We start from the raw sequence: 50,849 nt of genomic DNA, 5'->3' as shown, positions 1-50,849 counted from the left end.
ATCGGTGGTGGACTATCATCTCCACCATGACCTCCGCCGCCCATCGGTGGTGGACTATCATCTCCACCATGACCTCCATCACCCATCGGTGGCATACCATCACCGCCCATAGGTGGCATACCATCACCGCCCATAGGTGGTGGACCATCTTCTCCTCCATGATCCTCTCCACAATCTTCTTCATCCGGATTACAATTGCCAACAAAATTTCCTCTATCATCATATTTGGCTAAATTTGGATCTTGGTAGTCAGGAGACATCGACGGATTTCCATCTCCTGGCATCATTCCATGACCTCCATCACCCATAGGTGGCATACCATCACCGCCCATAGGTGGATAATATCCTCCATCACCCATCGGTGGCATACCATCACCGCCCATCGGTGGCATACCTTCACCCATAGGTGGCATACCTCCTTCTCCCATCATCGGTGGCATACCTCCATCACCAGGAGGTGGATAGTAACCTTTGTCCCCCTCACCTGGCATAGGTCCATGGTCTTCTCCCCCATGCCCATCGCCACTAGGGGGTGGATAATATCCTCCATCACCCATTGGTGGCATACTTCCTTCTCCCATAGGTGGCATACCTCCTTCTCCCATCGGTGGCATACCTTCACCCATAGGTGGCATACCTCCTTCTCCCATAGGTGGCATACCCTCACCAGGTGGATATGGCCCCTCACCAGGTGGATATGGCCCACCATCTTCATGTATTTCGCCCTCAGCATGCATTTCTTCTGCGTACCACATTTCTGGTGGTGGTGGAACAAACATCTCTTCATAATTCATCGATGATTTCTCATCGAACCACGAATCAAAATTCATCATGGGCCCTTGATCCCAGGGCATAGAAGTAGGTGGATAATATCCTCCATCACCCATAGGTGGCATACCCTCACCCATAGGTGGATAATATCCTCCATCACCCATAGGTGGCATACCCTCACCCATAGGTGGATAATATCCTCCATCACCCATAGGTGGCATACCCTCACCCATAGGTGGATAATATCCTCCATCACCCATAGGTGGCATACCCTCACCCATAGGTGGATAATATCCTCCATCACCCATAGGTGGCATACCCTCACCCATAGGTGGATAATATCCTCCATCACCCATAGGTGGCATACCTTCACCCATAGGTGGCATACCTCCTTCTCCCATTGGTGGCATACCTCCTTCTCCCATTGGTGGAATACCTTCACCCATAGGTGGTATCATTGGTCCTTCACCGCCCTTCCAAAATGTTTTATCGTGTATGTGGTCCTCTGCCTGATCTGCAAAATCAAATGCTGCATCATAATCTCCAGATTCAAATGCTTGCATTGCCTGGGTCAAATATTGATTCGCTTCTACGGTCGCATCCCAGTTCCCTTGACCATCTGATTCAAATGCTTCCATCATTTCTTCGTGCGCATCTTTCATTTCTTGCATTGCTTCTTCCATCTCTTCTTGTTTGATGCCTAGTTCGTGTTTTAGATGATCTTCTATTGCATCTCCATCCTTTCCGGTCTGTTCTTCGAATACAACTTTAGTCTCTTCCACTTCCGATTCCATTTCCTCTTCGGCACGTTCCACTCTCTCTTCTAACTTCTTAACCGTCTCTGCAACCTTTATTTGATCTTCTTCAGACACTTCTCCCGCCTGTACTAGTTCTACAATTATCTCTTCTCGTAGTTCCTCTTCGAAAGCTTCAACCTTTTTTGCGTGCTTCTTAATTTTTCGCTCCAATTTTAGTTGAGTCTCAAGTTTTTCTTGAGCATTTTCTCCTGTATCTAAATTCTCTATTTTAGTTTCAACCCTATTCAAAACCGCACCATGTCGATTTTCTGCTACCGCCATCGCATCGAAATTCCCCTCTTTTGCCATGGCCCTAGCTTCTGCTACCTTCTCCTCTGCAAATTCCAACTCCAAGTCAATCTTAGCTTCTGGATCTAGTGTTATTGCCAATTGCACCGATTCTCCAATCCCATCTATGAAATAAAATGGACTGTCTGGGGTAAGCCCTGGATTTCCTAAACTAGCCTCTCCTACTTGGGCGGCCGCAGATCCTGAAAACGCCATTGATATGACCATCAAAATCGCCCAAATTTTCATTCTGTCTGACATATGTCAAAACCATATTATTCTATCTATTTAGTCTTTTTGCCAATATTCATCCCAAAGAGCTATGCAGTGCGGCATTTTTCACAATACTAAGAAATGAACTCCAATGAAGATCAAAATAACTCCGAAAATATTCCCACTTCTCTCGGATTTTTATCCCCTTCAGATCGGGAATATCTCCTGTTTGGTGAGGGGGATCTAGATGCTGCAGAGTTACAAAAAAGAAAAAATTCCATTCGGGATAATACTATTGGGGGGTTGATAGACTTCACCTATCTAGTCAATTTAGATCTTGATACTAGAACTGAAATTTTCAAAAATTTAGTACCTATCCTTGACCAAGAAACCTTTCCCAATTTCGATGATCATTCCGAGCGCATTCTGATCTCTCCCTCAATCTACCTAGGAGTTTCACATTGCATCGATTTCCTGTACACCTCTTTAGGATTTTCACGCTTTAAGAAATTACTTCAAATTAGTCTCTTCCAGGCACTATTCTGGGAGTGCAGAAAACATTTCGAACGAATCCATCCTGTGAGACCTGAAGATATTCATTTTAACATAGATATCGACACAAGCGAGTCTTCTTATCTCCACGACCTATTTCGATAAAGTATTCGCATTTTGGAAATTCTTTGGATCTTTCAAAATGGACTCAGCGGGATTTGAACCCGCGGCCTCACGCATGCCATGCGCGCATTCTTCCACTGAACTATGAGCCCCTCCGCGAACATGCTATTTCATTATTGCAGTTAAACCCTTCGAACTATTGGCTCATGACGATTAATAGTAACTCTTTTATCTATTTGCCCTCTCCATCCCTCGTAAGGGACAGCGCAACCGCTCATCCGACAAGCCGCACACTTGTGTTGCTAGGGAAGGTGGTAGTGCTGGCAATATGCCCACTATATATCAGCTGACGTGTTGTTCCACACATACTAACCATCATGGCACGAATGCACACTCGTAGGCGCGGAAAATCCGGCTCTACCCGGCCAGTACACACCACGCTCCCCAAATGGAGTAACGTCAAACCAAAAGAAATTGAAAAAGAGATAGTCAAACTCTTTAAAGATGGCTACGCCCCTAGCGAAATTGGACTTAAGTTAAGAGATGAGGGCATCTCCGGAGTCCCTGTACCTAGTGTTAAATTGGCCACTGGGAAGAAAATAACAAAAATTCTATCTGATAATCAAGAGTCTCCTTCTCTTCCTGAAGATCTCACAAATCTTATGCAAAAATCAATCCGGCTCCACGAACATATCTCGGAAAATCCTAAAGATAATCAAAATAAGCGATCTCTTCATAACACCGAAGCAAAAATAAGACGACTAGTCAATTATTACCGTGGAAACAAACTGGACGAAGATTTCACCTATAATCAAGAAAACGCGAGGAAATTATTAGATTAAATGTTATTATTTGAAACTCTTCACACGCTACTGGAGGCATTATGGTAAAAGCTACTTTTTGCATTTTTTCCAAACAACCTGGTCTGGTAGCACAGTCCATAGCCCCTGATAATACCTCTTCCATAGAAACAAAAATTTCAGAAAATTCAATCATCGCCACCGTCCAACGAGATTCACTTGGCAGTCTTAGATCTACAATAGATGATTTACTCGTTAATCTCCAAGTTGCAGTAAATACAATAGAACAAACCCAAAATTATCTCCAATCACACCCAACACAAGATAAAATACAATAGAAACTTATGAGCAAAAGATCCGTATCCAAAAAAAGACAGCATAAACAGTGGTACAATATACTTGCACCAGAACAATTTGATAGAGTCAAGCTGGGAACTACTCCTGCAGACAACCCTGAAAAACTAATTGGCAGGACTATCGAAACTACTTTGGGAGCCATCTCTGGAAACCCCAATCAAAACCACATAAAACTTAAATTCAAAGTCGTTGAAGCCAGCGCAGATTCTGCTCACACAGAATTAATCAAACATGAGATCTCATCCGATTACTTACGTAGCCTCATCCGCCGAGGAGCTTCTAAAATAGATCTCATTATGACTGTATTGACCTCTGACTCTTACCAAGTCCGCATACATCCTCTTGCATTTACCAACAAAGGAGTAGACCATAGTCAAGAAAAAGCAGTCAGAAAACAAATGCAGTCGATATTAATTTCGAAATCTTCTAGTCAGACTTATCCCGAATTTATGGAAGCGATTTCCGAAGGAAAACTATCTTTAGATCTCTATAACGAAACAAAACATATCTACCCCCTTCGTCGTGTTGAAATACAAAAAGCAACCTTGGAAAATCACCCCTCAGCGTAGTCCCAGTCTCAATCTCTAACTTCTATTATCCCAACCATTCCTCCTATCTCATGAGGAACGCAAAAATAGTGATACGTCCCAGCAACTGAAAAGGTGTACTCAAATGTTTCTCCAGTTCCCAATGCCCCTCCCAATCTTTTAACCCAAGCATCTCTAGCTTCTTTTTCGGTTTCAAACCCTCCTGATGCAAAATAATCCGCATCCTCTGGAATTCTATCCTGATAAGCAGTTACTGTATGTAATCTAGAATTAGTATTAACAAATCTGAGGGTCTCCCCCACTTTTGTTTCTACCCGATATGGTAAGAACCCACTCGCACTCATTCTTATATCTGGAATTACTTCTGGGACTGGATCAATACACCCCTGAAAAGCAATTCCTCCCAGCCCTACTACCAGCCCCTTTCCAAATTCTCTTCTGTACACTCTTAAACTTATGAGCACAGTGAAATAACATTTTTTCTTTAGTTCAAAGATAAATCGTAAGATGTATGCCCGCAGTAAATTAATTTCTGTGTTATGCGGCCTAGGTTTTTAGGATATGACCGAGACGGAAAAAAGAAGTTTGGCCTCGCAGATATAATCTCTCTTTTTAATGCCATAATTGGTCTTGCTGCTGTTTCTTTCGCCCTTGTAGATCCAATTCTATCTTGTAGATTGATCCTCTTATCTGCCCTTGGAGACGGCGTTGATGGTATAGTTGCTAGAAAATTCGGAGGATCTACCATTGGACCTCATATTGACTCAATCTCTGATATAGTTTCCTTCGGTGTCGCCCCTTCTTTAGTAATTTATAATATTGTTACTCAAAATAACCCCATCTCATTTTCCAACATTTTCTTATTATCCTATGACTACCTTTTAATCCTTTTTTGCATCTTAGCATTTTTCAGCATGTCGGCAGTCAGGCTTTCTCTCTATATGGCATATGATATAGAACATAATCACACAGTAGGGGCCCAAACCCCCGTGGCGGCTATCATAGTTTCTTCAGTAGTTCTCATACAAACTTTCAGCATCACTACTATTCTATTATTGACACTCATCTTAGCATACCTCATGGTAATCCCGATCAGATATCCCGATTTACTTTTCCGCGATGCTCTGTTACTGAGCATAATCCAATTACTCACTATTGCATTCCCCGATGCAATTGGGCATGCATTTCCGTATGCCCTTTTAATCCTTTCTCTTGCGTATCTCTTCTTGTCCCCTTCCTATTATTGGAATAATTTTTCAGAAAGAATATAGAAACCCTCTTACGCGATTCGTCCCCATTTCTATCACATGAGTAAAGAAGACTCTTCGGCAGAAACAAAAGCATCTGACGGCGAAACTTCCAAACTTTCCACTAGGGAGTTACTTCAATCAAAAGGATTTTACGACGTCCTTGAAGGGCGGCCCAAAGATTTCCCCCCTGAACTTTCTGCACTCAAAGAACACGAAAAACGCGGCAACGTTGATATGGTTTTACTAGCCCTCGAAAACTTAGGAATGGAGTATATGAAACAATATTGTTTCAGCGCTCTCAAACGTATGGGTGATGTGTCTGCGATAGACCCCATGATCGATCGCGCCTCCAGACGTGATAAATCTGCAATAGAAGTTTTAGGAAAGATCGGTTCTGAAAAAGCTGTGGATTCCATCGTATCTTATGTCGACAACGATTCTGATCCACAATTACAGCTTGTGACCCTACGTGCTCTTGGAGAAATCGGATCTCCCCTTGCAACACAACACATTGCAAATAAATTAATTTCTGAAAATGAACAAATTCGAAGTAGTGCCGCCCGATCACTTGGCATGATCGGCGACACACGTGCCATAGGTCCATTATCATCGGTAGTTTCAAACGATCCTTCTAGTTTCGCCCGCTATAGTGCTATATGGGCCCTCGTGCAAATACGCACCAACCGAGCACTTGAAGCTGCAAAGTCTTACTCCAACGACTCAGACTACTTGGTACAATCTGAAGCCATAAAAGCATCCGAACTCCTCGGTTCTTTATCCTGATTTATATTAGCATCGCAATAAATTCCAAAGAAAATGCTATTGCGATCATTAACGCCCCAACCCTTCCAGCCAATGTATATTGTTGAACTTCAGTTGGTTTGATTTCAACATCATACCGATTCAATTTTGGTTTGTATCTCACATAATTTGGCACTTGGAATAACTCTATAAAAATTAAAAGACCACCAAAAGCTCCTACTATGTATCCTATCATTGCAATCACAACGTCATACTCTACCATTGTTCTATTCTATATTTCCCATCGATAAAAAACCCACTATTATATCTCATTTTCACTTGATTTTTATCGGAGTTTCTGCCATTTTCCTTTCCAATACTTCTCTTACTAATATATCTTCTCCAGGTATGAATTTTACCGATCCAACCACCAAGTGACCCCCTCCACTCACTCCCGCCTCTGGAATCTCTTCTTTAATTTCTTCTACCATTTGGGGTATGTCTAGATCTACACCATCGCTTCGTAATATCGCAAAATCTGGCCCATACCCAATAGTGATCATAGGAGTCCCATTTTTTTCAACGAAATAATCATGAATCGAACTTGTCGTTTTCCCCGGAGCCGGATATGTATGTCTATATGCACCCCTTTCAATTTCTATTCTATTAAATTGAATTCCAGTTTCTAATTGCTCAGAGTGAGTGTGTCTAAGCGAAGTTTCCACTTGCCGTTTCATATTCCTCTTCGCCAACTTGGATAGCAATTCTGTCACTTTTTTAAATCGATTTTCTTTTCCAACTCCTAGTATGTCTTCAATTAGTCCCTCCCCATTGTTACGCTTTAAGACATACGTTGCATAATCTAGAGCTTCACATATTCTGTACAAATCGGTCTCTTCAAATCCTAATTCTTGAGCCAATAAATAATAATCCGTCATGGCATTTGCAGACGACCTATCTGCCATCCCTGAAATAGCAGGAAAATGGCCGAATTTAACCATGGTATCAGGGTCAATCATTCTAGCAATCTCTGCACAAATCATCCCTGTTGTTATGCGATAATCCTCACCAACTAGATATGGGTTAACATGTTCTACTAGATATGGATCAACTTCATCTTCATTTGGATAATGGTGATCTACAACTAAGATGGGAATGTCGTAACTATTGAGGTAGTCATATGCCGGAGTATCTTCTTCTGTACTACCATTGTCAATTAATAATAATAATGGCAACATTTGCCCGTGCCGATCCCGAGAAGACAAGGCAGAATTCAAATCGTGAACTGCATCTTCCATATCATAATATGGTGCCCTACTCGACAATCGTTTGATTAAATTATGCTGAGACTTTTCATCACCATATACCTTTGTCACGAGACTTTTCAAAGATTTTTCAATGGGAAAACCGGCACAAATACCATCCACATCCGCATGATGTCGAATTATTATCGGGCGCCCTGAAAAAACTGCTCGGATAAGTATCTCTGCACTTGATTCTATATCCTTTCTCAGTTTTAACAGAGCAGGCCAATTTACTAAAAATTTCAATTCATTCAAATTTATCTTCTTAGCAATATTCTCTTCATACCTTTCTGTAATCCTTCCTAGCACTTCCGTCCCCACCTTTTCTATATGGTCAATTTCTAATTGCTTTCCATATTTCCCATCTCTCATTGTTCCTATTATCTGAATCCCATTTCCTACGTTCACGTCATTTGAAGATTTTTCATTTAATTGACTCAATTCCACACACCGAATAACTCCAGTCCCATCTGTAATATTATATGTAATTGGGCCCATAGTCTGTTTCACCTGGGAAACAAACCCTCTAATCCGGACAGTTTTCCCAATGTGTCTTTCTAGTTGATCTATGTTTATCTCTCCACCCTCTCCAAGAATTTGAGTTCTATATTCATTCAGTTTGCCCGGCGAAAAACTCAAATCTCCATTTTCTTTAATCTCGCTTAGTTGAACAACCAATTCTTCACCCTCTCTATACTCTCTATCAAAAATAGATTCATGAACTAATCCTGAAGTGCGCTTCGATAAGCGAACAAACATTCCATACTTAACCAAACGATCAACTCTAGCATGGTAATATTTCCCGACTTCTAGTTCCTCAAAATCACTATTTTGCCTAAGTTTATAAACAACTTCTGAACTATCTCCTTTCTCCATATTGGCCATTATGCCCACTTTGCCACCATCCCTCATAATTGTTGGTTTCTATACTTGCAGACTATTGCTTCTTTCATTTCACATTATTGTGCACTTCAAATCAACTCATTAGCACAAAGTCTTTCAATCGCCTCTTCAATGTTTTCCATCGAATTGGCATAGGAAATTCGTGCATATCCTGGGGCTCCAAATGCTTCTCCTGGAACCATCGCAACGTGGGCTTCTTCAATCGATTTTTCGCACCATTTTACTCCATTTCCACCAACTGGAATCATGACATAAAAAGCCCCATCTGGGCTTAAAATATCCATCCCACTATTTGACAAAAGTCGCAAAATAAAATCTCGTCTCTGCCTGAAAGAACTCACCATTTCTCTCACTGAATCTTCTGTATTTTCTAGGGCTTCTACGCCTGCATGCTGAACCATATTTGTCGCACATGTGACTGTGTGTGAATGAATTTTTGCAGCTTGTTTTATGAGACTTTGAGGTGCGCCCATATACCCCAAACGCCACCCTGTCATAGCATATGCCTTAGAAAAACCATTCACCGTCACCGTCCGGTCTCCCATACCTTCTATCGATCCTATGCTTGTATACTCCGGAGCATATGTGATTTCTTTGTAAATCTCATCTGAAATGACCATCACATCATTGTCTACCGCAAGATCTCTCACCCCTTCAAGCGCCTTTTGAGAGTACACAGCCCCTGTCGGATTCGACGGTGAGTTTATAACTATCAGTTTTGTCCTCGAAGAAATTGTTTCTTTTAGTTTACTCATTGCAGGAGCCAATTGAAATCCATAAGGCTCTAAATCAACCCTAGTTATCTCTCCTCCAGCCATCGAAATGATCGGCTCGTATGATACCCACGCAGGTGTGAGTACTATTGCTTCATCCCCTTCTTGTATAATCGTCATTATAGCTTCGAATAATGCCTGTTTCGCCCCAGGAGTGACAATTATTTCTTCCGATCCATACTCCAGCCCACACTTACTACTAAAATACTTAGAAATTGAATCTCTTAATTCCAAAATACCTTTTGAAGAAGTGTACCCATGATCTCCCGAATCCAGTGATCTTTTTGCCACTTTGACTATATTTTCTGGTGTTTTAAAATCTGGTTCTCCCACACTTAGATCAATTATGTCTATTCCTTTTTGTTTAAGCATCGACGCTTTATTCCCAACTGCAACAGTCGCGCTGGGCTGTATTTGTTCAACTCTCTGAGCAAATTTCATGATATTCTTTCAACCATTTTTATCGCACTCTCCATGGCAAAACCCCCATTTTCAATTCTATCTACGGCTTGTTTTGGATCCATTCCCGGTCCAGTTATCCCTAGTGCCACGGGTTTATCTCTGTTTAAACTAATTTTTATCAACCCTTGGGCCGCCGCATGGGCAATTACATGTTCGTGATCCGTTTCTCCTGATATTATTGCCCCAATGACCACTACTGCGTCAACATCATCTCTTCGTGCCAATCTGTCAGCGGCAATCGGGGCGTCATATACCCCCGGGACGTAAATGGTGTCTATCACTGTCGCCCCCCGATCTTTTGCAATTTGTTTTGCAGCATCCTCCATACGTTCTGTAATCGGTCTATTAAACTCTGCTACTACCATTCCTATTACTACCATAATTTGTCCAATGCTTGATTGGCTAATAGCTCTGACGATAGATGGAAAGGTTGTAGTTTGTAGACCTACTTTACCCACCAATGAAATCCCAATTTAGTACTTTTCTGTCTAAAACAGACCACACTCTACTTGCTATAATTTGCATCTCATTTGTGTCTCTTTTATTCCGAATAATAAACCTTGGATCTAGAGTTGCCCATTGGGATGAAGGAAGAGTGGGTTATGATATCCTTCGCTACGTAGACACTGGGATATGGCAATATAGGCCAATTGTTCACGGTCCATTTTTGCCTCAGATAAATCATTATATTTTTGAGTTTGCTGGTGCAAATGACTTTACTGCTCGTATCTCTGTGGCAATCATAGGGAGTTTATTACCACTTGCAGTTTGGCTATACCGCGACCACCTAAATAACCGTGAACTAATAGCGTTATCTCTTTTCCTAGCTTTGGATCCTCTACTTCTTTACTACTCCCGATTCATGAGAAATGATGTAATTGTAGCGGCGTTTGTTTTCATTTTCGTGGGCTACTGTCTGCGGTTCCTTTCTACCCATAAACCCCAGTACCTCTATTATGCAAGTGCATTTCTAGCTCTCGCATTCACAGCCAAAGAAAATGCCCTTGTGTATGTCGCAATATTATTCGCCTGTACATTCTTACTCTTCGATCACAAACTATTCTTACTTCGTGACAAAAAACCAGGCTGGACTGTTATTATAACTGAGACCCTTTCTCGCCTATCTGCGTCAATTTGGCATTGGAGGCGGCATCTATTGCTGGTCACTATAGAATTCATTTTCATTCTATTCTTATTTTATTCTCCCCGCACGGGATCGCTTGGAGGTATTGGTATCGATCATATTTTCTCACATCCTTTAATTTTACCAAGTGTCCTTTCTGCAGCAATTATAGATTCCGCCTCAAAACTAGTTGCAGAGTGGATTCTTGGACCTTCCACAGACCATGCATATCTGCCTTTTTTGAAACATTATCTCCTCTCCCTTTTGAATGCATCAGGCGCTTTGGTTCTATTATCCTTCATCGGATTCTTTTCTGATCGTTATGGAGGCAAGCATCCCCGAAACATAGTTGCATTAGGATTCTATTGGGGGATATTTAGTCTATTCATCTACCCACTTTCCATAGACATCAGCTCATCTTGGGCAGTCGTCCATACGGTTGTGCCACTTGCCATCCCCGCAGCGGTTGGGGCTGCAATAATTTATGATTGGGCCTCTGAATCTTTAACTTCAAACGATAAAATAGGGGCAAGCCTAGCTATAATTTTACTACTCTTAATATCTCTTGGAACAATTGGAATTTCTATCTCAACGAGTCACGTCAACTCGTACGATGAATCCAACTTCATTGTCCAATATGCGCAACCAGATGCTAATATGCACGCAACTCTCCAATCTATCCAAGTGGCTTCAGTCAGCCATTCTAAATTAGATGTACTCTTTTATGGTGATTACTTTTTAGTTGAAAACGAAGAAGATGCTTACATTCTCCCGCTTCGAGATGGAGAATGGTATAATCGACTTCCTATCCCCTGGTATCTCGAGTCATATGGATCAACCGTAGATAGTACTGCAGACATATTGTCTTTCGAAACAATTCTTGAAGATCAAACCCCCCCCGTCATCATAGCACGCTCAAACGAAATAGATGAGATACAACCCTTCTTGTCAGAATACCATCAAATTGAACATGAAATTCGCCAGTTCAACGTTGACATAATTTTCTTCATTCACGAAGATTATTTTATAGCTAAAAACTAACACCTTTTTTCAAGCTATAGGCATCTCAATTCACAATTCAACAAATTAACACTTATACGGACTCAAATCCACATAAACATCAAGTAACCTACTCATGAATCCTTGGTTTGCTATTGGTATGCTGGCATTTGTGGCATTGATCATTCCGCTTGGGATGATCCTCATCTCTTCTCTCCTTCGTCCAACCGTCCCCGTCGCTGGAAAAAGAACAGCGTATGAGTCCGGTGAAATTCCCACTAGTTCTACCCAATTTAGATTTGACATTCAGTACTATATGGTCGCTCTATTGTTTGTAGTGTTTGACATAGAAACTATCTTCATTTTCCCCTGGGCACTCATATACCGAGACGTAGCAGCATACGACTTGTTCTGGGCTCTTGTACCTATGTTGATTTTCATAGCAGTCCTTTTCGTAGGACTCATTTGGGCATGGAGTACCGGAGCAATCCAATGGATCGTTTCTGAAGCTATCTCTGAAACTGAGGTGCCACCATGACAGTAGACCCACGTCTTAATTCACGGTTGCGAGAAGCATTCGGATCTTCCCCTTTCATCCTGACAAAATTCGATTCATTTATGGATTGGGTGCGTGGATCTTCACTTTTCCTTCTTCAATTTGGAATAGCATGCTGCAGTATTGAAATGATGCACACTTTCGCAGTGAAACACGATCTGGACCGTTTCGGTGCAGGTGTCCCTAGAGCCTCACCCAGACAAGCAGATTTAATGATTGTCCCCGGAACAATCGTTTCTAAATTCGCACCTAGAATGAGGCGCGTTTATGATCAGATGCCCGAACCAAAATTTGTAGTTGGTATGGGCTCTTGCACAATTTCAGGAGGCCCTTTCCATAAAGGATACAACGTGGTAAAAGGCGTTGAAGAAATTTTACCCGTTGACATCCATGTTCCTGGATGCCCTCCCCGACCAGAAGCATTAGTCTATGGAATAGTAAAGCTACAAGAACGTATTATCAGCGGACAACGTTCTCCTGTGACCGTCGACCCTTATGAACTCGAAAAATTTGGCGATCTTGATACCCACGAACTTATAGAACAACTCGCGGATCAAATCTCTGAAAACGATCTAGTCATGCGCTATAATTGGAGCGATTCCCCATGAGCTCTGCAACTACTCCTATTAAAAATGTGATTGGAGTATCTAAAAATGGTACTTTAGATTATACCAAATTGGAAAAAATGCTCGGCGATCTCGTCCTACAAAAAGAAGATCACGTCAACGCCCCTGCATTTGTAATTCGACCAGATGCGGTTGAAGAAACATTGACTTTACTTAGGGAAGAAGCCGGATTTGATCATCTCTCATGCGTCACCGCACAAGAATACGAGGACCGTTTTGAATCTATATACCATCTCAGAAAATATGACGCTCCTCAACACGAGTTAGGTATTGTCGTTCCATCCCCCAAAAATAATCCCTGGAACCAATCTGCGTCTTCTGTTTTTCGAACCGCAGATTGGCATGAAAGAGAAGCATATGATCTAGTTGGAATTAATTATGTGGGGCATCCAGATCTCCGGCGTATTCTTCTACCCGACACTTGGCAAGGGCATCCACTCAGTTTAGACTATGATCAAAATAAACCTCAAATCATAACATTACAAGAGCACGAAAATCCCCTCCAACATACTCTGGACGACAACACTATGTTCATCAACATAGGTCCTCATCATCCTGCAACTCACGGTGTATTGCATCTAAAAACAGTGCTTGACGGAGAACATGTTGTAGCAGTCGACCCAGATATCGGCTATCTCCATCGCTGCGAAGAACAGATGGCCCAAGGATTGAATTATCGCTACCAGATAATGCCATATCCCGACCGCTGGGACTACGCATCTGCAGGATTGCTCAATGAATGGGCATATGCTCGAGCAGCGGAGGATCTGGTTAATATAGAGGTCCCTGAATATGCCGAAATTCTCCGAACCATGGGTGCCGAGCTTTGCCGTATATGTGCACACTTCTTAGCAGTCGGAACATTTGCATTAGATATTTACGGCGATTTCACTGCCATCTTTATGTACGCTATGCGAGATCGAGAAATCGTTCAATCAATACTAGAAGACTTGACAGGTCAACGAATGATGTTTAATTATTTCCGTCTTGGTGGTGTTGTATGGGATTTACCAGAACCCCGAAATGAATTCTTATCTAAAATTCAAACTTTCCTGGACGCAGTCCCTGCAGGAATCCAAGAATATTCTGATTTAATGACCTCTAATGAAATTTTCCAATTAAGATGCGTCGATATTGGAATTTTGTCTCCCGACGTAGCTCGGCAGTATGGTGTAACTGGACCTGTAGCCCGAGGCTCCGGAATTGACTATGATCTCCGTAGGGATGATCCCTATGGATATTATCCAAATCTCGACTGGGATGTTGTAACCAAAGATGGTTGCGACATCTATTCTAGATTTTTGGTCAGGCTAGGCGAGGTTGAACAATCTGCAAAAATTATCCAACAGTGCGTATCTTTGCTAGAATCTTGGCCAGAAGACGACAGGATAATTCAATCAAATGTCCCTCGTACAATCAAACCACCTGCAGACGCAGAAATCTACAGGGCAGTTGAAGCTGCAAAAGGAGAACTTGGAATCTACATACGTTCCGATGGGACCCAACAACCAGCCCGATTTAAGATTCGCAGTCCTTGTTTTAGCAATCTTTCCACACTATCTGAAATGGCCGAAGGTGGATTAGTACCCGATCTAATTGCAGCTCTAGGCAGTCTGGATATAGTTCTTGGGGAGGTCGATCGGTGATCAACTTTATCCTTAGTACCCAGACACCTCTCGTAGACGCAATATACCATCTCTTAGGATTTGATGGATTTATTGGAACTATTATCTCTGCATTCATTGCAGCATTTTTAATTGGAAATATAATGTTAATTTCTGCAGGAATTGCTGGCCCCTGGGCAAAAAGAAAAATCACCGCTGTTTTCACAGACCGAATAGCAGTCAATCGACTTGGGCCCCTTGGCCTGCTAATTATTGTAGCCGACGCTATCCGTTTACTAGCAAAAGAACTCATAGTCCCCGAAGGTGTGGATCGCCCGTCTTGGGACATTGCACCTCTGATTCTTCCTTTTTCCGCACTATTGGGATTTGCAGTTATTCCCATGGGGGGTCCTCTTCAATTAGCGGATCCCGAAACCGGTTTAGTTTTTGTTTTCGCTGTGGCCTCTATAGCATCCGTCGGGGTTGTGATAGGAGGGTATTCTTCCAACAATAAATTTTCTATGCTGGGTGGACTCCGAGCAGTGGCAATGAATATAGCCTATGAAATCCCCCTCATAGTAACTGCAGCTTCTGTTGTTTTATTCGCTGGATCTTTACGCCTAAGTGAAATTGTATCGGCACAAGCGGACCCTCTAATAATAATTGCCGGGGTCGCTATTCCCTCTTGGTTTGCTTTTGTAAATCCATTCGCTTTTATTTTATTTTTAGTTGCAAACTTAGCTGAAATAGGCAGAAACCCTTTTGATATACCTGAAGCACCCACTGAACTTGTTGCAGGATATGTAACTGAATATTCTTCAGTATACTTTGTTTTGTTTTTCCTTGGGGAATTTTTACATGTTTTCCTAGGCGGTGCTATCATCGCAACCCTCTTTTTAGGTGGCCCCGCAGCACCCATTTCTTCCCTATCTTTTATACCTGGGTTTATCTGGTTTTTATTAAAAATTTGGAGTGTGTTTCTATTCACTCAATGGATGCGGGCCGCCATCCCTCGTGTTCGAATTGATCAGATGATTGAAATTGGATGGAAAGGTTTGTTGGCGTTGTCATTCATTAACTTAATTTTCACCGCAGTATTGGTAGGTGTTATAGCATGATCGGAATTCTTCAATCTATGGCAACAACAATGAAACATGCTCTAGATGGTCAGACATTTACAATCGAATACCCCGAGTCAGTTCCCCATGTCTCTCCCCGGTTCCGAGGAGTTCATAAATTTAGCCAAGAACGTTGTATTTGGTGTCGCCAATGCGAGATAGTTTGTCCCAACGATACTATTGAAATCAAATTAGATGACAAACGTCAAGGAGAAGAATATAATCTCCACATAGGCCAGTGCATTTATTGCAGATTATGCGAGGAAGTCTGCCCTGTAGATGCCATTGTATTGACCCAACAATTTGAGTTCACAGGAGATACTAAAGCTGATTTAGTCTACAACAAAGAACAGCTTAAAAATGTCCCTTGGTACAAAGGTCTTGATCCCCTTGCCTCCCGCGAACCAACTCGGTCAGCTTGGGTTGGTGAAATAGATGGAGAAATTGATTACCAATGATTGAAACTAGCATGTATGATTTGTTGGTATTCTCATTTTTTGCTGGGGTAACTATACTCAGTAGCGCTGGGGTAGTTTTGGTAAAAGACGTGTGGCATTCTGCCCTACTTCTAGGGGTAGCACTTTTGAGTATCGCAGTTCACTATGTAATTTTATCAGCGGAATTCATCGCAGCAATGCAAGTCCTCGTCTACGTAGGTGGTGTTCTCATCCTAATTAGTTTCGCCATAATGTTAATTCGCCGAAAATTAGACCCAACAGCTATGACATCCCCTGGACTAAATCTCGGGCCGCACCTAGCCCGTGGAGTGGGTGCAATTATATTTTTTATTTTATTTTCAAGCATACTACTAAATACTCCCTTTGCACTCCCAATCGGTTTCCAAGATGGCGCTTTGATAACTAAAAGCATTGGCTATGCCATGCTCGACCTACCCGGGGCATCCATCCCAAGTGAAGGTTTCCTAGCAGCATTTGAGATAATTGATATAGCCCTCGTTGCCGCCCTTGTAGCGGCCGTTATGCTAGCCAGAAGAGACATGGCAGGTGAAAATTAATATGGTTCCTATAAGTTACTATATCTTGTTGTCTGCAGCAATTTTCTCCATTGGTCTCTTCGGCGTACTAACACGTCGAAATGCCCTCATGTTTCTCATTTCCATTGAACTCATGCTAAACGCTGCAAATTTAAATTTTGTAGCATTTTCAGCATTACATGGAAACTTGACCGGGCAGGTTTTCTCATTATTCATTTTGGCACTTGCAGCAGCAGAAGTTGCTGTTGGGATTGGGATCATTTTAGTATTGTATAAGAATTTCTCTGGTATTGATGTCACCAAAGCTGTGACATTGAGGTGGTAACCATGGATTCATTTGATCTAATTGCAGCAATACCACTTTTGCCTTTAATGGCCTTTTTGATAACCTTATTCGCAGGTCAATTTGCACCCTCCACTTTACCAAAACGTGGGGCAATTCCTGGTATAATTGCATTATCTGGATCTCTTTTGATATCTCTCTCTCTACTCCCCCTCGTTTACTCTGGAAATTTCTTCAACCAATCTGCTTACGTATGGGCAAATTGGACCGTTTCCGATCTCCATTTTGGATTTTTAATCGATCCCCTCTCTGCACTTATGCTTATCATAGTTTCTCTCATAGCACTTCTAGTTTTCATACATAGTCTTGGCTATATGAATGATCAAAATGAGCAAGGATTATTCCGATATTATGCAGGACTATCCTTATTTTCATTTAGCATGTTGTCATTTGTCATCTCAGATAATTTATTGATGTCCTTCATCTTTTTTGAGTTAGTTGGATTTTGTTCTTGGATATTAATTGGATTCTGGTTCCGCGAAGATGCACCTCCCAAAGCTGCCACAAAAGCATTTTTAGTAACTAGGTTTGGAGATTACTTTTTCCTCATAGGAGTAGTTGCAGTTTTAGTCATATTCGGAACTGCCAATTTCGCGGGCCCGAATTCTTTCCCAGTTCTAGCAAAATCTGCTATCCTTGCAGGTCACAATTTACATGGACTCGATCCACAACTTTGGGTCACTATAATTGGACTTCTAATATTAGGCGGTGTTATTGGAAAATCTGCACAGTTCCCTCTTCACACTTGGCTCCCAGATGCCATGGAAGGCCCCACACCTGTATCTGCACTTATCCACGCAGCAACCATGGTTGCAGCCGGTGTTTATATAGTAGCAAGAATATACGGGTTCTACGCATTGTCTCCTACTGCCTTGGCCACCATCGCACTCGTTGGTGGATTCACCGCATTACTCGCCGCAACGATGGCAACGGTCAAACACGAACTCAAACAAGTCTTGGCTTATTCTACAATAAGTCAATATGGTTACATAATGCTCGCTTTAGGAGCAGGTGGTTACGTGGCTGGAGTCTTCCACCTCACCACTCACGCAATCTTCAAAGCATTGCTTTTCTTGGGAGCAGGAGCTGTAATAATCGCAATGCATCATGATGGTGATATGTGGAATATGGGTGGACTTCGAGAAAAACTCCCTGTTACTTATTGGTCTTTTATATTTGGATCCCTCGCATTGGCTGGGATCTTTCCGTTCGCTGGATTTTGGTCTAAAGATGAGGTTCTCTTAGAAACCTTGAATTATGGCTTGGGAGGTTCTCCCATTTTACTGATTGGGTATGCCTTTGGTCTAATAGCAGTCTTTGTAACTGGTTTTTACACTTTTAGAATGATCTCATTAACCTTCCACGGTACCCCTCGATCAAAAGCCGCAAAGGATCCTCATACCCTGCGTTGGAATATCAAATTACCCTTAGTTACGCTAGGTATACTTTCTCTTATAGCCGGGACAATCAATATGGTTCCTGTAGGCGACCTCTTAGGACTCGACCTTTCCTATTTACATCATTGGCTCGACACTGCACCTGCCAATCTAACAGCTCACCATTATCATGAACTTATAGAGTCCTTTTCTGGCTATCATTCTGCTCACTTCTCCTCATTAATATCTGCAGTTCTGTCTCTCTCAATTGCTCTATCTGGCATGGCACTTGCATGGAAAATTTATGAGTCTCCCAACCCCACGGAATCTGGGACTGTTTACTCCACCCGGTTCAATACCATTTACCACATTCTAATGAACAATTATTACCAAGATGATTACCAGCTAATGATTGCTAATATGACCCAAAATAAACTTGCTAATTTAGCAAATATTTTCGATGAAAAATACGTTGATGGATTAGTAAATAAACTCAGTTCAACAAGCCTTTCTATCAGCAATGTCATTCGAAAACTCCAAACTGGAGTGGTGACCAATTACGCTTTACTTCTCTCCTTGGGATTGCTATTAATTCTACTTATATTCGCAATATGGGGCGGGTGGTTCTAACATGCTAATTGAATTAACCATTTTTTCTGCGTTTCTCGGTGGATTGTTCATATTATTTTCACCAAACGAAAAGTCACCCAAACTTTCATTTTATTTGAGTTTGGTCCCTCTCATCGGAACTCTGATAATGTGGCTTAATTTCAATGGGAGTGGAAATGCTCTACTCAGTGGAAGTGTAATCGCATTCGAAACATACGTACCTTGGGTATCTCTCGGATCTTATTCCTTGAGTTGGCATGTCGGCGTCGATGGCATCAGCATGCCTCTCATTCTCCTGACCTCTATCTTAACACCGCTTGCTATTCTTTCTGCATGGACTCCCATAACCGAAAGAAAATCACAATTTTATGGACTCATATTACTTATCGAGGCAGCCCTTTTCGGAGTTTTCGTGGCCTTTGATTTCTTTGTATGGTTTATCTTCTGGGAAGCGGTTCTGATTCCAATGTATTTCTTAATAGCAATATGGGGTGGTGAACGAAGAAAATATGCTGCCATCAAATTTTTCATTTACACAAACATCGCTAGTTTGATCATGTTTATTGGATTCATAGCCCTGATTTTTGGATTAGGCGACTCCATCCAATCATTCGATTTAATTGAGATCTCTGCTGCATTACAAGGGGGAAAATTAGGAGGGCTGGGCCTTTTAGATCCTCACAATCTAAAGTCTATAGTCTTCTTAGCCATGTTCGTGGGATTCGGAGTCAAGGTTCCCATTGTTCCCTTCCATACTTGGCTCCCCGATGCACATGTAGAGGCCCCCACCCCCGCATCTGTGATATTGGCAGGAGTTCTGCTTAAAATGGGAACTTATGCACTTCTCAGATTCAATTTCACACTCCTCGTTGACATCGCCCAAAAATGGGCTAGCATAATTGCTTTAGTTGCAGTTATTAGCGTTATCTATGGGGCATTTTTGGCCCTAGCACAAACGGATTTGAAACGCATTGTTGCATATTCTTCAATCTCTTCCATGGGATATGTCCTTCTAGGCCTGACTGCATACACCGTCTATGGCCTAGGAGGTGCAACTTTCCAAATGATAAGCCACGGATTGCTATCCGGACTCTTATTCATGTCCGTCGGTTTGATTTACAACGCAACTCATACTCGATCTATCAACGATCTCTCTGGTTTGGCTGATAAGATGCCTATCACATCTCTAATTTTCATAGCAGGTGCTTTTGGTTATATGGGATTGCCTCTCATGTCCGGTTTCGCAGCAGAACTTTTCATTTTCTTAGGCGCGTTTGAAGCAAGTTTCCCATTTGCAAAACTTTTCACCGCAGTATCTATGTTTGGGATAGTAATCGTAGCAGGATACCTCCTACTAACTATACAGCGTGTATTTTTTGGCTCTTTTGAAATCAGAGGAAATCCCGACCTTACTCTCCCCCAAATATCTGATATAGCTCCTTTGGTAATCATTTTGCTAATCATTATTGCCCTTGGCATTGCACCCAATATCATATTCGAAATGATTCAAGATGCAGTCGAGCCGTTAGTCTCTTTATTTGGAGGTCAATCTAATGTCTGAGTTAACCTTACTCCTACCTCAATTATGCCTGCTTTTATCGGCTCTTTTGATACTTGGGTATAATACTATTTTCCGTAAATCCACAAAATTAGTCATTCTAACTGCCCTTGCAGTGATTGGATCTCTTGGTTCAATTTCAACTGCTGTATTCCTGTCCTCTTCCAATCTGCAACTAGGTTCTCTGTTCGGAGGCCAGTTAGTCGTCGACGGATCGAGCCTATTCTTTGTTGTTATCATTTCTTCCGTGACCTTGCTAGTTTCTATCGCTAGCTACGACTACATAGGCAAACTAGGCAATCAAGCAGAATATTATTCCCTTCTCTTACTAGCGGCAACAGGGATGAGCCTCATGGCTTCTGCAAATTCTTTAGTCATTGCCTTCATAGCTATGGAATTGGCGTCTTTACCTTCCTATGCTCTAGTCACTTACTTAAAAACCAATGAAAGTAGCACCGAATCCGGACTCAAATATTTTTTAATTGGGGCTCTATCTTCTGCTATATTTGTTTATGGATCTAGTCTCATTTATGGGGCAACTGGCAGTCTGGGTTTAAGTGCAATTTCTCAGTCAATACTCCATTCTTCTTCAATTTCTGGACTTCTTGGAATTGGTATCCTGATGGTAATCGGAGGTCTTGCATTTAAGACCACAAGCGTCCCATTTCACTTCTGGGCCCCCGATGCTTACGAAGGAGCAGTTTCTCCTATCAGTGCATTCATTTCCTCTGCGTCGAAAGCTGCCGGATTCATCCTAGCGTTCAGAATTTTAATTGAAGCATTTCCTATCGATGTGATCTCTGCCATTGGACTCGACTGGACACTTGCAATCCAAATTCTTGCTGTACTTACAATGACACTTGGAAACTTCGCAGCTGTTCTACAAGAGAATGTCAAGAGAATGCTGGCTTATTCTTCAATAGGGCACGCAGGCTATGTCTTGATTGGTCTTGCGGCACTGACTGGGTCTCAAGATGCACTAGTTATCGGAGCTAGTATGATGCATTTGATGGTATATGGATTCATGAATACTGGGGCATTTTTATTCATCGCCCTCGCTGAACATTGGAAGATAGGCCCAACTTTCAAAGACTATCACGGCCTAGGACTCAAAGCACCAGTAGTATCAGTCGCCATGACAATATTCTTATTTTCTCTAGCAGGATTGCCAACTGGTGGTGGGTTCTTAACAAAATATGTTCTATTCATGGCAGCTGTGGGAGCCGGATTCTGGTGGCTTGCAGCAATTGGCGCAATCAATTCCGCAGTATCTCTTTATTTCTATTCTCGGATGGTGAAAGCCTTGTGGATAGATCAACCCACCTCTGAGCTGAACATCTCTTCTCGTGGCATTCCCCTTGGAATATATGCAGCAATATTCATTGCCACACTAATAACTATTCTAAGTCTGCCCTTCTTTTCAGTCATCTCAAATTTCGCAATGGAAGCCGCTACCATTCTACTTTCATAACTACTTGGGCATTTCCCATCTCCTTTTCTAACTAATCTTTATGATGGAGCTTTTATCATACAAGCTTCTTTATCCGAACATATGAGTTATACTACCCCTTCCAATGAACCGCGGCCCATTGTCTCTCAGTATATGACTCTAAAAGTAGAGGTAGTTTCTCCCGATGATTCAGTTGCAGAGGTGGCTAAAAAAATAGATTCAACTGGTCATGATGGTTTCCCCGTTTGTGTTGGGAGACAAGTTGTTGGATTCGTCACCGCTAGGGATCTACTCCTTTCCAGCGACAATGTTTCTATTTTCCAAGTCATGAGTAAGAATTTATTGGTTGCACATCCTGGAATGTCCGTCCAAGATGCAGCCAGGGTCATCCTGCGATCTGGAATCCAGAAGCTCCCTGTTGTAGATGATGCAGGCAATTTAGCCGGAATAATTTCCAATTCAGATGTTATCCGAAGCCAAATAGAACGGGCCACTCCTGAAAAAGTAGGAAAACTCCTGCGAACTTTGGAGTCCATCCACGAAATCAAAATAACTCAGAAACGAAAAAAAATATTCATCAGATTACTCATACCCACTCAAAAAACGGTCTACGCAGATGAACTGGAAGGAAGGAGTTATGAACTTTCAAATGGTTTGGCAGAACCACTCGTTGTCATCGATTGCAATGATTCTTTGTACCTGGCTGATGGGCACCATAGAGCTCTAGCAGCGCACTCCTTAGGAATTGAAAAGATGGATGCTTATGTATTAATCTTAGATGATTCTGTAGAATTAGGAATGGCAAAGACTGCAGCAAAAGAGGGACTGACCACGATCCACGATATAACTATTGTAGATTATGCCCGTCACCCTCTAGTCGAAACTACTCGTAGAAACAACTAGTCTCTATTTCCCATTCTCATGAATTTGAGCTCTTATTTTCTCTGCTACAGTTGGATCGCTAAGCGTTGTTGTATCTCCTAGTTCTTCATTGTTTGAAATATCTTCTAGCAAACGTCTCATTATCTTTCCAGATCTAGTCTTGGGCAGGTCCTCTACAAATATTACATTTGCAGGACGGGCAAACTTACCGATTCCATTTTCAACTGATTTGTTTATTTCATCCCGAATCAAATCTGATGCTTCGATACCTTCTCTTAATATGACATATGCATCTGGAACTTCTCCTTTTTCTGGATGTTTCCTAGCAGCAACAGCCGCTTCTGCCACCGACTTAACCTCTACTATCACTGATTCAAGCTCCATGGTGCCCAATCGATGCCCTGCAACATTCATAACATCATCAAGTCGACCCAAAATTCTAAAATACTTATCTATGGTTTGAACTGCACCGTCTCCTGCTTTATATGACCATTTTTCCCATTCCGTTGAGCTAGTATCTGAAAATTCTTTCCAGTAAGTTTCGATGAATCTGTCATCATCTCCATATACTGTTTGTAACATTCCTGGCCATGGTCTAGTTATTATAAGATTCCCCGCCTGGCCACCTTTTGTTTCTATTTCTTTACCCTCTCCATCAACGATCATTGGTTTAATCCCCGGAGCAGGAAGCCCTGCACTCCCCGGTTTCATATCTGACAAGGCAGGTAAGTTAGTAATCATGTGGCCTCCTGTTTCTGTTTGCCACCATGTGTCCACGATTACCGCTGATCCTTTGCCTATATGCTCGTAATACCACATCCACGCTTCTGGTTGAATTGGTTCCCCGACGCTAGTCATCAATCTAAAGTTAAAGTTATACCCTTGTAAATGGATTTCTCCCCATTTCATAAACATTCTCACTGCTGTAGGAGATGTATGGAAAATGTCCACATCATATCTCTCAGCAATTTCCCAAATCCTACCTTTATGGGGATAATCTGGGGTCCCCTCGTACATGACACTAGTTGTACCCAAAGCAAGAGGGCCATACACAATATACGAATGACCTGTTATCCACCCAATATCTGCGGCACACCAGTACGTATCCTCTGGCTTAATATCCAAGACATATTTCGATGTACCCGTTGCATACGAAAGATACCCTCCAGTTCTATGTTGGCATCCCTTTGGCTTCCCCGTTGTCCCTGAAGTGTACATTAAAAATAGTATGTCTTCTGCATCTCTTTCTACTGGATCAACATATTCTCTTTTATACTCTCCCTGGAGCTCCTTCAACAGAATATATTCATCTTTTATTTCCACCATCGGTTTTTCATGACGCGTCCATACCAATACTGTCGGATCCCCTCCCATTTCTTCCACTGCCGCATCTGTTTTTTCTATATGGTTTAAAAATTCACCCCTCCTATAATACCCATCAATCGTAACTATATATTCTGAGTTTGCATCTTGAACCCGATCTGCAAGTGCGCTTGCAGAAAAACCAGCAAAAACTTCTGAATGGGGTGCCCCTATCCGCGCACATGCTAGCATAGTCATTGGAAGTTCTAGTACCATTGGAAGATGAAGTGTAACTATGTCATTCTCCTTTACTCCTATTGATTTCAGAGCTGCAGAAATTTCATTTACCTCTCGATATAAATCCTGATAACTGATATTTTTTTGTTCTCCATTTTCTCCTTCCCATAGCAATGCAGTTTGATTTTTCCTATTGGTGAGATGACGATCTATACAATTATAGGACGCATTTATTTTTCCCCCTTTAAACCATTTATAGAATGGAGGATTCGATCCATCAAATGTCTCATCCCATTTCTCATACCAGTCGAGTAAGTTGGCATACTCTTCGAACCCATCTGGAAATTTATCGAACCGTTCATAAATATCTGAACTCTTTACGTTTGCTTGTTCAATAAATTCCTTTGGGGGCTTGTAATATTCTTGCTCCGCCAAGTGCGCTTCAATAGTACCCATTCCGTCATTCGAGCTCATATATATTCTATACTTTTACCATTTAAAATACTATCCCATATTTTCTACCCCGACTGTGACAACTAAGAAATAACTTTTATCACCCTGAAAAAGAGATTTCTGGATATTTCTTATGTCCGGACCTAGCTATTTACTAAGTTCTATCCTCATGGGTGCATTTTTCCTCACCATAGTTGCCGTTTTCCTACGTTTAAAAGATTGGAATCATACTCCTCCTACTAATTCTTCTAAATTCAATCTAAATTTCACAGAAACTCTTCCCTACTTGCGATTGGTCTTGTTCTCAACTTTAGTTCTAGGTATCTCTGCATTTACAGTGGTGTTTCTTAGCTCTCAGTCGTTTGATTTCGACGCTCAAACTTCGGTTATTGTTTTCCTTGCACTCTTCTCACTTCTATTGTTCTCTTATCTTCTATCTGGTCTTTACGCATCTATAAGATCTCGTGGTGGGTCCCACGCATGGGCCCTTGCCATGATCACCATCACTTTTGCAACTCTAATCCTGTTGGTGATCGTAACACAATTAATTCTCTCATGAGGAGGCGCCTTTTATTTAAACAAACGTCACAATTACTTTTTTTAATCAGCTTATCGGTTTATTTTTTATCCACACCCGTCGCAGCACACGCTGGGGGGTTGCCTCTGACCAATGAACCTGCCATCATCCCAACTTGGCTTTTTGTTCTTACTGGTGGCGTTATCATTGGTGTTTCATTTTTATTTGTCAGCCTCGTGACTCAAAGACAACTCATTAACCGAATAAATGGTTACCAACTAAGCCTACCACTTCTTCAATTCCCTCAATTAAACCTCCCAATTATTCAGTTCTTGTCTGTGTTTCTGTTAATTTACACTTTAATTTTAGGATTTATCGGTCCTCAAAACCCCACTTCTAACTTTGCAATCCTTTTCGTATGGGTTGTCTGGTGGGCTGGCTATACGATGACTGTATATCTATTTGGAAATACTTGGGAAAAACTCAACCCTTGGAAATCAATTTCAACTATAATTCCATCCCTCAACCGCCCATATCCCTCTAAATTGGGTTCTTGGCCTGCTTCACTTGGACTTCTGGTTTTTGTTCTAATCGAAGTAGGTTCTGATATCACTTATTCTCCTTATACACTCTCCATTTTCCTTATCTTTTATACTCTCCTAACACTACTAGGATCTTTCATCTATGGATCCGAACCATGGTTTACAAATGCAGATCCCATCTCCAAATTTTTTACATGCTATGGGGAGATGTCATTACTGACTCTTTCCACAAACTCTCTCAATCTCCATTTACCTGGGCAAAAACTAGTAAAAGGAACTGACAACATTGGCCTTTCTGCACGTCATGAAGTTTTATTCATAATTACCATTCTTTTCATCACAACTTATGATGGTCTAATCTCCACACAATTTTGGAATGAATGGGTCTTGTTACCTTTACTTTCTTTGGGAATTCCAATTTTAATGATACACTTCATTTCTCTTGTAGCTGGACATGGAATTTTTTATGCAATCTATCATTATGCAATCACGACGATGCACAGAATCTCTGGCACTTATATTTCCATTCACTCTCTTAATATTAAATTTGCAGTTTCCCTCTTGCCCATTGCAGCTGGCTACCATATCGCGCATTTTATAGGATATATTCTAACATTTTCTACAGCCTTCATCTCCACGATTTTCCATCCCTTACAACCTCCTTCATTCTACCCCTCTCCCCTCCCATTTTGGATCCCGATAGTGGCTTTAATTTTCATTTTACTTGGCCATATATGCTCAGTTTGGATTTCACATTGCATCTCATTTAAACTTTTCAGCGGCCGTTTACAACCACTCCGCAGTCAATACCCTGTTATTTTTATTATGATCTTATATACTATGTTCAGCCTTTGGATAGTCACTTCTCCCTTGGCAACATAAGAATAATTTTATTTCACTGCATTTTCTACCATTCTCATTATGGAACAAACTTCACTAATTGGAATAGAGTTTTCAGTTCCCACTTCTAACGATACCGTCGAACAATGCCACCTTTGCGAATTCATATGCTCCACAAAGGAACACCTAGTCTTCCATCTGGTCGAATCCCACCCCGACCAGTGCTCTACTGAAATAAGTGAGGAATATGCAAATCTCTCTCTGAAAGAATCTGATCAATTATTTATTTACCATTTAAAAATATGTTCTCTAATAATGCTAACTTTGATGGGACTTGCGTATATTTATGCATTTGTCTTGGCCGGATAATTTAAATTTGATCCACCTTTGAACCACTCAATGAGAATAAACCTGTATGAGGGTTTTACGAGCATAGGTCGTAATAGATAAGTACCCTAACCGTCCAAAATTATACGTGTTAGATTTTAGTTTCAGTTTCCTCTTAGCTGGATCAAACATCCTTCAGATTTTCCCAACAGGAAGTAGGAATTTTATTTTCGACCAAATTTTCTTTATCTTTGTACTTCTTGGAACTATCGTCGGTGTGATTGTTATCGCTTATATGCTCATCCAAGCATACCGATATAGAGAGGGTTCTGCTCCTAAAAAAGACGATGTAGATCGCCCCAAACTAGGGGAATTGCCCCCTCCCGTCGACGATGGGAACAAATTACTCAAGTCTCTCCTTCTGAGCGCAGTGGTAGTAATAGCCCTTGTCGTCTGGACATATGGTTCACTCTTATACGTCGAAGCCCAACCGTCTCAAGTAGACGGTGCACTAACCGTTGAAGTTGAAGCATACCAGTTCGGATTCCTCTTCACTTACCCTGATGGCTATCAATCAACAGGCGTACTCCGAGCACCAGTGGATCGAGTCACAGTTTTGAAGATAACTTCAAGAGATGTGTTGCATAATTTTGGTTCTCCAGATCTCCGTATAAAAGCCGATGCAGCCCCTGGGCATATATCCGAAACCTGGTTCTTAGCCGAGTCTACCGGAACATATGATTCCGCCTGTTACGAACTCTGTGGAGCTGGCCATTCTTACATGAAAGCAGATATAATAATACTAGAAAATTCCGAGTTCGAACAATGGAATAAAACTAAAAATAAAGGTAGTTAACTATGAATAAACTTTTACAAACCGATGGTGGCCACTCCGATGAACATGGCCTCCCACCAATGAGCTCTATCAAACGATGGTTAGTAACAACAAATCACAAAGACATTGGAATTCTTTATATTGTAACCTCTTTATTTTTCTTAGTAATGGGCGGTGTTCTCGCCCTATTAATCCGATTACAACTTTGGTTGCCCCGTGCCCCCGGAGAAGGATTACTATCTGCCTTTGCATATAACCAATCCGTCACCGCACACGGTCTGATAATGGTATTTTGGTTCCTTTCCCCATTTGCATTTGGATTTGCCAATTACATAGTTCCTTTACAAATAGGTGCAAGAGATCTGGCATTCCCCCGCCTAAATGCTTTGAGTTATTGGCTTTATTTAATTTCTGGAATTTTACTCGGGATTTCATTTTTCCAAGGGGGAACATTCAATGGAGGGTGGACTGTATATGCGCCTTTGAACCTCCCTGCATTTACCCCCCAAGTCGGTGCCACTTCTGCAATCTTGGCATTATTTATCTTTTCAGTTGCTATTACTGCGGGATCTGTTAATTTCCTCACCACTATCCACCGCATGCGTGCCAAAGGCATGACATTAATTAACATGCCTTTGTTCACTTGGACTATACTGTTAACAGTATGGATGATGCTATTTGCATTTGCTGCACTGCTTGCTGCATTGATGATTCTATCCTCTGATAGGATCTTAGGAACAACCTACTTTTCAACTACTGGAACGCAAGGATCTCTCTTATGGACTCACTTGTTCTGGTTTTTCGGCCATCCTGAGGTCTACATCGTATTTTTCCCGGCCCTCGGTGCAATGGCAGAGATTTTCCAGACGTTCACAGGCAAACGAATTGTTGGACGAAAATGGTTTATCGCAGCCCTTGTTCTCGTTACTGTCCAAAGTTTCGTGGTTTGGATGCACCACATGTTCCTCACAGGGATCAACCTCGAAATAAAAACAATCATCATGATAACTACCATTGGAATATCGCTTCCATTCGATTTGATGGTATTTGCCCTCATCTATACTCTCCTAAAAGGAAGAATTCAGTTTACCACCCCCTTCCTCTTTGCATTTGGCGGGTTGATTTTATTTATCATTGGTGGAATCACCGGAGTCTTTTTGGGCGCTGTAGTGCTCGACTACGAATTCCGTGGGACCTATTGGGTAGTTGCACACTTCCATTACGTCATGGTTGGTGGTGTAACCGGACTAGTCGCAGCAATTTACTATTGGTTCCCAAAAATAACTGGTAGAATGTATGATGAGTTCTTGGGTAAGGTGAATTTCGTATTATATTTCATAGGTTTCAATCTACTTTATTTCCCATTGTTCATCGCTTGGGAAACTCCACGTAGAGTTTTCACTTACTCTCCGTCCTTGATACCCTGGCATCAAATGGCCACCATCGGTGGATTAATCTTAGCAGTTTCGTTTGCTGTAATGCTATACAATTTCTTTGTAAGTCTCTCCCGTGGAGAAGAAGCTGGACCATCTCCCTGGAAATATGCATCTACACTAGAATGGGCTCTACCTTCTCCACCACCTTTGGAAAATTGGGAAGGGACTCCTACCTATGAAAACGGAAAACTAGAATTCTTACCAGATAACATCAAAACAGATGGGGGTGAATCTACCCATGAGTGATGAGATCACCACCCCTCATGTAGAAACACATGCGAGCATTTGGCCATTTTGTATATCTGTAGGGGTTTTGTTCTTCCTCATTGGACTCTCTGGATACACCCAAGGAAATTCTCCCTCTCTAATCTATCCAGTCACTCTCCTACTCGGACTAATAGTTTTCTCAGGATCCATGATTGGACTTGGTGTTCAAAGATTTGAAGGTCCTGAAGGTGGATTTGGTGAAGCATGGCCATTCCAGAATATAGAGAACATGAAAACTGGTGTATGGATCTTCTTAGCATCCGATGTGGTCTTATTCGGAGCCTTTATTGGAACTGCTATTTTTATTCGAGTCGCTTATGGTTGGACCGACTGGACTCCTGTTCCGGACGATGTCATACCTGGTTTAATGAACACTTATTTACTTCTCACTAGTAGTTTCACTGTAATCTTGGCCCTCGTCGCGGCAGAACGAAAGAATAGGTATGGGGTAGTTGTAAGTCTAACCACAACACTTCTTCTTGGAATTGGTTTCTTAGTAAACAAAGGTATAGAATGGAATCACCTGTTCCAACATGGATACTGGCTTTCAACCAATGTGAAAACTTCTACCTTTTTCTTAACAACCGGTCTCCATGGGGCACACGTAATTGGTGGTCTTATAATTTGCATCTGGCTTATAGGACGTGCCTGGAATGGTGCCTATCTGAATGACAATAGGGTCCTCGAGTACTTTGGTCTATACTGGCACTTTGTTGACATTGTATGGCTATTCCTATTTCCCCTATTCTATATATTGTGAGGTAATCAAAAAATGGTATCACTTAAAACTTATACAATAATATACGTGGCATTGTTCATCTCTGCAACAGTACAGGTCCTTGTCGAATTCGCAGGCTGGCTAAGTACAATGTACTGGGTCGCATTTTGGATCATCATGATTTTATCTCTTCTGAAGGCAGTATTGGTTGCAGGGTGGTTCCAACACTTACGATATGATCCCCCATCGTTGAGTTATTTGATTCTCATTGGTTTGGGAGCTGCCCTTGCACTTACTCTAGCAGCATCGTATTCCATTCAGTAAGTTTTTACGACCAAATACTTGTTTTAAACCAAACTCGTCGTGCATAAATAGATGAACAGTTTACTTTCATTCGTGACAAAAGAGGATCCCCCCCTTTCAATCTATGTTCTATCACTCGTTTGCATGGGCATCTACATTTTTGGAATGGTGGGAATATCCAGTTTAAATCTCTCTCTTTTACCAACCTTATCTTTTATTTTCATAGGACTTGCAATCATTTATTCCTTATTTCTCAATCGAAATAATTCCATAAAAGTTAACATATTATTGTGGGTCGGGCTTGGTCTATATTTTGGTTTAAACATCATTCAATTAACTGGACTCTCTCCCACTTTACCACTTCTGCCTTTCGACCTATTGATTATCTTATTACCTTTTACAGCCTTCTTCTTGGCACTAACCTTCTCACTCGAATTCTATACCTCTTCTTTCTCTATGCCCGAGGAACAATCTCCTGAAAAGTCTTCTCGATCCCCGTCTAGTATTCTGTCTAGAATTCCCTATCTCTCCAAACCTCCTTTATCTGATTACATCTATTTGACAAAACCCAGGTTGATGTGGCTTCTCTCTCTAGTCGCCCTATCTGGAATGGCTATTAGTGCAGGACCCTCTCTGCAACTTACCACTGCACTTCTTACAATACTTGGTGGGATCCTTGCAATTGGAGCAAGTGGCACTTTCAACCAAATTTTTGAGGCAGATGTAGATCAAAATATGGATCGGACTGCAAATAGGCCCTTGGCCACACAGAGAATACCTATTTTGAATGCTTGGATCTTTGGAATTTCCCTTGCTATAGCTTCCCTTTTTGTCTTTTTTCAATTAAACATATTCTCATCTATACTAGCCCTCTCGGCCATTCTATTTTACAGTGTAGTCTATACTGTTTTACTTAAACCAAATACTGCCCAGAATACAGTCATAGGTGGAATAGCGGGATCTTTCCCTGTCATCATTGGTTCTGTAGCAGCAACTTCAACCATTCCTCTAAGTGCAATTTTACTTGCCACCTTGATTTTTTTCTGGACTCCTGCCCATTTTTATAATTTGGCCCTGATATACAAGAAAGATTTCCAACAAAGTGGATTACCTATGTTTTCTGTTGTACACGGGGACGTAAAAACTAGAAAACACATTCTATTCTATTTCGGATCTACTTTGATATGCGCCATTCTGTTATTCTATTTCGCACGCCTTTCGATCTTATTTCTTTCTGTGAATTCCCTCTTTTCAATTGTATTTCTCTGGGCCATCATACTGTCTCATTATAACCCATCCCGCTCAACTTTCCTAAGGTCCTTTATTGCTTCAAATATCTACCTCACTGTACTTCTCATCTCAATAATTTTGGAGCTCCTATGGTGAATCCGACTTTATTGAATTCTCCACGAAATTTCTTATTATTGTTCATTTTTATTCTACTTCTAGAATTCCTCCTTTCTCTTGTCTATGTTCTCTATTCCGGCGCTATTATCACCGACCCATTGATCCTCTTATATCCTTTCATTTGGATCAATTCTAGCATTTTCGTTTTACTCCGAATAACACCAATAAATATGGAGATTCCCAAAAGACTACTTGCATTTTCTTTTGGGATTCTATATTTCTTATTGTTAGCGTATCTTGGCTCTATATTGGACCTTGGTCATATCTTCCATGGACATACGGTCGCTAATCATGAATTTGGATTGAGAGTAGTATTCTCTTCTATGCCTCCTGGATGGGCACCTTCCATATCTTACAGTGGCAATTTCATTTCCGTTTACGCACTTTTTTTTGAGTTCATTGGATATTCTTCCCTCTCTTATCTATTCTACCGATCAGTCCTCAACCTCGACAGATTCGTCTTTTCGGGGGCAATAGGGTTTTTTTCTTGTGTAAGCTGCACTTGGCCTCTCATAGGGGCTCATTTGTCTAGTATTTCAGGATCGACTCTACCTCTATTCCTATCGGAACACCAATCATATGGTTTCTCGACATTGATATTTATCACCGCACTTTCGCTCCTTTTCTGGAATTTACCAAAACGCGATTTCTAGATCTCAATAGGCGTTCCAAATTTATTATAACTAACCACTTCATCTATCGCTTTTCTTTTCTTTTTCCCTATAATTTTCTTTATAGGATATCCAAATCCCACTACAGCAGTAATATGATATTCCTCTGGGATATTCAACGACAATTTGGCCTTTTTTTGGTCTGGTTCCTTTATCGTATATAAGCGAGAACCTACGCCATTTTCCCACCCTACCAATTGCATTTGTGTCATCGATCTTCCTGCATCTATTTCATTAAAATTATATTTTGGATCTGTAGTAGTAACTATTGCAAAATCTGCATTTATTACCCAACCCCCTGTGGGGCTAACACTAGCAAGCCTTTCTAATTCTTCTTCCCCTTCAACAAGTATGTAATGCCAATGCTGTAAATTTCTCCCGCTCGGGGCAAGCCTACCTGCTTCAAGAATTTTCTTTTTAGCTTCTAGTTCAACCGATTTTTTTTCAAATTCCTGTATCTCAATTCGAGTTTTAATAGTATCTAGTACTCCCATTCACCCTCTAAGACCTTTATTTTAATATCTCTTTATATTGCAAATCCCAACGCATAATTCCTCTCCCCTCTGATCACAACCAATGAATGTAATCAAGGCGATCGATGTTCAGAAATCTTTCTCTGACATTCTGGCAGTAGATGGGGTGTCCCTTTCTATCAAAAAAGGAGAAATATTTGCCTTAATTGGTCCAAATGGTGCGGGAAAAACAACTCTCATAAATTGCCTTACGGGCGCAGCATCTTTTGATTCCGGATCTATTCAAATTTTAGGCAATACACCCTCTAATGTGGCCAAATCTAAAATATCTTTATTACCTCAGTCGTTCGAACCACCCACTCATCTAACCGTTTTTGAATTGATTATTTATTTCTCTGGCCTATATGGGATTAAAACCGACCCCACTCGCATCTTAGAAAAGGTGGGCTTGTCTTCCCAATCAAACAAGAAATTTTATGAACTATCTGGTGGGCAAAAAAGAAGAATTTGCGTTGGAATTTCAATCCTCAATGACCCCGAAATTCTTTTTCTAGATGAACCCACCACTGGAATCGATCCTGCAGGGAGATTTGAAATATGGGATCTCATCGAAACTATGGCTTCAAGTGGTTCTACCATCTTCCTTACCACTCATTATATGCACGAAGTAGAACGTCTCGCAAATAATATAGGGGTAATTTCAAATGGAAAAATAATAGCAACGGGAACCCCTTCTGATTTAATTACCAAATTCGGTGGTGATTGTGCACTTACTATTAAAACAACTTCAAATATTTCTTCCACGTTTAAAGAATTTTCACCATCTTTTAAGGATGGAAATTTACATTTCAATAATATTCAACCAAGCCAAATTGGATCTCTATTAACGCAGATTGAAAACCTAAACGTAGAATATAGTAATCTGACGTGGAATCGCCCTAGTTTAGAAACCGTCTACATGGAATTGATGAATAATCATCCCGGAGAATTTCCATGAACTTAACTAGAATCTTAGCCGAATCTTCGGCATCTTGGAAATCATTCCTGCGTAAAAGAACAGCAGTCTTCTTTACATTTCTTTTCCCCATAATTCTAGTCTCTATATTTAGTTTTCTTGTTGGGACTCAGACTAGTGGTTTATTTTCAGAAGATCCTGCATATTATGTTGCAAGCTATATCTCCATAATTATTCTCTTCACACCCATTTCTAGAATGTCCATGACTGTCGCTCGCGGAAGAGATGGCTCCCTATTCAAAAAACTCTCCACAACCCCTCTTACAAAAACAGAGTGGCTCTTGGCACATACCATTACCATTTTTAAAATCTGTCTATTTTCAACCCTCCTAGTATTGATTATTGCATCAATACTCACTGATTTCACATTTACCATTCCCCTCACTTTAATTTTATTTATATTTTTAGGCTCATTTTTATTTTGCAACATCGGAGTCATATTGGGGAGTATAACTAAATCTCAAGATGGTGCTATTACGGCTAGTAATTCACTGGCTTTGCCATTACTTTTCCTTTCAGATACGTTCATACCTCTGAATTATTTCCCAACTTGGTTCGTGCCACTGATTTCGTTTTCTCCTTTGACCCCCTTTTCCCGGGCAACAAGGGACATATTCATCTCATCAACTTTCCCAACTGATGGATTTATTTTACTCATATTGCTCAATATACTCATATTTACAATTAGCTCTTATTTACTACCTTTCCACAGCGATTAATTTTACATCGTATCAGTTAACCTCCGATAAATCTCCACTCATAAATGTGATTCAACATTAGGTATGTAATTACTCCCAAGCCTAATGAAATAATCCAGGTGGTTGCTCCAATTCGGCCTATTTTTCTATGATATTTTAATCTGAGCAACTCGCCCGGACTATGGGTCATCCCCGTGATTATTTGATATATCACCAGTGGAACTGCTGCTATCGACAATCCAATATGAATCGCCAACATAATCAAATAAACATACCGAACCAATACTGGCCCTATGAATTCTTTTGTCCCTCCGCCTCCAACTTTCGTCAAATATAGCACTAAAAATAGGAGTATTAGTCCAAATGAAACTAGCATAAACTGATTGTGCCTTTTTATATCCCCCTTTATGATAAAGTACCAACCTATGATTATACAACACAGAGCAGTCAAATTTACAATTGCAATCACATCTGCCAATCGATTTATTGCCCACACTGTAAGATCGGGAAAGAGAATTTCTGGCCATATCTCCAAAAAAGTCCCTATCACGATGATATACCCTGCCAAACTAGCTACCCCTGTCGATACTATCACATTTTGTTTTAGGATCCGTTTTAAACTATTCATGGAGCACAATTCCTATGTCTATTCACAAGCTGCGAACAAATTTTAGCTTATTGAATTCAAACTTCAGGCATAAACTTTTATCGTGGAGCAAGGGATTTATTGATTCATAAATGCTACCAATCGACAGTTCACCCATATCCCGAAATGGAAAAATTCTAATCTTGGCATACGACCACGGACTCGAACATGGCCCTATAGATTTCACCGATCTACCCCAGACTATTGATCCTCAATCCATTTTTGACCTGGCATGCCACGAAGCTGTTACAGCCCTAGCAGTTCAAAAAGGCATTGCAGAAGCATATTTCCCATCTTACAAAGATGATGTTACCCTTTTGGCAAAAATAAATGGGACTTCTAACCTTTGGGTCGGGGAACCAAACTCTTCAGTAAATTGGTCTGTTGATTATGCAGTTGAAATTGGGGCATCCGCGATTGGATTTACCTTGTACGGGGGATCAAACCATGAGGTTGAAATGGCAGAAGAATTCAGATTGGCCCAGGAACAAGCTAGATCTCATGGAATCCCTGTAGTCATGTGGTCTTATCCCCGCGGACAAGGAATAAACGAAAAATTCAACGGAAACGATACTGATGACGAAGTCATAGCCTATGCGTCTAGACTTGCATTAGAATTAGGTGCAGATGTTGCCAAAATAAAATACCCTGGAAGTGAAGCTGCAATGAGGTGGGCAGTCAAAGCCGCAGGCCCTGTAAAAGTGGTTCTTAGTGGAGGTTCAAAAGTAGACGATTTGACATTCCTTAGCAGTGTCCAAACTGTAATGGATGCCGGTGGATCTGGTCTCGCAGTTGGCCGAAACGTATGGCAGCGAGAGAATGCAAATGAGATGCTAGAAGCACTTGGACGGATAGTCCACGGTGGCGAGCCCGCCGAGGACGCCATATCCTCTCTAACATGATCGAAGATATATTCGATATTATAGCAAAATCCGCCCCCTTAATTCGAAATGAATTGCGCACTAGACGTGACTCTTCTACGACTCAGAATCCAACTGGAGATGCCCAATTAGCAGCTGACATTTGGGCAGATAACCTCTTCGCAAAAAAAATCCTGGAACTCGATGGAGTTGGATCTTACGCATCTGAAGAACGTGAAGATGTATTAATTTCTGGAGAAGGACTTTCGGTTGCAATAGATCCTCTAGATGGATCCTCTAATTTATTATCTAATAATATGATAGGAACCATCGTCGGTGTGTATGATTCCCCTCTGCCCACTTCCGGAACTAATCTAATAGCAGCAGCTTACGTTCTATATGGTCCAATTACCACAATGGTAACTGCACATTCTGGATCTGTCAACGAATATATAATTGATCAAGGACAGCTCCAACTCCTTCGAGAGAATATAACCTTGCCAGAAACTCCTCAATTATATGGCTTTGGAGGGATTGAAAAAGAATGGAAACCTCACTTTAAAAAATATGCAGATAGCATTCGAAATACACTCAAACTACGTTATGGCGGTTCACTCATAAGCGATATTAATCAAATATTAGCCTACGGTGGGGTTTTTGCATATCCCGATCTCCTATCCTCTCCCGATGGAAAACTTAGAATTTTGTTTGAAGCACACCCTGTGTCCTATATAATTGAATCCGCAGGGGGCCTATCCTCCAATGGACGTATCTCAATTCTAGATTTATCACCCGACGATCTGCACGATAGAACTCCCCTCTATGTTGGGAATAAAAATCTAATTGAAGAACTTTCCACTTTCTATCAATGACTAAGTACGAACGCGACACCAATTTGGCATCTGTTGTCATCTATGATTCTAAATGTCCATACTGCTCAGCCGTAACAGACTGGCTGAAACGAACTCGAGATCTTGGGGCAGTGTCATGGCACGAAAATATAGCCCAAAACTTCTTGAAAGCCCAATTTAATTATTCACCATTCGCCGTTTTCTTAGTCGTTCTTTCTGAAAAAAAAATCTATGCTGGACCTGATGCAGCACGGGAATTATGTGAACGAGCAAGACTACCTGGGCTCTTCGGACGATTGGTAGAACAAGAATATCATAAAATATCTAAAACCGCGAGTTTATTCTCCAATCGAAAACAATCACTAGATAAAATCGAAGGTGAATTTCCACTAAACTCTAATTCCTTATTATTGTTGGATGATTTGTTCCACGAAGCGTGGACGCTTCCCTTCGAGGAATGACATATTTATAATATTACCATTTCAGCCAGTATATTCTGAATTATTTCAATTTGGATCATTTCTGCTCACAATGTATCGAATAGCTGACCATACCCTTCAACTTTGGGAGAAATCCCTCCTAGTTGATACGCCTTCCAAACCTGTGCCTGAGCATCTCCTATCACTGGAACTCCTGTATCTTGCTCTAGTACTTCTATGAAACTAGCACTTTCCCATTGAGGACATGATATGTATATTGCATCATAACCCTCGCTTTCTTTTGCCAATTCCACCGCAGCACGGTATGCGGTAGATGAAGAAACCCCATCTATATCCCCTGGGCCGCTGCGATTTATCCCTGCTAATGCAACAACTTCGAGCCCACGATCTTTTAGATATTTAACACGTTCCTCATTTCTTTCTTTGGGATATGGGGTAACTGCTATAATGGATTTCGCCCCCACAGCTTTCATGGCATCTACATGAGATTTCAAGTTAGTTGTTATTGGGGCTCTTATTTCTGCATTTATACGATCTAGCAGATCATCCTCTCCTTTTGCACCTTTCAATGCAAAGATAGGGCTCCCTCCTGCAATAATGCAGTCTACACCTCTTTCATCCAATCTTTTAGCTGCTGGATATACCTGTTCAAATGCTTCTGAGAGGTTTTCAGGCGTAAACCTCTCTACTCCCATATTTACGACATACATTTCCACCCCTTCAACTATCATTTTTCGAAATTCATTTCCATGATTCCACACCGAAGGTTCAATTTTTCCAAATTTAAGACGCCAATGATCCATAGTACTTGTCCCTATAGACTTCGCAATTATATTAAAAGTTCCCTGTAATTCCTCCCCATTCAACGCGATTGCATCTATTTTATTACATTAGCAAACCAATCGTGACTAATGGTAATAGATTTGACATTGGCCTGCGGGGAATATGACCTGACATATGCTCTTCACACAGGCCTCGTACAACCAAGTGGCATTGATCTAAATGTTCTCACTTATGAATCCCCTGAACGCCATTGGCGGATGATGCGCCATGGAGAATTCGATATATGTGAAATGTCTTTAGGATCTTACCTTGCCTCACGAAAACACCCCGACCTTTACCCATTCACAGCAATCACTGTCTTCCCCCATCGAAGATTCCGCCATTCATATATGTTCAAGCATAGCGGAATCTCTTCCACAAATCCGGGAGATCTCGAAGGAAAAAAAATTGGTTTGAGGACCTGGCAAACTACGGCTGGTATCTGGATGCGGGGAATAGCACAAGAGCAATACGGACTGGACTTAACTTCTGTTGAATGGTATACTGATGACACCGAAGACGTTCAACTGACCATCCCTGATAAATTCAATGTTCAAAGAATTTCTGAGGACCGCAATATTGAAGAAATGCTAGTATCTGGAGATCTCGATGGGGCTTTCTACCCCGCCCGTTTGAGCTCTGTAAAACATAAAAAAGGAGCAGAACATATATTCGAAGATCCTTTCCTAGAAGAACAGCGCTATTATGAAGAAACTAACCATTTTCCACTAATGCATACTGTGGTCATTCGAGACACATTGATAGAGAAATACCCTTGGATAGCAACAAACATTTATAAAGCATTCTCCGAAGCACGTGACATATGCTTACAAAAACTAGAAGACCCTCGGTGGACCGCATTAGCTTGGGCACAAGAACATCTCGACCACCAGCAGAAGGTATTGGGGACAAATCCTTGGCCGTATGGATTGGTTCCTTCCAACCAGCGCACTCTTGACAAACTACTTGATTATGCATATGATCAAGGCCTTACCCCTAAAAAATATTCTCCAGAAGATTTATTTGCTAAAAGCACACTGGATCCTGAAATAGAAGGAAAAGAATACGTATCCGGAAAGTAGTTGTCCTACTACTCTTATTGGTTTTAGTTAATCTGATTCTCTAACGCTTCAATCACCCTTTCTGGTGTTATCGGTATTGTATCAAATTCAATAGAAAGGGCATTTACGATGGCATTTCCGATTGCGGGCGCGGATGCCATCATTCCCATTTCCCCAACACCCCTAGCCCCATATGGGCCCACTTCATCCTCTGTTTCAATTATTATAGTTTCCGATTCATAAGGCAATTCCATCGTCCCTGGAATCCGATAATCTTTAAAATTAGGATTAACAACTAGTCCTTTTTCATAGATAATCTCTTCATACAGGGCACTAGATATACCCTGGCCCGTTGCACCTTCTATTTGCTGCTCAACACTTTTTGGATTCAAAGCAAATCCTACATCCGTCGCAGTAATTATTCGAAGAACTTCAATTCTACCTGTTATCTGATTAACGGCAACCAATGCAGCTTGGCCCACTGGAGTCCAGAAAGCATGGTGCTTTCCACCTTTTCTAGAATCATATGTAGCAGTTCCAATCAATTCACCCCCCTCTTTTAACATGGTATTTGATACTCCTACCATTTGACCATAATTTGAGAATAGACGATTAACAGATATTCTACTGTCCTCTTTTCCTTTTAGAATGATTTCTCCATCTGATGTCTTCAAATCCGAAGAATCTATTTTTTCATCAAATTCCCCTACCGCCAGATCAAACATTTTTTGTTTTACATCCGCTATCGCCTTCCGAACTGCATTTCCTGTGTGGTATGTAAATCTGCTCCCCGTTGGTCCTCTATCATATGGGCTGTTTGCAGTATCTCCTGCAATAATCTTAACTTTTCCCAACTCAATGTCAAAACCTTCCGCAATAATCTGAGTTAATACAGTTTCTGCCCCCTGTCCAATTTCAGGTGCTCCTATATATGCAATCACATTCATATCACGTTGAACTTTAATGGTAGCTGCAGCAGACGCTCTGGATACTGGTTTGTTCCCATACGCAATGCCTACGCCAATCTTCCATTCCTCCGTATCATATTCTGGATATTTGCTCTCTATGTCGATAGATCTCAATCCCTCTGCAGATTTTATCAAACAAGCTTCAGTATCAACTTTACCAAGCGTCTCCCCCTTCGCATTCATATCTCCCGCTCTTAGGAGATTTTTCAACCTATATTCTATTGGATCCAGTCCCACTACTCGGGCGATTTTATCCATGTGGCGTTCCATTGCCCAGTTAACCTCTGGTTTTCCAAAACCCCGAAACGCTGCGTATTTTGGCAAGTTGGTATATACTGCACAGCTTGTATACTTGACATTTGGAATTTTATACGAGCCAACTGTAACACTAGGGCCACTAACTGTGCATCTAAAAACTTGCTCATTATATGCTCCTACATTGAACAAAATTTCTGAATCTCTAGCTATGATTTTACCTTCTTTTGTAACTCCATCTTTCACTCTGACTATAACTTGAGGTCTGCTCACCCCTACCATATACTCTTCCGCTCGTGTTAATTGGAGCCTTACTGGGCGATCTGTTTTCTGCAGAATTCCAACCAAAATAGATTCTACAAACGGAGTGATTTTCCCACCAAAACCCCCTCCTACATATGGCGATTTTATCTCTATATCTCCTGGATTCAACTCTGGATATGCCATACATAGTTCAGTTTCAATATTATGTGGAACTTGTTGAGAGGTCCAAATTTTAATCGTACTTCCCATTCGCCTGCCCACTGAAACATGAGGCTCCATCGAACAGTGTTGGAGCGATTTAACCTCATATCTCCCTTCGACAACATGATCTGCATCTTCAAAAGCTGATTCTACTTCTCCCACTTCTAACGAATCTGTGTACATCAAGTTCGGACGATCTGTATACTCCTCATCCACATGATCCCTCTTTTCAAATCTAGGATCTCCTTGTTTCGCAAATTGATAACTCCGCACGTCTTCATGAACTGTAGCACAGGGATTTTCAGAAAAAGCCTCTTCTAAGTCAAATACTGCTGGAAGTTCCTCATATTGAAGTTTGATAAGGTTCACCGCCTCTTCTGCTATTTCTGGTGTTTCCGCAGCAACTGCAGCTATCGGTTCTCCTATATATCTAAGCTTCTCCGTTGCTAGTATCGGCTGATCTAAAATAAATTGGCCTCTGCGAGTATCAGGCACGTCCTTATAAGTTATTATCACTTCCACACCCTCTACTTTCTCTGCCTCTTCTACATCCACCCCAATCAACCGAGCGTGGGCGACGGGGCTAGTCAATAATTTCGCATGTAACAATCGATTTGGATTGATGTCCATTGCATATATTGCCTTGCCTGTAACCTTATCGGGTGCATCTACCCTTGCAATAGATTTTCCGACATGGCGATTTTCATTATGACCCTCTAGTCTAATTTTAACTTGACCACTTTGACTCATGCTTTCACGCTTCCTTAATTGCTGCCTGCTTAACCGCATCGATTATTTTGACATACCCTGTACACCTGCACAAATTCCCACTTAGTCCCTCTCTTATCTCTTGAACCGTTGGATCTGAGTTTTCTACCAGTAATGACGTTGCCGCCATTATAAATCCTGGGATGCAATAGCCACATTGAGACGCAAAACAATCTATAAAAGATTGCTGTAGCACAGAAAATTCACCCTCTTCTGACAGGCCCTCTATAGTTGTAATGCTCTCTCCGACCATTTTTCCCACTGGAATGAGGCATGATTTAACCGCTTTATCTCCTAGTAATACTGTACAAACACCACACACACCCGAGTCACAACTCTCTTTTGTACCCGTCAATCCCACATCATATCTGAGAACGTCTCGAAGAGGTTTATATGGGGAAACATCAACTACGTGTTTTTTTCCATTTATTTCTAGTCTTATCCCTTCCATTATACTTCTCCTATTATTTCGGATTTTACATCTTTAATTGTTTGTCTTGCGATCCTTTTAAAAACTATTTCTTTATACGATTTAGGCGTTTGAACATCTCCCATTAAATCTAAATTTTCTCCCAAAGCTTCTACAGCATTCTCCACAGTTTTATCCCCCATTTTAGTACCTTCTAATACTCTTTCCGCTTCTTTCGCACGCATAGGTGTGTCTCCGCCATTTGTTAATCCTATCCGTGCAACTGCACAAACTCCCTTTTCATTTAGCGTCAATCTCACACAAACACCCGCTATTGCATAATCTCCTTGCCTCGGAGTCATAGATCTATATTTCCCCCCCGAATATTTGGGCAATTTTGGAATCAAAATTTTGGTCAAAATTTCCCCATCTTCTATTGCAGTATCATAATAATCCACAAAAAAATCGTCCAAGGGAACTCTTCTACTCCCCGCTGCGTTTTGTATCTCTAATTCTGAGTCTAAAGTCAGTAGGACTGGGGGTGTATCTAACGCTGGGTCTCCATAGACTAGCCCCCCCCCAATTGTACCCTGGTTTCTCACTTGAGGTCCTGAGATTTCAGAAGTCGCTATTGCATAAAATCCAAATTCCTTTTCAATTAATGGACTTTTTTTTATTTCAGCATATGTCGTAGCGGCCCCAACCTCGATGTACTCTCCCACCTCTTCTATTCCCCTCATTTCTGCTATCTTGCTAATGTCAACCAGCAAATCTGGATCAATTAGCCCCTGACGCATCAATAACATCATTGTCTGTCCCCCCGCCACGATTTCCGCTCGACCCTCACAACACGATAATTTTTCTAGGGCATCCTCAACTGAAGAAGCAACGTGGTATTCCCCCATGATATGATCTATGAAAGAGTTGGAGTCTGATCAGTAAATATATTTGGACATGCCACCTTGATGTTTTTTTATAGATATAGTCCATTTATTGCAGTCTCTTAACGCCTACCATGAGTCCGACACCTGCCAACAAACCTGTTAACCCCACAACCGTGAAAGCTATTGAAATATCAGATACAATTAGCATAAGTGCAATCATTCCTGGGCCTACCACTTTACCCAAATTTTGGAATGTAGTCGCAACCGAAACTGCCCCTCCTCTCATACCTTCTGGGGCTATCTGATTCACCAAACTTTTCTGCCCAGGTGCTACCACTCCGTCCCCAAATCCATATAGTATTGCTCCCACCGCAATTACTAATGGAATTGGTAATACTCCCATAATTATTATGCCTAAACTCCCTATGATGAATCCTCCCATTATTATGTCTGTAGTTGAAAACACATTTGACAACCTCCCCACTTGCGTGGAGCTTATAAACGAGACGATCCCCTTCACTGCTACCAATAGCCCTGCTGTCTTGACATCAAGTCCTGCCTCTCCTATTGCCAAAACAGAGACATATGTGAGAAATCCAAACAAAAGTAAAAATCTAATAACAAATGTCGTAACCAAACATGCCATTCTCCGTTCACTGATCAGCAATATCAAATCATTTATATAATCTCTCATCGACGAATTCGTCGATTCTATCGATTGAGGGAGGACCCGCCACGCCCATATGGCCATTGGAATCGCAATTAAATAAAGCAAAAATGGATATTGCCATGAATATACAAATAATATTGCACTTAATATTGGTATTCCTATAATTCCTATATTTATCCCAGCCGTACGAATCCCTTGGGCGGTAGTCTCCTGAACGCCAGTATATAGGTCCCCTATCATTGCAATTACAATTGGACCTGCAGCAGAGTGGCCTACCGACTGCAACACCCTTAATACCAATATGGCTTCAAATGTATTTACCATGGCAATTGCTGCACCCGCCAATCCAAATAAAGCCAAACCGGGTACTAAAAAGTACTTCTTTCCATACCGATCCGAAAGAATCCCCATCATTGGGACTAAAATGACTGTGGGTATTGTGTACGCTAGCATCAGCAAACCTGCTCTAGCATCACTAATTGAAAATACAATAGCAAGATCTGCAATAATGGGACTTAAAACTGCAGATTCTGTTATTAACACGGCACTTGCCATGACCAAAGATTGAATTTTTGGATCCTTGATCACATCCCCTCCCTTTCCAAATAATATTGTACCGACGTTCTTTGCCATCACACTTCGCCTACATATATTCGATCCACGCTGTTCTTAAACCATATCATGTTATTTTCCACATTTTCCATTCATAATCGTTATTCCAATTCAGAAACAATATACTGTAGTACGGGTCGGTGGTCTAGTCTGGTTATGACATCGCATTTACACTGCGGGGATCGCAGGTTCAACTCCTGCCCGACCCATTTTAAATGCCCAAATTATCCTCGATCTGGTTAATTATAGGGGACATACGTAGGAAAATCTCCCTGCCATCTCTCATTCTACTCACCATCCTTGTTATCCTCCTTGCCGTTGCAATTTTGTTTACATTCCATGGATCTGCCCAGTCTCCCACCGCAACTGTGGTCTTTTTTGACACTTCTGAAACTGTACTCGCCCAAGCAGAACTTCAAATTTCAGACACTATGATCACCCGTTATATAGGTCTGAGTCAAACCACTTTTCTCGGTAAAAACCAGGGGATGCTTTTTGTTCATCCCTCTGAAACAAACCATGTTTATGTAATGCGCAATATGAGCTTCCCCATCGATATTATTTTCATAGATTCTCAGGGTACTATTGTTTCTATTCATCATGCGTCCCCTGAGCTACCTCCTTACACCCCTTATGAAGGACTTAGCAAATGGGTTATTGAATTGCCCTATAATTGGACACTTGACCACAATATATCTCCTGGTGACACCGTCCATATTTACTTAGACTAAACCGAGAAAATTTTACTCCTCTCCGCCATCCATATTACGTATACCTCATGGATGACATCGATTCTACCATTCCTTCTTTAAATTCTTCCAACCCGATGCTCCGTCTATTATTTTTCTATGGGGCCTCCAATATTCGGAATTTTCTTGTAGGCTTCATAGCAAATCTATTCGCTCGTATATCCGATCTCGTTCCTCCTTTCCTCCTCGGTGTTGCAATAGATTCAATTATTTTACGAGATAAACCATTTCTAATTCCATTTTTCTCTGAATCCTCCCTTCCTCAACACTCAATATCTCAATTTTGGTTTGTGGTTTTTCTCATTATATTCTCTTTTATCCTCAGTGCAATTCTCCATTGGTTTAGAAATTGGGGCTGGAATTCATTTTCTCAAAATATCCAACATCAAATCCGCATCGATACCTACGCCAGTTTGCAAAATTTAAATATGAGTTTCTTTGACAGAAAACACAAAGGCGAATTAATGTCTATCCTATCCAATGATGTCAACCGATTGGAAATTTTCTTAAATGATGGTTTCAACTCTGTCTTTCGGCTCGCAGTAATGGCAATTGGAATTGCAACTTTACTATTTTATATGAACCCTCCCCTGGCCGCAATTTCTCTTTTCACCATCCCTATAATCGCTTTTTTTACATATAACTTCACAAAATCTATACAACCAAAATATGCCGAAGTACGAGACAGTGTGGGGAAACTCCATTCTCGACTTAAACAGAATTTAAATGCAATCCAGTTAATTAAACTCTATAATACCGAATTCTATGAATCTAGTCGCGTAGAGGAAACTTCTCTGAATTATTATAATACCAATTGGGATTCTATCACAACCCGAATAAAATTTTTCCCCTCACTTCAAATTATATCTGGAATTGGATTTTCTATGACCTTTCTAGTCGGGGGATTCTGGGTTATATCTGGAGATATACTCTGGCTTTCCTCCCGTCCTCTCTATGCTGGGGAATTTGTAACATTCATGTTGCTCCATCAACAGTTGGTCTGGCCAATGACCCAATTTGGACAGGTCATAAATATGTATCAACGGGCCCGGGCATCCACCGTCAGAATATTTGGTTTAATCGATGAAACTAATACTCTCCCTGAAAAATCCAACCCTCCTGAACTAATCGTCGATTCTGGAACAATCATCTACGAAGATGTTTCTTTTGGATATTCTCAAGACAAAATATTGTCTAATATCTCTTTTAAGGCTGGGAAAGGTGAATCTTTGGCTATAGTTGGCCATAGTGGATCTGGAAAATCAACCTTATTGAGACTATTATTAAGATTGTACGATATAGATCATGGATCCATCACAATAGATGGGCATGATATTCGAGATCTATCTCTGAAGAGTTTACGTGACCAAATTGGATATGTTGGCCAGGATATTTTCCTTTTCCACGGCACGGTTAGGGAGAACATCCAATATGGATCATTCACAGCCAATGAGGAGGAACTTATTCAATCTTCTAAAGCAGCAAAGGCTCATGATTTCATAATGAATTTACCACATGGATATGACACCATCGTCGGAGAACGTGGAATCAAACTCTCGGGAGGACAACGACAACGAATTGCCATTGCACGAGCACTTCTAAAAGACCCTCCAATTTTCATTTTCGACGAAGCTACTAGCGACGTAGACACCCCCACTGAATCTTTGATATTAGATTTTATAAAGACCCACCATTCTGAAAAGACCATTCTGGCTATTGCTCATAGACTCTCCACAATACAGGATTCAACTAATATCTTAGTTTTACAAGATGGGGTGATTATAGAATATGGAACTCATAATGAACTATTGAATAAAAAAGGATCCTATTCCGAACTTTGGAGTGCTAGAAATGTCTAATTCATCTGGCCATTTCTCCCCAAACTACCACCGTTGATTACAAGACCAATGACAACCTTAGTACATTATGGATCTATCTCAGGTCACTTCCGAAGATGCAAAAGATGCGGCATCAAAAATAGTAGTTTTTCCTGTGGGAAGCACAGAACAGCATGGGCCCCATGCACCTCTTTCTACCGATCTATTACTAGCCAAATCTGTCGCAGAAGAAGGCATCAAACAATTTCCAGGCGAAGCCATTCTCGCGCCCTCCCTACCCTTCGGCGTATCTGAGGAGCATAGAAATTTCCCTGGAACACTTTGGCTTTCTCCACAAACTTTTCGCGATTGTATATCGGACGTGCTCAATTCTTTTATTCATCACGGATGGAATAAAATCATCATAGTAAATGGCCACGGAGGCAACATCGACGCATTAAATGAAATTTGCGCCGATATAACCCGAAACACCACAAAACCTGCATTTGCAACTACCTATACCTGGTTTCGGTATTCAGACGATCTCCCCATGGGCCATGCAGGTGAAGTTGAAACATCTATGTTATTGCATCTTTTCCCCAATCTCATCAATTCTGGTATGATCTCGCAAGCAAGTTCCGATTCTGGAGATCGTTGGGGGTCTTTTGAACAAGGTGCACAAATGAAATACGACGTTGAAAAATTTACAAAAAATGGTGTTATAGGAGATCCATCTCTTGCGTCTAGTAATCTCGGGGAAAAATTATTAAAAGAATCTGGAACTTCCCTCGCTAAACTTCTAGAAGTGGTATCAAAGCTCAAACTTTCTTGATGATGTCTTCTTTTTTCTCAATTCATTCCTTTGTCTCTACAGACTCAACAAACATCAGTGGATAGCCACTTTCAACTCTCATTTTAGATACAACCTTTGTATCCTTATATTGAATCTCGATTCTAACTGCCATCATCTCCCCTTTTAATTCTGCATACCCAAAATCATCATTCATTGATTTTTTTACTTCCTCTTCTGATATCTCTACTGACACATTTGTACAATGTGGCTGGTTTTGAATTGATTTTTCAATTGCAGAAGATAAACTTTCGATATTATTCAGACTGATAGGGGCACTTGAAAACTGATGGTATAGCGATCCAAGCTTGACGCCCGACTCGAAACAAGCAATTTCCGTTTCCGTTGGTTTCATACAACTTGAACTTTCTGCCCTCTAAAGAAAAAGTTACTTCTCCTTTCCCCTCTCATTAACTTTCAATGAAAGAGGTAGTATTGCTTACAGGCGCACTAGGAAATGTGGGACGCACGATCCTTTCACACCTCTATGATCAATACACATGGCGTCTACTTGATAACCAGTCTCCCGATAGTGATTTTCCCTATGACTTAATTGTTGCTGATATTTTAAACACCACTGCTGTAAAAGAAGCTGTAGAGGGGGCTAGTGCAATAATTCACCTTGCCGGGAATCCTCAAACCTCTGCATCTTGGAACTCAGTTCTTCGAAATAATATTGAAGGTACTCAAATCTTACTTGAAGCCGCAGTGAATTCCAACGTTGAAAAATTTATCTTCGCATCTTCGAACCACGCAGTTGGTCACTATGAAACCGATCCAAATTCTGATTCTTCCAATCTCGATAGTCCATTTCCTCTCGATGGAACTGAACTTCCTCGACCTGGAAATCTTTATGGCGCCAGCAAAGCCATCGGCGAAATTCTAGGGCGATATTACCACGATGAGCACGGCATATCTGTCCTTTGCGTTAGGATTGGAAATTTAAACGGAGATGCACCTCCTGTTGACTACGCACGTGGACAATCTATGTGGCTTTCTAATCGAGATTGCGGCCATCTCTTCGATAGATGCCTACAAGCTGATTATGGGTATGAAATAGTCTATGGTGTTTCCGACAACGATGGTAGTTATTATTCCTTAGATCGTACTAGAGATATCTTGGGTTATTTTCCGAAAGACAACTCTGCAGAGCATATTTCTTAATTCTAAGAAATTATCCAAATAGCTTTTTAATATCCTTCCCACTTTCTCTCATTCTTTCTACTCTGCTTCTTATCTGCCCATATGCCATCCCTCGCAAATCTGGGTTTTTTACAAAAGCTACTATCAATTGCTCAATTTTTTTATACTTTCCCTCTTCAAATCCCCCTCTCGCATAACTAATCGCCTCTTTAATAATCTCATATTCGTATGCTTCGACCTCCTCTGATATCACTTCCGCAGCTAGAAATACAGATTCGATTTCTAAACCTGCCAATTCCATCTTGTCACCTCTATACGCTATAATGGGGATTTTTTCTTGGGAGAATGATTCCACATCCTGACTTATTTCAATAAGATATTCTCTAATAAGTCCAATATCCACGCCTCTGTACACTTCTGGTATTTTCTCTAAATACCCAAGCGAACTTTCTACGAGTCCTCTCATTCCCCTCCAATTTTCATTAGTCCCATGATATATTATGGCTGTAAATTGAATTAAACCTTGTAAAAATAACCTGTCCTCGCTCCCCTTCTCAAGTTTTAACCAGTATCGCTCCCACGCCCCATGGGCAGCATGGTACTCTCCGCTATTGTAAATGGCAATTCCAGCTTCCAAGTGCACCTTTAACTTCTCATCCTCACTCATTTGTAGATTTTGTCCTTTTATTTTCTTGATTACAGGTAATATTCAAGTCTATTGACATCTTACAACCCTCCACTTCATAAATAACATGAAATTTAGTGTTGGTCATTCACTCGTAGGATCTCTCGGTCTATTTCAAATCTTCACACTTTTTAAACTCCAATGACCTTCTTTAACACATGCCCAAAAATGGCCATGTGGTTGTTGACGTTGATGCACATTTTTTTGAACCATTACATGACTTTTCAAATTATCTAGTTGAACCATGGAAATCACGGTTTAGTGGAGCAACGAGGGGTAGATTTATCCCTGGTAGTACCGGTGACCGGTGGGTGGGTGGCAGAATTATGAGGAATGTAACTTCATACCCTCAAAAAGATATGACACCTGAGGAAATACCTATTGTGATGAAACATGTCGGTCTTGATAAGATTGTTTTACTACCCAACAAAATGCTTTCATTTGGAAAATTATCTAGTGATGAAATAGCAGTCCCTCTTGCAAATGGATTCATTGACTATATGCTCGATAAAGTTGTTGATCCCTCTGAAGGAATTTATACGATGCTAGTTGCACCCTTCCACGATCCAGAAGAGTCTGTCGCGTTAATCGATCGAGTAGCCGATGAAAAGGGAGTCGTAGCACTCTGCCTAGTCACCGCTGGGCCCGAACCCCCTCTTGGAGACCGAAGATACGATCCAATTTACGAAGCTTGCAACGATCGTAATTTCCCTGTAGTTTTTCATGCAGGAGGCTCTAGTGTGGATAGCTTCTTCATAAGAGGGTATCGAAAATTCCTTGAGACACATACTTT

The 50,849-nt window shown here is 41.1% G+C and carries 51 protein-coding genes, 2 tRNA genes and 2 pseudogenes; 38 read left to right on the top strand and 17 right to left on the bottom strand.

From position 1 onward, the window contains the following. A partial coding sequence (locus ACM9H2_RS04655; protein ID WP_415488707.1) for a DUF5667 domain-containing protein occupies positions 1 to 2,117 on the bottom strand: 2,117 nt, incomplete at its 3' end. A 93-nt stretch (positions 2,118 to 2,210) separates the two neighbouring features. Here ACM9H2_RS04655 and ACM9H2_RS04650 point away from each other — a divergent pair. After that, positions 2,211 to 2,726, top strand: a complete 516-nt coding sequence (locus ACM9H2_RS04650; protein WP_415488705.1) for a hypothetical protein — start codon at positions 2,211 to 2,213, stop codon at positions 2,724 to 2,726. 38 nt (positions 2,727 to 2,764) lie between these two features. On the opposite strand, the gene ACM9H2_RS04645 is transcribed toward ACM9H2_RS04650, so the two are convergent. Beyond that, positions 2,765 to 2,836: transfer RNA gene (locus ACM9H2_RS04645), tRNA-Ala, on the bottom strand. 225 nt (positions 2,837 to 3,061) lie between these two features. Here ACM9H2_RS04645 and ACM9H2_RS04640 point away from each other — a divergent pair. From ACM9H2_RS04640 to ACM9H2_RS04630, 3 genes are read left to right on the top strand one after another with little or no spacing between them, the layout of a single operon-like run. Beyond that, positions 3,062 to 3,526, top strand: a complete 465-nt coding sequence (locus ACM9H2_RS04640; protein ID WP_415488703.1) for a 30S ribosomal protein S15 — start codon at positions 3,062 to 3,064, stop codon at positions 3,524 to 3,526. A gap of 41 nt (positions 3,527 to 3,567) precedes the next feature. Then, positions 3,568 to 3,822, top strand: coding sequence for a KEOPS complex subunit Pcc1 (locus tag ACM9H2_RS04635; RefSeq protein ID WP_415488701.1), 255 nt, complete (start codon positions 3,568 to 3,570; stop codon positions 3,820 to 3,822). 6 nt (positions 3,823 to 3,828) lie between these two features. Then, positions 3,829 to 4,410 (top strand): 30S ribosomal protein S3ae, encoded by a 582-nt coding sequence (locus ACM9H2_RS04630; RefSeq protein ID WP_415488699.1) that lies wholly within the window; start codon positions 3,829 to 3,831, stop codon positions 4,408 to 4,410. 8 nt (positions 4,411 to 4,418) lie between these two features. Here the strand turns inward: ACM9H2_RS04630 and ACM9H2_RS04625 are convergent, their stop codons facing one another. After that, positions 4,419 to 4,835, bottom strand: a complete 417-nt coding sequence (locus ACM9H2_RS04625) for a plastocyanin/azurin family copper-binding protein (RefSeq protein ID WP_415488697.1) — start codon at positions 4,833 to 4,835, stop codon at positions 4,419 to 4,421. Between the two features lie 93 nt (positions 4,836 to 4,928). Here ACM9H2_RS04625 and ACM9H2_RS04620 point away from each other — a divergent pair, with 93 nt between their 5' ends. Then, positions 4,929 to 5,660, top strand: coding sequence for a protein sorting system archaetidylserine synthase (locus ACM9H2_RS04620; protein ID WP_415488695.1), 732 nt, complete (start codon positions 4,929 to 4,931; stop codon positions 5,658 to 5,660). Between the two features lie 36 nt (positions 5,661 to 5,696). Then, a complete protein-coding gene (locus ACM9H2_RS04615; RefSeq protein ID WP_415488693.1) occupies positions 5,697 to 6,422 on the top strand; it encodes a HEAT repeat domain-containing protein in 726 nt (241 codons plus the stop codon). 1 nt (position 6,423) lies between these two features. Here ACM9H2_RS04615 and ACM9H2_RS04610 read toward each other — a convergent pair whose 3' ends face one another. From ACM9H2_RS04610 to ribH, 4 genes are all read right to left on the bottom strand, one after another. Further along, positions 6,424 to 6,663, bottom strand: a complete 240-nt coding sequence (locus ACM9H2_RS04610) for a hypothetical protein (RefSeq protein WP_415488691.1) — start codon at positions 6,661 to 6,663, stop codon at positions 6,424 to 6,426. Positions 6,664 to 6,715: 52 nt separating this feature from the next. Beyond that, positions 6,716 to 8,569, bottom strand: a complete 1,854-nt coding sequence (locus tag ACM9H2_RS04605) for an OB-fold nucleic acid binding domain-containing protein (RefSeq protein WP_415488689.1) — start codon at positions 8,567 to 8,569, stop codon at positions 6,716 to 6,718. Between the two features lie 86 nt (positions 8,570 to 8,655). Then, complete coding sequence (locus ACM9H2_RS04600; RefSeq protein ID WP_415488687.1) at positions 8,656 to 9,801, bottom strand: pyridoxal phosphate-dependent aminotransferase; 1,146 nt, start codon at positions 9,799 to 9,801, stop codon at positions 8,656 to 8,658. Further along, complete coding sequence (ribH, locus tag ACM9H2_RS04595; protein WP_415488715.1) at positions 9,798 to 10,202, bottom strand: 6,7-dimethyl-8-ribityllumazine synthase; 405 nt, start codon at positions 10,200 to 10,202, stop codon at positions 9,798 to 9,800. Before ribH ends, ACM9H2_RS04600 begins: the two co-directional genes overlap by 4 nt. Before the next feature lie 80 nt (positions 10,203 to 10,282). Here ribH and ACM9H2_RS04590 point away from each other — a divergent pair, with 80 nt between their 5' ends. The 12 genes and pseudogenes from ACM9H2_RS04590 to ACM9H2_RS04535 all read left to right on the top strand — a co-directional run bounded on the left by ACM9H2_RS04590 (position 10,283) and on the right by ACM9H2_RS04535 (position 23,081). Further along, positions 10,283 to 11,986, top strand: a complete 1,704-nt coding sequence (locus tag ACM9H2_RS04590) for a flippase activity-associated protein Agl23 (protein WP_415488685.1) — start codon at positions 10,283 to 10,285, stop codon at positions 11,984 to 11,986. Between the two features lie 94 nt (positions 11,987 to 12,080). Next, a complete protein-coding gene (locus ACM9H2_RS04585; protein WP_415488683.1) occupies positions 12,081 to 12,482 on the top strand; it encodes an NADH-quinone oxidoreductase subunit A in 402 nt (133 codons plus the stop codon). A gap of 2 nt (positions 12,483 to 12,484) precedes the next feature. Further along, positions 12,485 to 13,108: pseudogene (locus ACM9H2_RS04580) on the top strand (NADH-quinone oxidoreductase subunit B); the annotation flags it as partial. 77 nt (positions 13,109 to 13,185) lie between these two features. Beyond that, entirely contained in the window at positions 13,186 to 14,772 is a 1,587-nt protein-coding gene (locus tag ACM9H2_RS04575) for an NADH-quinone oxidoreductase subunit D (RefSeq protein WP_415488713.1), read from the top strand. Next, complete coding sequence (locus ACM9H2_RS04570; RefSeq protein WP_415488711.1) at positions 14,772 to 15,848, top strand: complex I subunit 1/NuoH family protein; 1,077 nt, start codon at positions 14,772 to 14,774, stop codon at positions 15,846 to 15,848. Before ACM9H2_RS04575 ends, ACM9H2_RS04570 begins: the two co-directional genes overlap by 1 nt. After that, positions 15,845 to 16,306: a NuoI/complex I 23 kDa subunit family protein gene (locus ACM9H2_RS04565; RefSeq protein ID WP_415488681.1), complete on the top strand. Its 462-nt coding sequence runs from the start codon at positions 15,845 to 15,847 to the stop codon at positions 16,304 to 16,306. The genes ACM9H2_RS04570 and ACM9H2_RS04565 overlap by 4 nt, the downstream gene beginning before the upstream one ends. A gap of 11 nt (positions 16,307 to 16,317) precedes the next feature. Next, entirely contained in the window at positions 16,318 to 16,863 is a 546-nt protein-coding gene (locus ACM9H2_RS04560; protein ID WP_415488709.1) for an NADH-quinone oxidoreductase subunit J, read from the top strand. 1 nt (position 16,864) lies between these two features. After that, on the top strand, positions 16,865 to 17,167 hold the full coding sequence (nuoK, locus tag ACM9H2_RS04555; protein ID WP_415488679.1) for an NADH-quinone oxidoreductase subunit NuoK: 303 nt from the start codon (positions 16,865 to 16,867) through the stop codon (positions 17,165 to 17,167). Between the two features lie 2 nt (positions 17,168 to 17,169). Continuing rightward, entirely contained in the window at positions 17,170 to 19,191 is a 2,022-nt protein-coding gene (nuoL, locus tag ACM9H2_RS04550) for an NADH-quinone oxidoreductase subunit L (RefSeq protein ID WP_415488677.1), read from the top strand. Position 19,192: 1 nt separating this feature from the next. After that, positions 19,193 to 20,731, top strand: a complete 1,539-nt coding sequence (locus tag ACM9H2_RS04545; RefSeq protein ID WP_415488675.1) for a complex I subunit 4 family protein — start codon at positions 19,193 to 19,195, stop codon at positions 20,729 to 20,731. Next, entirely contained in the window at positions 20,724 to 22,199 is a 1,476-nt protein-coding gene (locus tag ACM9H2_RS04540) for an NADH-quinone oxidoreductase subunit N (RefSeq protein ID WP_415488673.1), read from the top strand. Before ACM9H2_RS04545 ends, ACM9H2_RS04540 begins: the two co-directional genes overlap by 8 nt. A gap of 81 nt (positions 22,200 to 22,280) precedes the next feature. Beyond that, on the top strand, positions 22,281 to 23,081 hold the full coding sequence (locus ACM9H2_RS04535) for a CBS domain-containing protein (RefSeq protein WP_415488671.1): 801 nt from the start codon (positions 22,281 to 22,283) through the stop codon (positions 23,079 to 23,081). A gap of 3 nt (positions 23,082 to 23,084) precedes the next feature. On the opposite strand, the gene acs is transcribed toward ACM9H2_RS04535, so the two are convergent. Further along, a complete protein-coding gene (acs, locus tag ACM9H2_RS04530) occupies positions 23,085 to 25,073 on the bottom strand; it encodes an acetate--CoA ligase (protein WP_415488669.1) in 1,989 nt (662 codons plus the stop codon). Between the two features lie 112 nt (positions 25,074 to 25,185). Here acs and ACM9H2_RS04525 point away from each other — a divergent pair, with 112 nt between their 5' ends. The 8 genes and pseudogenes from ACM9H2_RS04525 (at position 25,186) to ACM9H2_RS04490 (ending at position 32,897) form a co-directional block, all read left to right on the top strand. Continuing rightward, entirely contained in the window at positions 25,186 to 25,611 is a 426-nt protein-coding gene (locus ACM9H2_RS04525) for a hypothetical protein (RefSeq protein WP_415488667.1), read from the top strand. Further along, a complete protein-coding gene (locus ACM9H2_RS04520; RefSeq protein ID WP_415488665.1) occupies positions 25,608 to 26,993 on the top strand; it encodes a hypothetical protein in 1,386 nt (461 codons plus the stop codon). The genes ACM9H2_RS04525 and ACM9H2_RS04520 overlap by 4 nt, the downstream gene beginning before the upstream one ends. Before the next feature lie 39 nt (positions 26,994 to 27,032). Continuing rightward, the gene (locus tag ACM9H2_RS04515; protein WP_415488663.1) at positions 27,033 to 27,320 is read left to right on the top strand and encodes a hypothetical protein; all 288 of its coding nucleotides are present in this window, start codon (positions 27,033 to 27,035) and stop codon (positions 27,318 to 27,320) included. 106 nt (positions 27,321 to 27,426) lie between these two features. Then, complete coding sequence (gene coxB, locus ACM9H2_RS04510) at positions 27,427 to 28,134, top strand: cytochrome c oxidase subunit II (protein ID WP_415488661.1); 708 nt, start codon at positions 27,427 to 27,429, stop codon at positions 28,132 to 28,134. 2 nt (positions 28,135 to 28,136) lie between these two features. Next, positions 28,137 to 30,576, top strand: a pseudogene (locus tag ACM9H2_RS04505) (cbb3-type cytochrome c oxidase subunit I). Positions 30,577 to 30,588: 12 nt separating this feature from the next. Then, the gene (locus tag ACM9H2_RS04500; protein WP_415488659.1) at positions 30,589 to 30,858 is read left to right on the top strand and encodes a cytochrome C oxidase subunit IV family protein; all 270 of its coding nucleotides are present in this window, start codon (positions 30,589 to 30,591) and stop codon (positions 30,856 to 30,858) included. Positions 30,859 to 30,909: 51 nt separating this feature from the next. Continuing rightward, positions 30,910 to 32,223, top strand: coding sequence for a heme o synthase (locus ACM9H2_RS04495; protein WP_415488657.1), 1,314 nt, complete (start codon positions 30,910 to 30,912; stop codon positions 32,221 to 32,223). Beyond that, a complete protein-coding gene (locus tag ACM9H2_RS04490) occupies positions 32,217 to 32,897 on the top strand; it encodes a hypothetical protein (RefSeq protein ID WP_415488655.1) in 681 nt (226 codons plus the stop codon). Before ACM9H2_RS04495 ends, ACM9H2_RS04490 begins: the two co-directional genes overlap by 7 nt. Here ACM9H2_RS04490 and ACM9H2_RS04485 read toward each other — a convergent pair. Continuing rightward, entirely contained in the window at positions 32,894 to 33,409 is a 516-nt protein-coding gene (locus tag ACM9H2_RS04485; protein ID WP_415488653.1) for a nitroreductase family protein, read from the bottom strand. The genes ACM9H2_RS04490 and ACM9H2_RS04485 overlap by 4 nt on opposite strands. Positions 33,410 to 33,491: 82 nt before the next feature. Here ACM9H2_RS04485 and ACM9H2_RS04480 point away from each other — a divergent pair, with 82 nt between their 5' ends. Both ACM9H2_RS04480 and ACM9H2_RS04475 read left to right on the top strand, forming a co-directional pair. Then, the gene (locus tag ACM9H2_RS04480; RefSeq protein ID WP_415488651.1) at positions 33,492 to 34,385 is read left to right on the top strand and encodes an ABC transporter ATP-binding protein; all 894 of its coding nucleotides are present in this window, start codon (positions 33,492 to 33,494) and stop codon (positions 34,383 to 34,385) included. Continuing rightward, positions 34,382 to 35,122, top strand: a complete 741-nt coding sequence (locus ACM9H2_RS04475; RefSeq protein ID WP_415488649.1) for an ABC transporter permease — start codon at positions 34,382 to 34,384, stop codon at positions 35,120 to 35,122. Before ACM9H2_RS04480 ends, ACM9H2_RS04475 begins: the two co-directional genes overlap by 4 nt. A gap of 16 nt (positions 35,123 to 35,138) precedes the next feature. Here the strand turns inward: ACM9H2_RS04475 and ACM9H2_RS04470 are convergent, their stop codons facing one another. Further along, a complete protein-coding gene (locus tag ACM9H2_RS04470; RefSeq protein ID WP_415488647.1) occupies positions 35,139 to 35,729 on the bottom strand; it encodes a DUF420 domain-containing protein in 591 nt (196 codons plus the stop codon). Positions 35,730 to 35,839: 110 nt separating this feature from the next. Between ACM9H2_RS04470 and ACM9H2_RS04465 the strand changes: the two genes are divergently transcribed. Genes ACM9H2_RS04465 through ACM9H2_RS04455 form a run of 3 tightly spaced genes read left to right on the top strand, consistent with a single transcriptional unit; the run spans position 35,840 to position 37,919 of the window. Further along, complete coding sequence (locus tag ACM9H2_RS04465; protein ID WP_415488645.1) at positions 35,840 to 36,649, top strand: class I fructose-bisphosphate aldolase; 810 nt, start codon at positions 35,840 to 35,842, stop codon at positions 36,647 to 36,649. Then, the gene (locus tag ACM9H2_RS04460) at positions 36,646 to 37,479 is read left to right on the top strand and encodes a class 1 fructose-bisphosphatase (protein ID WP_415488643.1); all 834 of its coding nucleotides are present in this window, start codon (positions 36,646 to 36,648) and stop codon (positions 37,477 to 37,479) included. Before ACM9H2_RS04465 ends, ACM9H2_RS04460 begins: the two co-directional genes overlap by 4 nt. Beyond that, positions 37,476 to 37,919 carry a DCC1-like thiol-disulfide oxidoreductase family protein gene (locus ACM9H2_RS04455; protein ID WP_415488641.1) on the top strand — a complete coding sequence of 148 codons (444 nt, stop codon included), beginning with the start codon at positions 37,476 to 37,478 and terminating at the stop codon, positions 37,917 to 37,919. Before ACM9H2_RS04460 ends, ACM9H2_RS04455 begins: the two co-directional genes overlap by 4 nt. Before the next feature lie 65 nt (positions 37,920 to 37,984). On the opposite strand, the gene ACM9H2_RS04450 is transcribed toward ACM9H2_RS04455, so the two are convergent. Beyond that, complete coding sequence (locus ACM9H2_RS04450) at positions 37,985 to 38,701, bottom strand: hypothetical protein (RefSeq protein WP_415488639.1); 717 nt, start codon at positions 38,699 to 38,701, stop codon at positions 37,985 to 37,987. A gap of 108 nt (positions 38,702 to 38,809) precedes the next feature. Between ACM9H2_RS04450 and ACM9H2_RS04445 the strand changes: the two genes are divergently transcribed. Further along, on the top strand, positions 38,810 to 39,802 hold the full coding sequence (locus ACM9H2_RS04445; protein WP_415488637.1) for a hypothetical protein: 993 nt from the start codon (positions 38,810 to 38,812) through the stop codon (positions 39,800 to 39,802). Positions 39,803 to 39,825: 23 nt separating this feature from the next. On the opposite strand, the gene ACM9H2_RS04440 is transcribed toward ACM9H2_RS04445, so the two are convergent. From ACM9H2_RS04440 to ACM9H2_RS04425, 4 genes are all read right to left on the bottom strand, one after another. Then, positions 39,826 to 42,219: a xanthine dehydrogenase family protein molybdopterin-binding subunit gene (locus tag ACM9H2_RS04440; protein ID WP_415488635.1), complete on the bottom strand. Its 2,394-nt coding sequence runs from the start codon at positions 42,217 to 42,219 to the stop codon at positions 39,826 to 39,828. Positions 42,220 to 42,223: 4 nt separating this feature from the next. Beyond that, positions 42,224 to 42,688, bottom strand: a complete 465-nt coding sequence (locus ACM9H2_RS04435; RefSeq protein WP_415488633.1) for a (2Fe-2S)-binding protein — start codon at positions 42,686 to 42,688, stop codon at positions 42,224 to 42,226. After that, the gene (locus ACM9H2_RS04430) at positions 42,688 to 43,551 is read right to left on the bottom strand and encodes an FAD binding domain-containing protein (RefSeq protein WP_415488631.1); all 864 of its coding nucleotides are present in this window, start codon (positions 43,549 to 43,551) and stop codon (positions 42,688 to 42,690) included. The genes ACM9H2_RS04435 and ACM9H2_RS04430 overlap by 1 nt, the downstream gene beginning before the upstream one ends. A gap of 85 nt (positions 43,552 to 43,636) precedes the next feature. Beyond that, on the bottom strand, positions 43,637 to 44,833 hold the full coding sequence (locus ACM9H2_RS04425) for an MFS transporter (RefSeq protein ID WP_415488629.1): 1,197 nt from the start codon (positions 44,831 to 44,833) through the stop codon (positions 43,637 to 43,639). A gap of 113 nt (positions 44,834 to 44,946) precedes the next feature. Here ACM9H2_RS04425 and ACM9H2_RS04420 point away from each other — a divergent pair. From ACM9H2_RS04420 to ACM9H2_RS04405, 4 genes are all read left to right on the top strand, one after another. Then, positions 44,947 to 45,021 (top strand) — tRNA-Val (locus ACM9H2_RS04420). Positions 45,022 to 45,027: 6 nt separating this feature from the next. After that, positions 45,028 to 45,543: a DUF192 domain-containing protein gene (locus tag ACM9H2_RS04415; RefSeq protein ID WP_415488627.1), complete on the top strand. Its 516-nt coding sequence runs from the start codon at positions 45,028 to 45,030 to the stop codon at positions 45,541 to 45,543. Between the two features lie 47 nt (positions 45,544 to 45,590). Beyond that, the gene (locus ACM9H2_RS04410) at positions 45,591 to 47,420 is read left to right on the top strand and encodes an ABC transporter ATP-binding protein (RefSeq protein WP_415488625.1); all 1,830 of its coding nucleotides are present in this window, start codon (positions 45,591 to 45,593) and stop codon (positions 47,418 to 47,420) included. 67 nt (positions 47,421 to 47,487) lie between these two features. After that, on the top strand, positions 47,488 to 48,210 hold the full coding sequence (locus ACM9H2_RS04405; protein ID WP_415488623.1) for a creatininase family protein: 723 nt from the start codon (positions 47,488 to 47,490) through the stop codon (positions 48,208 to 48,210). Positions 48,211 to 48,232: 22 nt separating this feature from the next. Here ACM9H2_RS04405 and ACM9H2_RS04400 read toward each other — a convergent pair whose 3' ends face one another. Further along, entirely contained in the window at positions 48,233 to 48,583 is a 351-nt protein-coding gene (locus ACM9H2_RS04400) for a dihydroneopterin aldolase family protein (protein ID WP_415488622.1), read from the bottom strand. Between the two features lie 65 nt (positions 48,584 to 48,648). Here ACM9H2_RS04400 and ACM9H2_RS04395 point away from each other — a divergent pair, with 65 nt between their 5' ends. Then, positions 48,649 to 49,392, top strand: coding sequence for an NAD-dependent epimerase/dehydratase family protein (locus tag ACM9H2_RS04395; protein ID WP_415488620.1), 744 nt, complete (start codon positions 48,649 to 48,651; stop codon positions 49,390 to 49,392). 10 nt (positions 49,393 to 49,402) lie between these two features. Here the strand turns inward: ACM9H2_RS04395 and ACM9H2_RS04390 are convergent, their stop codons facing one another. Next, positions 49,403 to 50,038 (bottom strand): DUF309 domain-containing protein, encoded by a 636-nt coding sequence (locus ACM9H2_RS04390; RefSeq protein WP_415488618.1) that lies wholly within the window; start codon positions 50,036 to 50,038, stop codon positions 49,403 to 49,405. A gap of 176 nt (positions 50,039 to 50,214) precedes the next feature. Between ACM9H2_RS04390 and ACM9H2_RS04385 the strand changes: the two genes are divergently transcribed. After that, on the top strand, positions 50,215 to 50,849 hold a 635-nt coding region (locus ACM9H2_RS04385; protein WP_415488616.1), incomplete at its 3' end, for an amidohydrolase family protein.

The sequence above is a fragment of the Candidatus Hikarchaeum yamanae genome (assembly GCF_009889665.1).
GTDB classification, from domain to species: Archaea; Halobacteriota; Halobacteria; order Halobacteriales; family Hikarchaeaceae; genus Hikarchaeum; species Hikarchaeum yamanae.
This window is presented reverse-complemented; position numbering and strand designations above follow the sequence as displayed.

Excerpts from the sequence above, each read along its gene's own strand:
- ACM9H2_RS04395 (WP_415488620.1), top strand. The coding sequence starts at position 48,649 with ATGAAAGAGGTAGTATTGCTTACAGGCGCACTAGGAAATGTGGGACGC.
- nuoL (WP_415488677.1), top strand. The coding sequence starts at position 17,170 with ATGGATTCATTTGATCTAATTGCAGCAATACCACTTTTGCCTTTAATG.
- ACM9H2_RS04615 (WP_415488693.1), top strand. The coding sequence starts at position 5,697 with ATGAGTAAAGAAGACTCTTCGGCAGAAACAAAAGCATCTGACGGCGAA.
- ACM9H2_RS04620 (WP_415488695.1), top strand. The coding sequence starts at position 4,929 with ATGCGGCCTAGGTTTTTAGGATATGACCGAGACGGAAAAAAGAAGTTT.
- ACM9H2_RS04480 (WP_415488651.1), top strand. The coding sequence starts at position 33,492 with ATGAATGTAATCAAGGCGATCGATGTTCAGAAATCTTTCTCTGACATT.
- ACM9H2_RS04475 (WP_415488649.1), top strand. The coding sequence starts at position 34,382 with ATGAACTTAACTAGAATCTTAGCCGAATCTTCGGCATCTTGGAAATCA.
- ACM9H2_RS04455 (WP_415488641.1), top strand. The coding sequence starts at position 37,476 with ATGACTAAGTACGAACGCGACACCAATTTGGCATCTGTTGTCATCTAT.
- ACM9H2_RS04405 (WP_415488623.1), top strand. The coding sequence starts at position 47,488 with ATGGATCTATCTCAGGTCACTTCCGAAGATGCAAAAGATGCGGCATCA.
- ACM9H2_RS04415 (WP_415488627.1), top strand. The coding sequence starts at position 45,028 with ATGCCCAAATTATCCTCGATCTGGTTAATTATAGGGGACATACGTAGG.
- ACM9H2_RS04635 (WP_415488701.1), top strand. The coding sequence starts at position 3,568 with ATGGTAAAAGCTACTTTTTGCATTTTTTCCAAACAACCTGGTCTGGTA.
- ACM9H2_RS04630 (WP_415488699.1), top strand. The coding sequence starts at position 3,829 with ATGAGCAAAAGATCCGTATCCAAAAAAAGACAGCATAAACAGTGGTAC.
- ACM9H2_RS04450 (WP_415488639.1), bottom strand. The coding sequence starts at position 38,701 with ATGGATCATTGGCGTCTTAAATTTGGAAAAATTGAACCTTCGGTGTGG.
- ACM9H2_RS04425 (WP_415488629.1), bottom strand. The coding sequence starts at position 44,833 with ATGGCAAAGAACGTCGGTACAATATTATTTGGAAAGGGAGGGGATGTG.
- ACM9H2_RS04490 (WP_415488655.1), top strand. The coding sequence starts at position 32,217 with ATGGTGAATCCGACTTTATTGAATTCTCCACGAAATTTCTTATTATTG.
- ACM9H2_RS04445 (WP_415488637.1), top strand. The coding sequence starts at position 38,810 with ATGGTAATAGATTTGACATTGGCCTGCGGGGAATATGACCTGACATAT.
- ACM9H2_RS04470 (WP_415488647.1), bottom strand. The coding sequence starts at position 35,729 with ATGAATAGTTTAAAACGGATCCTAAAACAAAATGTGATAGTATCGACA.
- ACM9H2_RS04410 (WP_415488625.1), top strand. The coding sequence starts at position 45,591 with ATGGATGACATCGATTCTACCATTCCTTCTTTAAATTCTTCCAACCCG.
- ACM9H2_RS04545 (WP_415488675.1), top strand. The coding sequence starts at position 19,193 with ATGCTAATTGAATTAACCATTTTTTCTGCGTTTCTCGGTGGATTGTTC.
- ACM9H2_RS04525 (WP_415488667.1), top strand. The coding sequence starts at position 25,186 with ATGTCCGGACCTAGCTATTTACTAAGTTCTATCCTCATGGGTGCATTT.
- ACM9H2_RS04390 (WP_415488618.1), bottom strand. The coding sequence starts at position 50,038 with ATGAGTGAGGATGAGAAGTTAAAGGTGCACTTGGAAGCTGGAATTGCC.
- ACM9H2_RS04500 (WP_415488659.1), top strand. The coding sequence starts at position 30,589 with ATGGTATCACTTAAAACTTATACAATAATATACGTGGCATTGTTCATC.
- ACM9H2_RS04605 (WP_415488689.1), bottom strand. The coding sequence starts at position 8,569 with ATGGCCAATATGGAGAAAGGAGATAGTTCAGAAGTTGTTTATAAACTT.
- acs (WP_415488669.1), bottom strand. The coding sequence starts at position 25,073 with ATGAGCTCGAATGACGGAATGGGTACTATTGAAGCGCACTTGGCGGAG.
- nuoK (WP_415488679.1), top strand. The coding sequence starts at position 16,865 with ATGGTTCCTATAAGTTACTATATCTTGTTGTCTGCAGCAATTTTCTCC.
- ACM9H2_RS04540 (WP_415488673.1), top strand. The coding sequence starts at position 20,724 with ATGTCTGAGTTAACCTTACTCCTACCTCAATTATGCCTGCTTTTATCG.
- ACM9H2_RS04600 (WP_415488687.1), bottom strand. The coding sequence starts at position 9,801 with ATGAAATTTGCTCAGAGAGTTGAACAAATACAGCCCAGCGCGACTGTT.
- ACM9H2_RS04535 (WP_415488671.1), top strand. The coding sequence starts at position 22,281 with ATGAGTTATACTACCCCTTCCAATGAACCGCGGCCCATTGTCTCTCAG.
- ACM9H2_RS04435 (WP_415488633.1), bottom strand. The coding sequence starts at position 42,688 with ATGGAAGGGATAAGACTAGAAATAAATGGAAAAAAACACGTAGTTGAT.
- ACM9H2_RS04590 (WP_415488685.1), top strand. The coding sequence starts at position 10,283 with ATGAAATCCCAATTTAGTACTTTTCTGTCTAAAACAGACCACACTCTA.
- ACM9H2_RS04560 (WP_415488709.1), top strand. The coding sequence starts at position 16,318 with ATGTATGATTTGTTGGTATTCTCATTTTTTGCTGGGGTAACTATACTC.
- ACM9H2_RS04565 (WP_415488681.1), top strand. The coding sequence starts at position 15,845 with ATGATCGGAATTCTTCAATCTATGGCAACAACAATGAAACATGCTCTA.
- ACM9H2_RS04400 (WP_415488622.1), bottom strand. The coding sequence starts at position 48,583 with ATGAAACCAACGGAAACGGAAATTGCTTGTTTCGAGTCGGGCGTCAAG.
- ACM9H2_RS04460 (WP_415488643.1), top strand. The coding sequence starts at position 36,646 with ATGATCGAAGATATATTCGATATTATAGCAAAATCCGCCCCCTTAATT.
- ACM9H2_RS04495 (WP_415488657.1), top strand. The coding sequence starts at position 30,910 with ATGAACAGTTTACTTTCATTCGTGACAAAAGAGGATCCCCCCCTTTCA.
- ACM9H2_RS04575 (WP_415488713.1), top strand. The coding sequence starts at position 13,186 with ATGCTCGGCGATCTCGTCCTACAAAAAGAAGATCACGTCAACGCCCCT.
- ACM9H2_RS04585 (WP_415488683.1), top strand. The coding sequence starts at position 12,081 with ATGAATCCTTGGTTTGCTATTGGTATGCTGGCATTTGTGGCATTGATC.
- ACM9H2_RS04640 (WP_415488703.1), top strand. The coding sequence starts at position 3,062 with ATGGCACGAATGCACACTCGTAGGCGCGGAAAATCCGGCTCTACCCGG.
- ACM9H2_RS04610 (WP_415488691.1), bottom strand. The coding sequence starts at position 6,663 with ATGGTAGAGTATGACGTTGTGATTGCAATGATAGGATACATAGTAGGA.
- ACM9H2_RS04650 (WP_415488705.1), top strand. The coding sequence starts at position 2,211 with ATGAACTCCAATGAAGATCAAAATAACTCCGAAAATATTCCCACTTCT.
- ACM9H2_RS04440 (WP_415488635.1), bottom strand. The coding sequence starts at position 42,219 with ATGAGTCAAAGTGGTCAAGTTAAAATTAGACTAGAGGGTCATAATGAA.
- ACM9H2_RS04515 (WP_415488663.1), top strand. The coding sequence starts at position 27,033 with ATGGAACAAACTTCACTAATTGGAATAGAGTTTTCAGTTCCCACTTCT.
- ACM9H2_RS04485 (WP_415488653.1), bottom strand. The coding sequence starts at position 33,409 with ATGGGAGTACTAGATACTATTAAAACTCGAATTGAGATACAGGAATTT.
- ACM9H2_RS04520 (WP_415488665.1), top strand. The coding sequence starts at position 25,608 with ATGAGGAGGCGCCTTTTATTTAAACAAACGTCACAATTACTTTTTTTA.
- ACM9H2_RS04465 (WP_415488645.1), top strand. The coding sequence starts at position 35,840 with ATGCTACCAATCGACAGTTCACCCATATCCCGAAATGGAAAAATTCTA.
- ribH (WP_415488715.1), bottom strand. The coding sequence starts at position 10,202 with ATGGTAGTAATAGGAATGGTAGTAGCAGAGTTTAATAGACCGATTACA.
- ACM9H2_RS04430 (WP_415488631.1), bottom strand. The coding sequence starts at position 43,551 with ATGGGGGAATACCACGTTGCTTCTTCAGTTGAGGATGCCCTAGAAAAA.